The sequence below is a fragment of the Streptomyces sp. NPDC031049 genome (assembly GCF_055571015.1).
In genome coordinates this window covers 1-57,671 of record NZ_JBVIGC010000031.1, presented here as the reverse complement: position 1 = coordinate 57,671, position 57,671 = coordinate 1, and the positions used below count along the sequence as shown (strand labels likewise).

Below are 57,671 nucleotides of genomic sequence, written 5' to 3'. Positions count from 1 at the left end.
TCCGGGTGCAGCCGCTCCAGCAGCAGCACGCCCTCGGCGGGACCGTCGTCCAGCAACTGCACGGCGCCCAGGCCGTTCCAGTGGGCCAGCGCGGCCCGCTCGCTCTCCGGGCGCGCCCGGGGCGGGGCCAGCTTCAGCACCGCGGGCCGGCCGTCGGCCGTGCGCACCAGCACCACCAGGCTGCTGCGCCCACCGGGCACCTGCACCCGCTCGACCGTCAACTCGCGTTGCTGCACGGCCTGCCGCGCTGTCCCGGGCAGCTTCGCCAGCCAGTCGTCGCCGTCCGGTGCCGTCTCACCGAGCGCCCTGACCAGACGCCGCGGCGGTTCGAAAGCCATGCGCGAGTCGTTCCCTTCCCGTACGGGTGCGTCCTGGGGTGGCTACGCCGCGGGTGTCGCCGACGGCGGCGCGGAGCCCGCCCGCTCGGCGAGCCCAGGGAAGGCTACGCTGCCGCCGCGCCAGCGCACCGCCCGGACCGCCGACTCCCGCAGGGCCTCCGCGGCCATGGCCCGGTGACCGCCACCGGCCGCCCGCACCAGGTCGGAGTAGACCCCGGCCACCCGCTCCTCCAGCCGTACCGCCAGCCGGACGGCCGCCTCGGCGTCGGCCACCGGGAACGGCAGCGCGTACCCGGCCTCCGCGGCGACCGGCTCGCCGTCCCGGTCCCGCACCGCACGCACCAGGGCGTCCCGTCGCGCCCGGTGGGCGTCGTACGCCGCCCGCGCCTCCGCGCGGCGCGCCTCGCCGATCCGGCCGCCGACCACGCCGTAGCCGTACACGGCCGCGTGCTCGGCCGCCAGCGCCGCCTGAAGGGCGTCCAGCTCCCGGTCCCCGGCCTCGTTCACGCCTCACCCTCCGTCAGCAGATACGCGTGCGCCGCGCCGGCCGCCGCCACCGAGGCCAGCAGCCGCGCCAGCTCGCCCGGCACCTCCATCAGCTCCTTGGCCCGCCGGTCGGCCAGCTCCCGTTCGGCGGCGGCGAGACCGGCGCGGGCCTGCCGTTCGTCGGCGGGCACGCCCGCGGTGTCGCCCGGCCCCGCGGCGACCGCCGCCCGTACGGCGCCGAAGGCCTCCGCGTGCCGCACGGCGGCCTCCCGCAGCGGACCCAGCCGCTCGGCCAGCCCGGGATGCGCCGCCAGCACGGCGTCGTACCGCGCCACCAGACCCTCGCTGTCCCGGGCGGCACGCGCGCGTACCCGCTCGGCTGCGGCCGGGCTGCCGCCCGTGCCGCCGGACTCCGGGCTCCCCGAGCAGCCGGCGAGCACGACCGCCCCGGCGGCTCCGGCGGCGGAGGCGAGCAGGCTCCTTCTGCGCGGCCCCGAGGGCAGGCGCGGCGATGAGGGCAACGGCACGGCAGACGTCCTCGGCAGGTGGTACGGAAGCGGTGGCACGGCGGGAGAACACGGCGGGCGACACGGCAGGCATGGCATGCCCGCGATCACGGTACCCGGAGGCCCGCCCGGCACCGGCCAGCGGCACCGCGGCGGCCGGGTGGACGGCAACACCCTTCCGGACCGGATACCCTTTGACCAGACACGCGACCCATCCCACAACAGCACACGCGGCCGAGGAGTCACCCGGATGAGCACCACCCAGAGCGAGAGGCTGCGAGAACTCCTGGAACCCCTCGTCAGCTCACAGGGCCTGGATCTCGAAGAGATCGCGGTGGACTCGGTCGGACGCAAGCGTGTGCTGCGCGTCGTCGTCGACTCCGACACCGGTGCGGACCTGGACCGGATCGCCGATGTGAGCCGTGCGCTCTCGGCGAAGCTCGACGAGACCGACGCGATGGGCGAGGGGGAGTACACCCTCGAGGTCGGCACCCCCGGCGCGGAGCGCCTCCTCACCCAGCACCGGCACTACGTGCGCGCCACCGGCCGCCTGGCCAGGTTCCAGCTGACCGAGGGCGGCGAACTGGTGGCCCGGATCACACAGGTCGACGACGACGGCGTCGACCTCGAGGTGCCCGGGGTCAAGGGCCGCAAGCCCACGGCCCGTCGGCTCGCCTTCGCCGACATCGCCCAGGCACGGGTCCAGGTCGAGTTCAACCGCAAGGACACCAAGGGCCCGCAGGGGCAGCAGGACATGACGGAAGAGGAGGAGGCGTAGCCGTGGACATCGACATGAGCGCCCTGCGGGGTCTGGTCCGGGAGAAGGAGATCTCCTTCGACCTGCTGGTCGAGGCGATCGAGTCGGCCCTCCTCATCGCCTACCACCGCACCGAGGGAAGCCGCCGGCACGCGCGCGTGGAGCTCAACCGGGACACCGGACATGTGACCGTGTGGGCGAAGGAGGACCCCGAGGACCTCGAGGAGGGGCAGGAGCCCCGCGAGTTCGACGACACACCGTCGGGTTTCGGCCGTATCGCCGCCACCACCGCCAAGCAGGTCATCCTTCAGCGGCTGCGCGACGCCGAGGACGACGCGACGCTCGGGGAGTACGCGGGCCGCGAGGGCGACATCGTCACCGGCGTGGTCCAGCAGGGCCGCGACCCGAAGAACGTGCTGGTCGACATCGGCCGGCTGGAGGCCATCCTGCCGGTGCAGGAGCAGGTCCCGGGGGAGACGTACCCGCACGGCATGCGCCTGCGCAGCTACGTCGTCCGGGTGGCCAAGGGCGTCCGCGGACCGTCGGTCACCCTTTCGCGCACGCACCCCAATCTGGTGAAGAAGCTGTTCGCCCTGGAGGTGCCGGAGATCGCCGACGGGTCCGTCGAGATCGCCGCGATCGCCCGTGAGGCCGGTCACCGCACCAAGATCGCCGTCCGCTCCACGCGGTCGGGCCTGAACGCCAAGGGCGCCTGCATCGGCCCCATGGGCGGCCGGGTGCGCAACGTGATGGGCGAGCTGAACGGCGAGAAGATCGACATCGTCGACTGGTCGGACGACCCGGCCGAGATGGTCGCCAACGCGCTCTCGCCGGCCCGCGTCTCCAAGGTGGAGGTCGTGGACATGGCCGCCCGCTCCGCGCGGGTGACCGTGCCCGACTACCAGCTGTCGCTGGCGATCGGCAAGGAGGGGCAGAACGCCCGGCTCGCGGCCCGGCTCACCGGGTGGCGGATCGACATCCGCCCCGACACCGAGCAGCCCGCGGAGCGGGCGGAGGCGTAGTCCGGCACCGGGCCACGGCCACGTCGGGGAATGGATCCAAGCCGCGGGGCGTTGAGATCACGACAGCCTGCGCGCGGCAAGTGTTCGATTCTTGCCCCAAAGGGGTGAGGTCGGTCCGGGGAGGTAGACTTAGCAGTGTCTGGCCGGACGCGTGCCCGCGCATGCCCTGAGCGCACCTGTGTGGGGTGCCGGGAGCGAGCGGTCAAGAACGAACTGCTGCGGATCGTGGCGATCGAGGGCGAGTGTGTCCCCGATCTTCGCGGTACGCTGCCCGGTCGGGGTGCGTATGTACACCCCACCACGGTCTGTCTCGACCAGGCGGTACGCCGCCGGGCGTTCCCGCGGGCACTGCGCGTCCCGGGACCGCTCGACGTAAAGGCGTTGCGTCACCACGTCGAGCAGGCACAAGGTTGCTGAGAGCGACACGACGTCGCCGAGAGCAACATGGTAAGGAAGACGTGCCGCACGGAACCCCGTGCGGCCTGGTACCTCGCGAGTCGAAAGCAGGTCGAGATTGCGATGAGCACTCGATGAGTACGCGATGAGTACGCCCATGAACTAGCGACGGTCCGGACGCAACCCGGACCTCAAAGGAGCGAAGTGGCTAAGGTCCGGGTATACGAACTCGCCAAGGAGTTCGGAGTGGAGAGCAAGGTCGTCATGGCCAAGCTCCAGGAACTCGGTGAATTCGTCCGTTCGGCGTCTTCGACGATCGAAGCGCCCGTAGTACGCAAGCTGACCGACGCCTTCCAGCAGGGCGGGAGCAACGGCAAGTCCGCCGCCAAGCCCGCGCCCCGGAAGGCCTCCCCCAAGCCCGGCGCGCCCTCGCCGGCCCAGGCCGCCGGTGGCTCCCGCGCCCCTCAGGCGCCCGGAGACCGCCCGGCCGCCCCGAAGCCGGCCCCCGCGCCCAAGCCGTCGGCCGCCCAGCAGCCCTCGGCCCCGGCGAGCCCCGCGCCGGCCCCCGGCCCGCGCCCGACGCCGGGTCCCAAGCCCGCGCCGCGTCCGGCTCCGGCGGCGCCCGAGTTCACCGCGCCCCCGGCGCAGTCCCCGGCCGCGCCCAAGCCCGGCGCGCGTCCCGGTGCCCCGAAGCCCGGTGCCCGTCCGTCCGGTCCCGGCCAGGGCCAGCAGGGCGGCCAGGGCCGTTCCGGTGGCGGCCAGGGCGGTGCCCGTCCCGGCGCTCCGTCGCCGCGTCCGGGTGCCCGTCCGTCCGGTCCCCGTCCGGGCAACAACCCCTTCACCTCCGGTGGCAACGCCGGCATGGCCCGCCCGCAGTCGCCCCGCCCGCAGGGCGGCCCGCGTCCCGGTGGCGGCGCCGGTGCCCCCGGCGGCGGTCCGCGTCCGCAGGCCCCCGGCCAGGGCGGCGGTCCGCGTCCCCAGGCTCCGGGCGGTCAGCGCCCGACCCCGGGCTCGATGCCCCGTCCGCAGGGCGGTGCGCGTCCGGGTCCCGGCGGTCCCCGTCCGAACCCGGGCATGATGCCGCAGCGTCCCGCTGCCGGCCCGCGTCCCGGCCCCGGTGGCGGCGGTCGCGGTCCCGGCGGTGCCGGTCGCCCCGGTGGCGGCGGTCGTCCGGGCGGCGGCGGCTTCGCCGGCCGTCCCGGCGGTGGCGGCGGCGGTCGTCCCGGTGGTGGCGGCGGTTTCGCCGGCCGTCCCGGCGGTGGCGGCGGCTTCGGCGGCGGCGGTGGCCGTCCCGGCTTCGGCGGTCGTCCCGGCGGCCCCGGTGGCCGTGGTGGCACGCAGGGCGCCTTCGGCCGTCCCGGCGGTCCCGCGCGTCGCGGCCGCAAGTCGAAGCGGCAGAGGCGCCAGGAGTACGAGGCCATGCAGGCCCCGTCGGTCGGCGGCGTGATGCTGCCTCGCGGCAACGGCGAGACCATTCGCCTGTCGCGCGGTGCGTCGCTCACCGACTTCGCGGAGAAGATCAACGCCAACCCGGCGTCCCTCGTCGCGGTCATGATGAACCTCGGCGAGATGGTCACCGCGACCCAGTCCGTCTCCGACGAGACGCTCCAGCTCCTCGCGGACGAGATGAACTACACGGTTCAGATCGTCAGCCCGGAGGAGGAGGACCGCGAGCTGCTCGAGTCCTTCGACCTGGAGTTCGGCGAGGACGAGGGCTCCGAGGAGGACCTGGTCGTCCGTCCGCCGGTGGTGACCGTCATGGGTCACGTCGACCACGGTAAGACCCGCCTGCTCGACGCCATCCGCAAGACCAACGTCATCGCGGGCGAGGCCGGCGGCATCACCCAGCACATCGGTGCCTACCAGGTCACGACCGAGGTCAACGAAGAGGATCGCAAGATCACCTTCATCGACACCCCGGGTCACGAGGCGTTCACCGCCATGCGTGCCCGCGGTGCGAAGTCGACCGACATCGCGATCCTGGTCGTCGCGGCCAACGACGGCGTCATGCCGCAGACGGTCGAGGCCCTGAACCACGCCAAGGCGGCCGACGTCCCGATCGTCGTCGCGGTCAACAAGATCGACGTCGAGGGCGCCGACCCGACCAAGGTGCGCGGTCAGCTGACCGAGTACGGCCTGGTGGCCGAGGAGTACGGCGGCGAGACGATGTTCGTCGACATCTCCGCCAAGCAGGGTCTGCACATCGACGACCTGCTCGAGGCGGTCGTCCTGACCGCGGACGCCTCGCTCGACCTGCGGGCCAACCCGAAGCAGGACGCGCAGGGCATCTCGATCGAGTCCCGGCTCGACCGCGGCCGCGGTGCCGTGGCGACGGTCCTCGTCCAGCGAGGCACGCTGCGGGTCGGCGACACGATGGTGGTCGGCGACGCCTACGGCCGTGTCCGCGCCATGCTCGACGACAACGGCAACAACGTCGCCGAGGCGGGTCCGTCGACGCCGGTCCAGGTCCTGGGCCTGACCAACGTCCCGGGCGCCGGTGACAACTTCATCGTGGTCGAGGAGGACCGTACGGCCCGCCAGATCGCGGAGAAGCGCGCCGCCCGCGAGCGGAACGCCGCGTTCGCCAAGCGCACGCGCCGCGTGTCGCTGGAGGACCTGGACAAGGTGCTGAAGGCCGGCGAGGTCCAGCAGCTGAACCTGATCATCAAGGGCGACGCTTCCGGTTCCGTCGAGGCCCTCGAGTCCTCCCTGCTCCAGCTGGACGTCGGCGAAGAGGTCGACATCCGGGTCCTGCACCGCGGCGTCGGTGCGGTCACGGAGTCCGACATCGACCTGGCGATGGGCTCGGACGCGATCGTCATCGGCTTCAACGTCCGGGCGGCCGGCCGTGCGCAGCAGATGGCGGAGCGCGAGGGCGTGGACGTCCGCTACTACTCGGTCATCTACCAGGCGATCGAGGAGATCGAGGCGGCCCTCAAGGGCATGCTCAAGCCGGAGTACGAGGAGGTCGAGCTCGGTACGGCGGAGATCCGCGAGGTCTTCAAGTCGTCCAAGCTGGGCAACATCGCGGGTGTGCTCATCCGCTCCGGCGAGGTCAGGCGGAACACCAAGGCCCGCCTCATCCGCGACGGCAAGGTGGTCGCGGAGAACCTCAACATCGAGGGTCTGCGTCGCTTCAAGGACGACGTCACCGAGATCCGCGAAGGCTTCGAGGGCGGTATCAACCTCGGGAACTTCAACGACATCAAGGTCGACGACGTCATCGCGACGTACGAGATGCGGGAGAAGCCGCGCGTCTGATGTGACGCCGGTTCGCGGTGGCCGACGGGAGTGTGTCTCCGTCGGCCACCGCGCCGTCTGCCGGGGGTGTGCGCCCTCACCCCGGCCGGCCAGGTCCGGTGGCCGGGCGAAAAAGAGAACGAGCCTTCGGCGGGATCGCGGTACCGTTCATGAGGACCCTCGATCCCGTACCGGCGGGTCATCCGGATACACATGTACGTGGGGACGCTGTCCTTCGACCTCCTCCTCGGCGACGTACGGTCGCTGAAGGAGAAGCGCTCCGTCGTCCGCCCGATCGTCGCCGAGCTGCAACGCAAGTGCGCCGTCAGCGCGGCCGAGGTGGAACACATGGACCTCTACCGGCGGGCCGGCATCGGCCTCGCCGTGGTCTCCGCCGACGCGGGGCATCTCACCGACGTGCTCGACCGGTGCGAACGGCTGGTCGCCGGCCGCCCCGAGGTGGAACTGCTCTCGGTCAGACGCCGGTTCCACGGCGAGGACGACTGACGACCACAGCCAGTGAACACAGACAGGAAAGAACGGGAGACGGACCAGTGGCCGACAACGCGCGGGCCAAGAGGCTGGCGGACCTCATCCGGGAAGTAGTGGCCCAGAAGCTGCAGCGCGGGATCAAGGACCCGCGGCTCGGCTCGCACGTCACCATCACGGACACCCGGGTCACGGGTGACCTCCGGGAGGCGACCGTCTTCTACACGGTGTACGGGGACGACGAGGAGCGGAAGGCCGCCGCGGCGGGCCTGGAGAGCGCCAAGGGCATCCTGCGCTCCGAGGTCGGCAAGGCGGCGGGCGTGAAGTTCACACCCACCCTGACGTTCGTCATGGACGCCCTGCCGGACACCGCCCGGACCATCGAGGACCTCCTCGACAAGGCACGCCAGTCCGACGAGAAGGTGCGCGAGGCGTCCGCGGGCGCCACGTACGCCGGTGGCGCCGACCCGTACCGGAAGCCCTCCGACGAGACCGCCGACGAGACGGACGACAGCACCGAATGACCGACAAGCACACCCCGCCCGACGGCCTGGTCATCGTCGACAAGCCGTCGGGCTTCACTTCGCACGACGTGGTCGCCAAGATGCGGGGCATCGCCCGCACCCGGCGCGTCGGCCACGCCGGCACCCTCGACCCGATGGCCACGGGCGTCCTCGTCCTCGGCGTCGAGAAGGCCACCAAGCTCCTGGGGCACCTGGCCCTCACCGAGAAGGAGTACCTGGGCACCGTCCGGCTCGGGCAGACCACCCTCACCGACGACGCGGAGGGCGAGATCACCGCGTCGACGGACGCCTCCCGGGTCGGCCGCGAGGCCGTGGACGCGGCCGTGGCCAAGCTGACCGGCGACATCATGCAGGTGCCGTCCAAGGTCAGCGCCATCAAGATCAAGGGCGTCCGCTCCTACAAGCGGGCCCGCGAGGGCGAGGACTTCGACATCCCGGCCCGCCCGGTCACGGTCTCGTCCTTCGCCGTCCACGACATCCGGGACGCCGTCGCCGACGACGGCACGCCGGTGCGGGACCTGGTGGTGTCGGTGGTCTGCTCCTCCGGCACCTACATCCGCGCCCTCGCCCGCGACCTCGGCGCCGACCTCGGCGTCGGCGGCCATCTCACCGCGCTGCGCCGCAGCCGGGTGGGGCCGTACAAGATCGACGCGGCCAGGACGCTGGACCAGCTCCAGGAGGAGCTGACGGTGATGCCGATCGCCGAGGCCGCCGCCGCGGCCTTCCCCCGCTGGGACGTCGACGCCAAGCGGGCCCGGCTGCTCACCAACGGTGTGCGGCTGGAGATGGCCGAGGTGTACGCGGGCGCCGGTGCCGTCGCCGTCTTCGACCCCGACGGGCGCTTCCTCGCGCTCGTGGAGGAGCACCGGGGCAAGGCCAAGAGCCTGGCCGTCTTCGGCTGACGGCGAGGCCGCACTGCCAGTGCCGTCTTCCGCTGGCGGCGAGGCCGCGCTGCCCGTGGAGCGGCGGTCACGGGGACCTCCACTGCCGCCGCTCCACGGTCCCCCCTCGGTTCCCCCACCTTCAGGGTGTATCCAACGGCCCCGCTTTGTTCACCCGCACGGGCAGGCGCTCGGAGTGAACCGGGGGAGCGCACGGGGGCGCTTTCGGCACGCGATCTGTCCTGCTGATCACCGTCCGCCTACCGTCGGAGACACGGCACGGTGCACGGCGGGGAGGTTCGACGATGACGTCGCGGAACCGGACCCGGAGCGCACGGGACGGGGCGGAGACGGCCCTGCACGCAGCGGAGGCGCCGCCGGCCTGGCAGCCCCCCGACGAGGCCCTCGTCCGGATCCATGACCTCGCCGGACGCCCGCGCGGCACGGGGTTCGCCGCCGACCACCACGGCACGGTGATCACCAGCCACGAAGCAGTGGACGGCCTGCCCCGGCTGGTGCTCCACGCCGGGGACCGGTCCCGCACGGTGGCCGCCGACGCGGTGGTCCCACTGCCCGCCCTCGGCCTGGCCCTGGTCCGCACCGAGGGCCTCGGCGTCACCCCGCTGCCGCTCTCCGCACGGGACCGGATCGAGGCCGGCACCTATGTGCGCATCGCCGCCGGCTGCTGGCGCGAGGCCCGGGTCCTCGGCGCCACCGACGTCACCTACACGGCCACGGACCGCCGGCACCGCATCGCCGGCGCCCTGGAACTGGCGGTCGGCACCGCGGGCCGCGACGCCCTGCGGCTGGGCGGCGGTGCCGCCGGGGGACCGGTACTCGACGCCGGCACCGGCGCGGTGCTCGGCGTGCTGGGCACCGCCCTCAGCTCCGGCGAGCGCGACGTCGGCTTCGCCGTGCCGCTGCGCTCCCCGGGCGGCGGCCCGCTCGCCGGGCTGCTCGCCGAGAACGCGGCCACCGTCCCGGCGTACGGCGCCGACCTCGACCTCGCCGGTGTCCTGGCGCTCACGGCCACCTCGGTCGGCCAGGACGGACCGCAGGGCGCGTCGGTGGGCGGCGTCGGCCTCCTCGGCACGCCACCGGTCGAACGGAGCGGGCCCCGCCGGGAGTTCGCCGCCTTCGAGACGGGGCCGGCCAAGGTCCTGGGGCTGGTCGGTCCGCCGGGCAGCGGCCGTACGACGGAGCTGGCGGCCCTCGCCGCCCGCCGCACCCGGTGCGCCCGGCCGGCGCCCACGCTGTGGCTGCGCGGCGCCGACCTGCGCGACGACGACACCTCGGTGGCGGACGCGGCGGCCAGGGCGCTGGCCCGGGCCGCCCGCATCGTGGCCGCCTCCGGGGTGCCCGGACCGGCCGATCCGGGCGACGTCACGCCGGAGCACCTCGCCCGCCTCGCCCACGACAGCGGCCGGCCACTGCTGCTGCTCCTGGACGGGCCCGAGGAGATGCCGCCACTGCTCGCGCAGCGCCTCGCCGAGTGGACCCTCGGCACCACGTCCTGGCTGCGGGACACGGGCACCCGGCTGATCATCGCGTGCCGCCCGGAGTACTGGGAGTGGGCGGGGGCCGAGTTCCCACGGGACCTGCTGCATGTCGGGGGGCTGGGGCTCGCCACTGGGCATCCCTCGCCCGGCCAGCCTCCGGGCGGAGGCCTGCCGGGGGGAGGTCTCTCGGCGGGAAGCCTCCCGGCCGGGGGCCCTTCGGGCGGGGGCCTGTCGGCTGGGGGCCCTTCGGGTGGAGGCCTGCCGGCCGGAGGCGCCTCGGTCGAAGAGCTCTCGGCCGGAAACCTCTCGGAGGGAAGCGCTTCGGTCAGGGGACTTTCGGGTTCAGGCCTGTCGGCCGGAGGCGCCTCGGTCGGGGGCCCTTCCGGCGGAGGCCTCGGGGCCGGAGCGACCGGCGACCATCTGACCGACGACCATCTGACCGGAAACCCCGAGGCCGGATACCCGGAAGCCGGAGAGCCCGAGGCCGGAGAGCCCGAGGCCGGAGAGCCCGAGGCCGAGCAGGCCGCGACGGCTCCGGCAGCGACCGCTCCGGCTGCGACGGCACCGGCAGCGACGGCACCGGCAGCGACCGCTCCGGCTGCGATGGACCCGGCAGCTACTGCTCTGGCCGCGACGTCTCGGGGTGCGACGCCACCGGCAGCTCCCGCTCCGGCTGCGACGGCACCGGCCGTGGCCGCGCGGGTCGCCGCCGGACGGGCCATGGCCGGGTCGGACTCGGACCGGGAGCCGTCGGTCGGGCAGGCCGGCGCCGGTGCCGGTGCCGGGCCGGCGGGGGCGGTCGGCGGCGGTGTGCTGCCGCCCTGTGTGTGGCTCGGGGAGCTGGACGAGGACGAGGCACGGCTCGCGCGGGAGCGGTACCGGGTGCCGGAGGGGATGCTCGACGGCGCCGACGCCCGGCATCCGCTCACCCTGCGGCTGCTGTCGGAGGTCCGGGCCGCCCTCGCCGCGCCCGCGCCCCTCACCCGCGTCGACCGCGACGCGGTCCTCGCCGCCTACCTGGACCTGATGTGCCTGCGCGTCGCCGTGCGCCTGGCCACGCAGAACGGCCTGCACGGCACCGCCGTACGGCGGCTCGCGGCCAAGGTGTCCGGGCAGGTGCACGAGGCGGCCCGGCGCAGTCTCGGCCCCGGGCAGGGCGAGCTGGACCGGGAGTCGTTCGAGGCGGTGTTCCCCTGGGGCCAGGCCCCGGCCCGGCTCGGCGGCGGCACCGGCTGGGCCTCCGCCGTCCTCGCCGAAGGCCTCCTCGTGCCCGCGGGCCCCGGCTACCGCTTCGCCCACGAGGAACTCGCCGACTGGATCCAGGGCACCCACCTCGACCTCGACGCGGCCCTGCGCGCCCTCGTCCACCACTGCCGCGCCCCGCACACCGCCCACCCCCTGCCCGTACCGCACCACCGCATCGGTCCCGTCGTCGAGGCCCTGCTGCTCCTGGCCCGTCAGCACGGCAGCGAGCAACTCGCCCTCCGCCTGGAGGAACTGGTGCTCACCCTGGACGACGAGCCGTACTCCTGGTGGGCGGCCCGCCTCGTCGCCGCCGTCCTCGGCCGCGTCCCGGACGCGACGCCCTACACGCCCGTGCTGCGGCTGCTCACCGGCGTCCTCCTGGCGCGGCGGGAGGAAGGCCGCCCGGTCCCCGGCGAGTTCGCCGCCGGCTTCTGGGCCAACCTGGCCCTGCCACGGGCCGACCTGCTGGAACTGCTGCGCCGGCTGATCCTCGTCGACGGCCCGCCGCACGAGCCCGGACCCCGCCACCTCGACACGGTCGCCGCACTGCTCGCCGCCGATCCCACGGCCGTACAACCGCTCCTGGCCGGCTGGTTCGACGACGAGCGGCCGCTGCCCGCCGCCCCGCACGCCACCGTGGCCACGGCCGCGCAGGCCCTGCTGCACACCCACCGCCACCGCGCTCCCGACGACCTCACCGAGGCGCTCGCCGACTGCCCGCACCGGCGGGCCGAGGAACTGCTCACCGCCCTGGCCGAGGACGAACCGGCCGCCGTGTGCCGCGCGGTCGACCGGTGGGCGCACGACCCGCGTCCCCTGCGCCGCGCGGCGGCGACGACGTACGGGCTGCGCGCCGCCGAGCACGCCCGCACCGGCGCCGACCGCGCCCTGCTGCGCCGCGCCGCCCGCGCCCTGCTCGCCCGGCCCGCCGACAGCACCCTGCACGGCGCCGCCCTCGCCCTGCTGGTACGCGACCCCGACGTCCGCGACGAGCACCTCACCCGGGCACTCGGCCACTTCGCGGCCGGCGATCCCTACTTCCCGCCCAGCGCGGCGGCCACCGCCCTGCCCACCCACCCCGGACCGGTCCTGGACGCCTTCCGGGCCCGGCTGCGCGGACCGGACGCCGGGGAGGCGCTGCGCAGACTCGCCGACGCCACCCCGCCCCGGCTGGCCCGCAGGGTCGCCGCGCTGATCGGCGACGCCGTCGCCGACCGACCGGAGACCGCCGGGCACGTGGCCGCGTACGCCGACCGGCGGCTGACCGCCCAGGGGCCGGCCGCCCGCGCCGTCCTGCATCCGCTGGTCACCGTCCTGCTGACGGACGGGCCCGAGCCGGTGCGGGCCGCCCTCGCCGGCGTGCTCGCCGCGCCCGGCACCGGCGCCTGCGCGCCGCTCCGCCGCGAGCTGCGCGAGTTCCTGCTGGCCCACGAGCGCGAACCCGACGTCCTCGACGCGCTGCTGCACGCCGCCCCCGGGTGCACGGGCGACGACCAGCGCGGCCTCGTCCACCGCCTCGGGCTCCTGCTGACCCGCACCCCGGCCGGCGCCGTCCGCTTCGACCGCGGCCTGGTCGACCTCTCCCGGCACGCCCCCGGCTTCGCGGTCCGTCTGACCGGCTGGCTCACCGGCGCACCGCAGGAATGGGCCGCGCTGGTGGGCCCCAGCGCACGCCGGACGATCGAGAACCTGGCGGGCGTACGGGTACCCGCCTGACCGCGGCGCGCCGCGCGGCGTGCGCCGGGTCACAGCTCCCATGCCGATGCGGGCCCGGGGCGCCGGGCATGGCACCCTTAGACCTGCGTAACAGGCAACCGGGCTTCGACGAGTTCGCGACAAGGAGCAGACACTGTGCAGCGCTGGCGTGGCTTGGAGGACATCCCCGAGGACTGGGGGCGCAGCGTCGTCACCATCGGTTCCTACGACGGTGTCCACCGCGGCCACCAGCTGATCATCAAGCACGCCGTGGACCGCGCCCGCGAGCTGGGCGTCCCGGCCGTCGTCGTCACCTTCGACCCGCACCCCAGCGAGGTCGTCCGCCCGGGCAGCCACCCGCCGCTGCTCGCCCCGCACCACCGCCGCGCCGAACTGATGGCCGGGCTGGGTGTGGACGCCGTTCTCATCCTGCCCTTCACCGCGGAGTTCTCGAAGCTGTCCCCGGCCGACTTCGTCGTCAAGGTCCTGGTGGACAAGCTGCACGCCAAGGCGGTCGTCGAGGGCCCCAACTTCCGCTTCGGCCACAAGGCCGCGGGCAACGTCGACTTCCTCGCCGAGCAGGGCAGGACCTACGACTTCGAGGTCGAGGTCGTCGACCTGTACGTCTCCGGTGAGGCCGGCGGCGGCGAGCCGTTCTCCTCGACGCTCACCCGGCGCCTGGTCGCCGAGGGCGACGTCGCCGGCGCCGCCGAGATCCTCGGGCGTCCGCACCGCGTCGAGGGCGTCGTCGTCCGCGGTGCGCAGCGGGGCCGCGAGCTGGGCTTCCCGACGGCCAACGTCGAGACGCTCCCGCACACCGCGATCCCGGCCGACGGCGTCTACGCGGGCTGGCTGCACGTCCAGGGCGAGGCGATGCCCGCGGCGATCTCCGTCGGCACCAACCCGCAGTTCGAGGGCACCGAGCGGACGGTGGAGGCGTACGCCATCGACCGCGTCGGCCTGGACCTGTACGGGCTGCACGTCGCCGTCGACTTCCTGGCCTACGTCCGCGGCCAGGCGCGGTTCGAGACGCTGGACGCGCTGATGGAGCAGATGGCCGACGACGTCAAGCGCTGCCGGGACCTGGTGGCCGCGGCCCAGGCGTAGGGGCGGCCACCGGGCCGGGCGCCGACTCCCGGCCACCCGGCCGGGCGCCGGCTCGGAGCTCCGTGCGGGGTCAGGGACCGGTGCGGGGTCAGGGACCGGTGACAGGCTCGGGCCCTGGTGCCGGTGGGGCCGGGGCCGTACCGAGCCGGGCCCAGTGGCAGGCCACCCGGGCCGTGCCGTCGTCCGGCAGGACGCCGGGGTCCGTCGCCCGGCAGGCGTCCGCGACGCCGGCCCGCTCCGCCCGGCCGTCCGCCAGGACCTGGCAGCGGGCGTGGAAACGGCAGCCTCCCGGGACGCGCGCCGGGTCCGGCGGCTCACCGGAGAGCACCACCGGGTCCCCGGGTGCCTCCGGCAGGACCGACAGCAGGGCCCGCGTGTACGGGTGCCGCGGCGCCGTCAGCACCTGTTCGACCTCGCCCGTCTCCACGATCCGGCCCAGGTACATCACCGCGACCCGGTCGGCGATGTTCCAGGCCAGCCCCAGGTCGTGCGTCACCACCAGCGCGGACAGGCCCAGCTCGGTGCGCAGCCGCAGCAGCAGGGCCAGGATCTCGCCGCGCACCGAGGCGTCCAGGGAGGCCACCGGCTCGTCGGCGACGAGCAGTTCGGGCCCCAGCACCAGCGCCCCCGCGATCACCACGCGCTGGCGCTGCCCGCCGGACAGCTCGTGCGGGTACCGCAGGAAGAACCGCTCCGGTGGCCGCAGACCCGCCCGGGACAGCGCCTCGGCGACCGCCGCCCGCTCGTCGCCGCCGTACCGGTGGATGCGCAGCCCCTCCGCCACCGCGTCGTACACCGTGTGCCGGGGGTTGAGCGAGCCGCTCGGGTCCTGGAGCACCAGCTGCACGCGGCGCCGGTACGCCCGCAGCGCCCGGCCGGAGTAGTCCAGCGGCCGGCCGTCGAAGACGACGCGGCCCGCGGTCGGCCTCACCAGGCCCAGCAGACAGCGGGCCAGCGTCGTCTTGCCGCAGCCGGACTCGCCGACCAGTGCCACGATCTCCCCGGGGCGGATGCCGAGGTGGACACCGTCCACCGCGCGGGCGTCGGGCGCGCCGTGCCGGCCGGGGAAGGAGACGCGCACGTCCTGGGCGGCGAGCAGGGCGGAGTCCCGGCCGGACGGGGCGGACGGGCCGGACGGGCCGGACGGGGACGTGGTCATGGGGTGCTGCGCCTCGCTTTCTCCCCGGACTCGGGACGCGGGGGCCGTACCGGGCCTTCCGGAGCCGTCGGCGCACCCGGCTCGGCCGAGCCGCCCGCCGCCACGTGCACGCACGCCGCCCGCCGTCCCCGCTCCCACTCCCGCAACGGCTGGTCCTGCGACGCGCACGAGGCCAGCGCCGAGGGGCAGCGCGGATGGAACGGGCACCCGGACGGCAGCGCCGACGGATCGGGCGGGTCACCGGCCAGACCGCGCGGCGCGAACCGGGACGCCGGGTCGCCGATGCGCGGGAAGGCCGCCGACAGCGCCCGGGCGTAGGGGTGGCGGGCGTCCTCGTGGACCTGCCGTGCGGGGCCCTCCTCGACCACCCGGCCCGCGTACATCACGGCGAGCCGGTCACAGGTGTCCGCGAGCACCGCCAGATCATGGCTGATCATGAGCAGGCCGAGGTCCTGCTCGGCGACGAGCCGTCCGATCAGCCGCAGGATCTGCGCCTGGATCATCACGTCGAGGGCGGTGGTCGGTTCATCGGCGATGATCAGCCGGGGCTCGCAGGCCAGGGCCATGGCGATCATGACGCGCTGCCGCTGCCCGCCGGAGAGTTCGTGCGGGTGGGCGCGGGCCCGGCCGGCGGGCAGCCCGACGTGCTCCAGCAGCTCACCGGCCCGCCGCCGGGCCTCGGCCGGTGTCGCCCCGCGGTGCAGCAGGACCGGTTCGGCGATCTGGTCGCCGACGCGGTGCACGGGGTTGAGGGAGTGCATCGCCCCCTGGAAGACGACGGAAGCCCCGGCCCAGCGCACCGCCCGCACCCGCCCCCACCGCATCGTCAGCACGTCCTCGCCGTCGAGGAACACCTCGCCGCCGATCCGGGTGCCGGCCGGCAGCAGCCGCAGCAGTGCCAGCGCCAGCGTGGACTTGCCGCACCCGGACTCCCCGGCCAGCCCCAGCTTCCGCCCGGTCTCCAGGCGCAGGTCCACCCCGCGCACGGCGGCGGCCCCGCCGGGGTACGTCACCGTCAGGTTCCGCACGTCGAGCAGCGTCAACGGGACACCCCCAGCCTGGGATTGAGCACGGACTCCACGGCCCGCCCGCACAGCGTGAACGCCAGCGCCACCAGGGCGATCGCGAGGCCCGGCGGCACCAGGTACCACCAGTGCCCGGCACTGACCGCGCCCGCCTCCCGGGCGTCCTGGAGCAGCCCGCCCCACGACACCACGGTCGGGTCGCCCAGGCCCAGGAACGCGAGCGTCGCCTCGGCGAGGATGGCCGCCGAGATGACCAGGGTCGTCTGGGCCAGCACCAGCGGCATCACGTTCGGCAGCACATGCCGGGTCATCACGTGCCGGTGCCCGCCGCCCAGCGCCCTCGCCCGCTCGATGTACGGCCGGGTCTCCACCGCCAGCGTCTGCGCGCGCACCAGCCGGGCGGTCGTCGGCCACGTCGCCGCGCCGATGGCCACGACGATCGTGGTGAGCGACCGGGACATCACGGTGGCCAGCGCGATCGCCAGGACCAGCGTCGGCATCACCAGGAACCAGTCGGTGATCCGCATCATCACCGTCGCGAACCAGCCCCGGAAGTGCCCGGCCGTGATCCCGATGAGCGTGCCGATCGCCACCGACAGCACGGCGGCCAGCAGCCCCACCAGCAGGGAGACCCGCGCACCCCACACCAGCAGGCCGAGCAGGCTCCGCCCGAACCGGTCGGTGCCGAGCGGGAACTCGGCGCTCGGCCCCTGCGAGGGCCGGCCCGGGGCGTCGGTCACACTGCTGACGTCGGAGCCGACGAGCAGCGGGGCGGCCAGCGCCACCAGCGCGCACAGGGCCAGCACCACCAGCCCGAACACACCGGCGCGGTGGGCGCGGTACTCCCGCCAGAAGCGGGCGGCCGAGGCGCGGCGCCGCCGCCGGGCCAGCGCCCGCGGGCCCGGTGCCGTATCGGTCGTCGCCGTATCGGTCGTCGTCATCGGCCCACCCGGGGATCGAGCAGCGGATAGATCAGGTCGGCGAGCGTGTTCATGAGGATCACCGCGGCGGCGAACACGAAGAACAGCCCCTGGACCAGCGGCAGATCGGGCACGCTCAGCGCCTGGTAGAACAGCCCGCCGAGCCCCGGCCAGGAGAAGACGGTCTCCACCAGGATCACACCGGCCACCGTCCGGCCGAGGTTGACGAAGACGAGCGTCACCGTCGGCAGCATCGCGTTGGGCACGGCGTGCCGCCGCCGCACCACGTCGTCGCGCAGCCCCTTGGCCCGGGCGGTCGTCAGGTAGTCGCTGCCCATCTCGTCCAGCAGCGCGGACCGGGCGACCAGCAGCGTCTGCCCGTACTCCACGGCCACCAGTGTCACCACCGGCAGCACCAGGTGGTGGGCGACGTCCAGGACGTACGCGAAGCCCTCCTCGCCGCCCGACTCCATGCCGCCGGTGGGGAACAGCCCGGGCAGCGGGCCGATCCCCACCGACAGCGTGATGATGAGCAGCAGCCCGAGCCAGAACGACGGGACGGAGTACAGCGTCAGCGCCAGCCCGGTGTGCAGCCGGTCGGCCGTCCGCCCGTGCCGCCACGCCGCCCGGGTGCCGAGGAAGGCACCGAGCGCCGTGTACAGCACGAAGGCGGTGCCGGTCAGCAACAGGGTGTTGGGCAGCGCCTCGGTGATCTTGTCGATCACCGGTGCGCGGAACTGGTACGACGTCCCCAGATCGCCGGTGAGCACCTTCTGGCAGTAGTCGGTGAACTGCTGCCACAGCGGCAGGTCGAGCCCGAACTCCCGCCGATACGCGGCGAGCTGCTCGGCCGAGACCTGACGGCCACCGGTCATGTACTTCACCGGGTCGCCGGGGATCAGCCGGAAGAGGAAGAAACTCGTGACGAGGACGGCGAGCAGCGACACGGCGGCGCCCGCCACCTTGCCCGCCAGATACCGGGGATAGCCGGAGCGCGGGCGTCCCGACGCCCGCCGGGACGCCCCCGCCCCCTTCTCGTGCCTCCCGTCGAGGACGGGCGCGGCGTCCGTGGTCATCCGCACCCGCGCCTATTCACGGTCGTCGGCGGTGGCCCGGCGGCGCAGCGCCGCGAAGGCCACGAGCCCCGCGAGGACGACGGCACCCGCCACGATCCCGGCCACGACGCCGGTCGAGGAGGAACTCCCCTCCGCCGCGTCCGCGTCGTCGGCCGGCACCGCGGACCACCAGCTCCAGTAGCCGTCCTGGCCGTAGATGTTGCCCGCCCGCGCCGGCATCGTCGTGATCGACTCGATCTGGTCGGTGCGGTAGGCCTCGACGGCGTTCGGATAGGCCATCACGTTCATGTACCCCAGGTCGTACAGCCGTGACTGGAGCCGCTTGACGATGTCCGCCCGCTTGTCCGGGTCGTACTCGGCGAGCTGCTGCGCGTACAGCCGGTCGTACGTCGTGTCGCAGATGAAGTTGTCGGTCGCGCCCGTCTCCTCCGGGGTGGCCGGGAGCGCCGCGCAGGTGTGGATGGACAGGACGAAGTCGGGGTCCGGGTTGACGGACCATCCGTCGAAGGCGAGGTCGTACTCGCCGGCGAGCCAGGGATCGGTGACGTTGTCCAGGCAGTTCAGCTCCACGCCGATGCCCAGGTCGCCCCACCACTCCTCGAGGTACTTGCCGATCGCCTTGTCGTTCGGGTCGGTGGCGTGGCACAGGACGCGGTAGGTGATCGGTTCGCCGTCCTTGCCCAGGCGCCGGCCCTGGTCGTCGGTGCGGTAGCCGGCCTGGTCGAGCAGGCGGGCCGCCTCCTTCGGGTCGTAGGACAGCTCCTGCCGCGGCGACGGCTCCCAGAAGTACTGCGAGAAGCGGGGCGGGATGTAACCCCGGCCCTCGACGGCGTGCCCCTGGAACACCTTGTCGATGACGGTCTTCCGGTCCACGGCCCGGAACAGGGCGTGCCGGACCCGCTGGTCCAGCAGCGAGGGGTGTCCGTCCCCGAACCGCTCCCCGTTGCCGGCGCGCGCCCCGGGGTTGGTGGCGAGGGCGTAGAAGCGGCGGCCGGGCGCGTCGTTGACGTGGACGTCCTCCTGCTGCGCGAGGGCGTCCGCCTGGGCGGGCGTCAGCCCCGACACGAAGGACACCTCGCCCTTCTGGAGCGCCGCGACGGCCGCGTCGCCGTCCTTGTAGTACTTGAACAGCAGCTCGTCGAACTTGGGGGCGCCGCGCCAGAAGTCCTTGTTCGCCCTCAGCCGCACATGGCTGTCCGCCTTGTAGTCCGTCAGGACGAACGGGCCGTTGCCGACGACGGGGAACTGCTTGTCGTTGTTGTACTTCGAGAAGTCCTCGACCTTCTCCCAGACGTGCTTCGGCACGATCGGCACGTCGAGCGCGGTCATCGTGGCCTGCGGCTTCTTCAGCTCGATGACCAGTTCGGTGGGGCTCGGCGCGGTGACCTCGCGGAAGTTGCCGACGAAGCTGCCGTTGGCGGTGGCCGCTCCGTCGTCCGTCATCATCTTGTTGAACGTCCACGCCGCGTCCTCGGCCGTGGCCCGCTTGCCGTCCGACCACCTCGAATCGGAACGGATCGTGTACGTCCAGGTCAGCTTGTCCGGCGACGACTCCCACTTGGTGGCCAGGCCCGGGATGACGCGGTTGTCCTCGGCGTCGTAGTTGGTCAGGTACTCGTACGTCAGCCGGTGGATGCTGGTGCTGACCAGGCGGACCGCCAGGAAGGGGCTCAGCGAGTCGACGCTCTGGGCCACCGCGACGGTGAGCACCTTCTTGCCGTCGTCGGCCGCGTGGGCCTGCGGCGGCGCCGGGGCGAGCGGTGAGGCGAGGGCGGCGGTGAGGGCGAGCGCGGCGGCGCCCGCCAGGGCGATGGTGCGGGTGGTGGAGGAAGGGGGCTTGCCGTACTGATCGTTCGTGTCCATGGTCGCTGACCTCGCGTCATCGCTCGCACGGGTAGGACGGGTTGATCAGTGGGTGGAGTGGGTCAGGTGTACCAGCGGCGTCCGGGCCCGTCAACGGTGCGCGCACCCCTGGTGGCCTGCGGAAACGGCGAACTGGCGAGCGATGTGCGGCCCATTGGTCGAGACCGGTGACGCGGCGCTGGCCAGGGGGTGGCGGCGGTCCGGGGCCGGCACACGGAGATACGGAGGAGGCCCGCGCCGGATCGGGCGCGGGCCTTGGCGGGTCGGGCCGGGTGGCGGTCGTTACGACTGCGGGGAAGGCGGGGGCTGGGTCTGGCCGCCGGGGTCGCCGGGCTGTGCGGGGTGGCCCGGCTGCCCTGGCTGTACCTGCTGCCCCGGATGGCCCGGCTGTCCCGGTTGCGGGTACGGCGGTTGACCGGGCTGGGCGTACGGCTGGCCCGGCATGGGCTGGCCGGGCATGGGCCGGCCGGGGTGCGAGGCCTGCTGGGGAGGCTGGCCGTAAGGGGCGGACTGCCCGGGGTGCCCGGGTTGCCCACCGGGCTGCTGCGGAGGCATGGGCTGACCGGGGACGGGCCGGCCCGGCACGGGCTGTCCCGGCATGGGCTGCCCCGGCATCGGCTGCTGCCCCGGCGTCGGCTGGCCGGGGAGCGGCTGGCCCGGCATGGGCGGGGCGGCGACCGGCGGCGGGTTGCCGTCGGACGTCCACAGCCCGTGCATCTGCTGATGCCGGGTGAAGTCCTCGGCGACCAGGGCCGCGAGGTTGAAGTACGCCTCCCGCACCTTGGGCCGCATCATGTCGAGGTCGACCTCGGCACCGGCGGCCAGATGCTCGTCGAACGGCACGACGACGACCCCGCGGCACCGGGTCTGGAAGTGGGCGACGATGTCCTCGACCTTGATCATCTTCCCGGTCTCGCGGACACCGGAGATCACGGTGAGGGACCGGGCGACGAGATCGGCGTACCCGTGCGCGGACAGCCAGTCCAGCGTCGTACTGGCGCTGCTCGCCCCGTCGACGGACGGTGTCGAGATGATGATGAGCTGGTCCGCGAGATCGAGAACCCCGCGCATGGCGCTGTAGAGCAGACCGGTACCGGAGTCGGTCAGGATGATCGGGTACTGCTGCCCCAGCACGTCGATCGCGCGCCGGTAGTCCTCGTCGTTGAACGTCGTGGAGACGGCCGGGTCGACGTCGTTGGCGATGATCTCCAGTCCGGACGGCGCCTGCGAGGTGAAGCGCCGGATGTCCATGTAGGAGTTCAGGTACGGGATCGCCTGGACGAGGTCGCGGATGGTCGCCCCGGTCTCGCGGCGGACGCGCCGGCCGAGGGTACCCGCGTCGGGGTTGGCGTCGATGGCGAGGATCTTGTCCTGCCGCTCCGTGGCGAGCGTGGAGCCGAGGGCGGTGGTGGTGGTCGTCTTGCCGACGCCGCCCTTGAGGCTGATGACGGCGATCCGGTAGCAGGACAGCACGGGCGTGCGGATCAGCTCCAGCTTCCGCTGACGCTCGGCCTCCTCCTTCTTCCCGCCCAGCTTGAACCGGCCTCCGCCGGCCGCCGGACGGCTGCTCTTCGCCTTCTGCTTCTTGTTGTTGAGCAGCCGGTCGGACGACAGCTCCACGGCCGCGGTGTAACCGAGCGGCGCGGCACCCGGGTTGGTCGGCTGCCGCTGGTCGTGCTGCATCGGCTGCGGCCAGGCGGCACCGGTACGGGGATCGACGGGCGGCACCTGGTGGTGCGGCTGGGCGTGGGGGAGGGGGGCCTGCGGGGGCTGCTGACCCGGCTGCGCCTGCGGGGGCACCGGCGGCGTGCCGTGGCCCGGGCCGGCGTCCGGCGGTGTGCCGTGGCTCTGGCCGGCGTCCGGCGGTGTCTGGTGCCCGGGCTGCGGTCCGGCGTGCGGTCCCGGGGTCGGGGCGGCGTGCGGTCCGGGGGTGGGTCCGGCGTGCGGTCCGGGGGTCGGGCCGGGCTGGGCGGCGGACGGCTGGGGGAACCCGTAGCCGCCCTGGGCGTGGGGAGTGTCCGGACCCGGAACGCCCGGCTGCGGGAAGCCGTACCCGGTGGGCACCTGGGGCGCGGCGGGACCGGCGCCCGGGTGCTGCGCGGGGGGCTGCGACGCCGGGGGCTGAGCCGCCGTGGGGTGCTGCGCCGGGGGCTGCGGGGCCGCGGGGGCCGCGACGTCCGGCTGCGGGAAGCCGTAACCGGGCTGGGACGTGGGCTGGGTTGCCGGCTGGTGCGCGGGCTGGGTTGCGGCCGGGTTCTGCGGCTGCGGGGCCGACGGGTTCCACGCCGTGGGCGCGTGCTGCGGCGGCTGCGGCTGGAAGGGGTGCTGCGCTTGCTGCTGCGGCACCGGCGGCTGCTGCGGGGCGGCCGGCGGCTGCGCGGCGGAGGGCTGCGTGGCGGAGGGCTGTGGCTGTGCCGGCCACTGGTCCGCCGGTGCGGGAGCGGCGGGCTGGTACGACGGCGGCAACGGCGGCACCGGTGCCTGCGGCGCCGGCGTGGGAGCCCAGGCGGGCGGCGCGTCGGCCGGGACACCGGCACCGGTGGCGTCCTGCGGCGCGGGCGCCTGAGGGCTGGCGCCCTGCGGAGCATCGGCCAGGGGGGAGTCACCGGCGGCCGCGTCGTCGGAATCGGCGTCGGAAACGGCGCTGGAAACGGCGTCGGAAACGGCGTCGGAATCCGCGCCGGAACCTGCGCCTGAACCGCCGTCGGACTCGGCGTCCCGGCCGCCCGACGCGTCCGACGGCGCCCCTGCCTCCGGCTCGACTCCCTCCGGAACGGCCCCGTCACCGACCGCCCCGGCATCCGCGGACGCGTCCTGCACAGGCCCGTCGCCGTGCACGTCCGTCGAGGCCTCGTCGCGGGACCCGGTGTCGGTGTCGGTGTCGCTGTTGGTGTCGGCGTCGGTGTCGGTGTCGGCGTCGGCCCCGTCCTCGGCCGACGCCTCTTCGCGTACAGCACCCGCAACATCACCCGCAGAGACATCGGCATCGGCATGGGCGTTGCCGCCCGCCAGAGCACCGCCGGAACCGTCGACAGTGTCCGCACCCACCGACGCCCCACCCTGCTCGTCGGCGTCGGCGCCCTCCGTCGCCCTGGAGGAGTCGGCCGCCTCGGCCTCGGCGCGCTCCGCGATCTCCCGCTTCAGCGCGACGGCGGAGAAGCGCATGGTGGCCCCGCTCTCCAGATCACCGTTGTCCGGTGCCGGAACCGGCTCCTGAGCGGGCTCGGCCTCCTCCTCGCCCGCAGCGGCGGCAGGCCTCGCCAACGGGAACCCGTCCGCGGCCGAAGCCGGCACGGTGGACGGCGGCGTGGCCGTGACGGACGGCGGCGCGGGTGCGGCGGGAGGAGCGGTCGGCACGGCCGGCGGAGGCATGGTCTGCGGCTCGAACCCGCTGTCGGCGGGCAGCCTGGGGACCTCGGGAGCCCCGCCGCCCTGCCCGGAACCGCCACCCGCGTTCTGCGTGTACCACGCGGGCGGCGCGTAGTCGATGGTGAACTCGCCGGTCGCTTCGACGGCCGACTCCGCATCGGGCTGGTCATCGCCGGGTGTCGCCCAGCCCCCGCGGATCCCGTCCCGATCGCTGCTCACAGTTCCTCCTGGTGTGGTCGAGCACCCTCAAGCCGTGCCGGGGCGACCGTTTATCGTCATCCGAAGTTGTTCGAGGCCGTTCGAGGTCGCTGCGAGGCCGCCCGCTTCGCGGTCGACCGACCCACCGAATCCCCCTGGGACACCGACACCCGGTCCACGGGTTCAGGCGCCGCGCCCGTTCCCAGCCTAATCACCATCACCGGCACCCCGGCAGGCCCGTCCACCGCTCGCTGCACGTCCGGTACGTCACAATCCGGCCATCTCCCCCAACCGAGCCGGCCGTCCGGGACCCCTCGCATCCCCGCTCACCCGGCGGCGGCGATGCGGCTGCGACGTCAGTCCATCCGTCGCGGCGTTCCGAGCAGCCCGATCTCCGCATCGGTCGGCTGCGTCATCACGTACTGCCGGTCGCGGTCGGCACACCAGAGGGTGACGCCGTCGGCGAGGGTCGGCAGCGAGTCCACGTCGCCTCTCGGCAGCGCCATCGTCCGGCCCAGCTCCGCCGCCTCGTCCGGCGATATCCGCTGCACACCCACGAGCCTGGCCTGCCGCACCAACCTGGGCGCGACCGGGCTGAGATACGGCAGCAGCGTCAGCACCGACCGCCAGGGGCCGGAGACCACCCGGCCGCGCGGCGGCCGCATGCCGCAGTCCCGCACCACCAGCACCGGCGTACCGGCGGAGGCACCCAGCGGCGGGACCCGTCCCACGTCGTAGACCGCAAGCCCGTTCTGTCCGCCGCCCATGGCGTGCACCATCTGCGACCAGGCGTGGGCCCGCCCGGTCTCCACGGCCACCCGCGCGCCGGTCGCCGCCGCCCGCAGCGCGAACACCTGGGCCGTCCACAGACCGCCGATCAGCACGACCTCGTACGGCGTGGGCCGGTTCAGCCCCAGCACCGCGGGCTGTCCCTCGGCGTCCACGCCGATGACCACACCGTCGTCCCCGATGGGCAGGGTCAAGGTGTCCAGGTCGTCGGCGGAGAGCGCGTGCCGCCCGTGGCGCGGACCGAGCAGGCCGAAACCGGTGCGCAGCAGGCCGGCCGCCCGCCCGCCGGCCGGCCGCGGTGTCCCGGCGGCATCCGGCTGCGCGCCGTGCGGCCCCCGCGAGGCCCCCGATGCCGCCGCGTCCGGCCCGTCGGCGTTCCGTGTCGTCATGGTCGTCACCGAACACCTCCGAGGGGCAAAGTGGCCAGTACACCGGGCAGTTGCTCCCGGTCGAGCCGGGCCAGCGCCGCGCCGGCCGAGCGGGCGGCGTCCTCCAGCGCGCGGCGTGCCGCGGTCAGTTCCTCGGCACTGCGACCGGTGACCCGCAGATGACCGCGCAGCGAGATCTCCTGCCCGTCCCCGCGCGCGAGGGTGAGGCTGACGGTGGTGGCGAGCGCGGGAACCGCCGTGATCATCGCGACGAACTGGGGCAGCGAGGACCCGCGGTCACCGCCCAGTTGCGGCCATCTGCGGATCCAGTACGCGGTGTGCCTGCGGTTGTCGCAGCGCCAGCTGCGGCCGGACTCCTCGGTGCGCCGCTCCTGCCGCTCCGCCCGCCCGGCCTCGGCCGTCACCAGCGGGTTGGCACAGGCCGACGTGGCGATGGCCGAGGTCAGCTCCTCCTCGTCGAGCACCGTGGCCCGGAAACCGGCGCCGGTGAGCCTGCTGACGAGGTGGTCGGCCACGCGCACGACGCACTTCTGCGCACCGACGAGGCCACCGCCCCGGGCGGCCACGGCCTCCGGGCACTGCTCGGGGGCGAGTTTCAGCGCGATCCAGGTGATGCGTACGGCGGGGGCGCCGGTCTGCTCCTGAAGCGGCGCGTAGTTGCTGACGGCGACCGACTGACGCGGCAGATGCAGCGCGGGGGCGGGCTGGGTGTGCAGCACGACCTGCGCCGACTCCAGGCGGATCCCGTCGACTTCGAGCGCGTCCCGCACCACAGCCAGCGGCAGCGGCCGTCGGCTCCGCTCGGCCCGCAGGGCCGTGGCGTCGGCCTCCACCTGGACCACGGCGGTGACGAAGGTGCCGTCCCCGACGATCCCGACCGGCCGCCGCTCCCGGCCACCGCAGGCATAGGTGCGCAGACTCGGATCGCACTCCACGGCCGGGGCCAGTCCCGGCTCGGTGCCGGGCGGGATCACCAGCTCCGCGGCGCGCTTCTGCCGCGCGCGCAGGGCGCGTGCCGTGGCGACCCACTCGGGCAGGGAGCGGCCCCTGCGGCGCACGAAGGCCAGCAGGACCAGCGCGACGGCGACGACGCCGGCCACCGCCAGCGCCACGGTGCCGACGGCCCAGCCGACGAGGAGAACGGCGGCGGCGAGCTCCACCAGGACGATCCGTTGCAGCCGGAACGAACCCGTCCCGCCCGCGCGCACCTTGAGATGGAGACCGCCCCGCGCGGACGGCTGCCGCGCCGCACCCGACCCGGGCTCCGCGGAGCCGCGCGACCTGGTCCGGTCACGGCGCGAGGCCCGCGTTCCGGAAGCCATCACTCCATCCCCCCAATTTGCTCACAACTCGCTGGAATTCCAGCGCAGACACCAGGCCGCACAGGGCCCAGGCACCCTACCCGCTCCGCCGACCGCTCCTCACACCAGGCATAGTAGGGGCCGCGTCTGACATCGGCGGGCGGGGGACGGCGGTCCTCGGCGTCGCCCAGGCGCAACCCAGGCGGACACGGGCGGGACACGGGGAGAGACACGCACCAATGGCATCTCGGCGGGATCAGCTCAACGCCTACACCTTCGCGAAGCGCCGCTTGCTCGCTGCCTTCGTCCAGTCGTTCCCGCAGGGCTCCGAGGAAGGCGCCCCGCGCCCCCTGCGCGGCGTCGTACCCGGCCTCGTCATCGGCGTGATCATCATGGCCGTCTTCGGGGCCTGGGGCATGTTCAAGCCGACCGCGCCCAAGGGCTGGGACACCCCCAACGAGAAGGTGATCATCGCCAGCAAGTCGACCACCCGGTACGTCGTCCTGAAGACCGGTGACGAGGTCCAGCTCCACCCGGTGCTCAACATGGCGTCGGCCAAGCTCCTCCTCGCCCCCAACAAGGGCGACGTCGTCACCGTCAGCGAGTCGGTCCTCGACAGCGGCAAGATCCCGCACGGCGTCACCATCGGCATCCCCTACGCGCCCGACCGCCTGCCCTCCGCCAAGGAGGCGGGTTCCGCCAAGCGGTGGGTCGTCTGCGAACGCCCGAGTGCCGGCGGCCGCTCCATCCAGAAGGCCGCGCTGGTCCTCGCCGACCGCGAGCGGAAGCTGACCGAGGGCAAGCAGAAGCTGACCGGCGGCGAACTGCTCTACGTGGCCGACCCCGCCGGCAAGCGCTACGTCGTCGACCCGGGCGGCACGGCGTACCAGATCGACAAGCTGGACACCGGATCCGACCTGGAACTGCTGCTGCGCACGGTCGTCGGCTCCGGACGCGAGCCCCAGCGGGTGTCCCGCGAGTGGCTCGCCACCCTCCACCAGGGCGACCCGATCACCTTCCCCGAGATCGAGGGCACCCCCGGCACACCCGCCAACGCCCCCGGACAGCTCGGCGCGGAGGCGGACAAGGTCGGCACGGTGCTCAAGGCGTTCGACAACAACAAGGAGCAGTACTACGTCGTGCTGCCCGAGCGGGTGGCACCCGTCTCCGCGTTCGTCGCCCAACTGCTGCTGTTCAGCAAGGACCTTGCCCAGGTCGGTCAGGCCGGCCAGGCGCTGGAGACGAGTCCCGGCGCGATCGTCCCGGGCAAGCCCTTCGGCACCGAGCACACCTGGCCGAGCGGCACCCCCCAGGCCGTCAACGAGGCGTCGGCCGCCAAGGGCAGCCGCAACACGGTATGCAACGTGCTGCGCGGCGTCGACGGCAAGGGCACCACCACCCTCAGCACCTGGGCGGGCACCGATTTCCCGGCGGACCTCCCCGCCGGCTCCTCCAGTGCCTATGTCACCCCCGGCTCCGGTCAGCTCTACCGGCAGTTCAAGGGCGCGCAGACGAAGGCGGGCCCGGTCTTCCTGGTCACCGACACCGGCCTGCGCTACGTGCTCCAGTCCAACGCGGACAGCGCCACCGACGACGCCGGGATCGGCATGTCGGAGAAGGAACGGAAGCAGCTGGAACAGGAGGCCCGGCAGGCCCAGACGCGCCTCGGCTACGCCGACGTGGACCCCGCACCGATCCCCGCCGCCTGGTCCGCGTTCCTGCCCACCGGCCCCCGCCTGTCCACGGCCGCGGCCCGCCAGCCACAGGGCTCGTGAGGGGAGGGGCAACGATGCGACACGGCCACCTCCTGCTCCGCTCCACGGCGGTCGCCGCGGCTCTGCTGGCGATGCCCTTCACCCTGGCGCAGCCGGCCGCCGCCGAGGACTCGTTCTCCGACCAGTGCGAGTACCCGAACGACGTCTACCCCGGCCGGCCCTGGTCCCTCCAACGGGTACAACTCGACGAGCTGTGGAACCAGTCCAAGGGCAAGGGCGTACGGGTCGCCGTCATCGACACCGGCGTCGACGTGAAGAACCCGCAGCTGAAGGGCGCGGTGGACGTCAAGAGCGGCCGCAACTTCCTCCCCAAGGGCCTGAAGGACGACAACGGCGACCCCATCGAACGGGGCAGCGAGAACGGCACCACCGACACCGTCGGCCACGGCACCAAGGTCGCCGGCATCATCGCCGCCCGCCCGGACGACAAGACCGGGTTCGTCGGCCTTGCGCCCGAGGCGACCATCATCCCGATCCAGCAGAACGACGCGGAGGGCCACGGTGACACCGCGAGCCTCGCCGCGGCGATCCGCTACGCCGTGAAGGCCGGCGCGGACGTCATCAACATCTCCCAGGACACGGCGGACGCCGCCACCCCGGACCCGGATCTGAAGGCCGCCGTCGACGCCGCCCTCGCCGAGGAGATCGTCGTCGTCGCGTCGGCGGGCAACGACGGACTCGGCGGCAACGTCAAGAAGACCTACCCCGCCTCCTACGAGGGCGTCCTCGCCGTCGCCGCCTCCGACCGCAACAACGAACGCGCCTCGTTCTCCCAGTCCGGCGACTTCGTCGACGTGGCGGCACCGGGCGTCGACATCATCTCGACCGTCCCCCGGGGAGGCCACTGCTCCGACAACGGTACGAGCTTCTCCGCACCGTACGTCGCCGGCCTCGCGGCGCTCATCAAGGCCAAGCACCGCGACTGGACCCAGCGCCAGATCGTCGCCCAGATCGAACAGACCGCGGAACGCACCATCGCGGGCCGCGACCGCCTCGTCGGCTGGGGCGTGGTGGACCCCGTCCGAGCCCTGACCGAGGACGGCCGCCCGATCGAGTCACCCCGCCCCCAGGAGGGCCTCGCCAGGGCCGAGGCACCGGCCGCGGCGGAACTCCCCCTGGGCGAAACCCCCGACGAACGCAACGCCCGCCTCGCCACGTACGTGGCCGTCGGAGCGGCGGTCCTGGTAGCGGGCCTCGGCGGGACCGCGGTGGCCCTCCGTGACGCACGCAGGAGGGGGCGGGGGGCGGGGGTTCGCAGTGGCCCGACTGCAACGTGACCAAAACCGCTCCTCACCTGCCGGACGGGACGAGGCCCAGGTGGGAAGGGTGCGGATCATGTGAAGACCGGAAGCGCGGCCGCCGATCGGTAGCAGTGCTGTTGCATATGGCAGTTGGGGCTGTCGGTGTCAGTCACTAAAGTGGTGCCATGGTGGTCATGATCGCCGTGTCGGCGTGAGCCGCCCGGCGACTGGCGCGGGACCGGCCACACCACGGGGAAACGGGGAGGGAAAGCACCATGCTTCCTGCAGACGGGGGCGGCAGCGCCGCGGACGTGCGCCGCGGAGTGATGGCGCTGTCGACGTTCAAGAAGCGCATCGACGACCTGCTCACCACGTTCGAGGAGTCGGCGGGCGGCGCGTCCAAGGTCGGAACGCACAGTCTGCCGGCAACGGCCTTCGGCACCGGCGCCTTCCCCGAGTCCAAGATGCTGCACCTCGAGTACGAGCGCGTGCACGAGCGCCTCACGGCGCTCTCCAAGTCGCTCGGACTCCAACTGGAAGCGATGCAGATCGCGGTGCACGGCATCGACGTGACCTTCGACAACCTCGAGGAAGAACAGCGCTACCGGTTCCACCAGATCCGCACGATGGTCAACCAGACGCGGGAAGAGATGCTGAGGCCGGAGATCAAGCGGGACAACCACGCCGACCACACGGACGCGGGGTACTGATGAGCGACGACAAGAACAAGCCGGACCTCTACGCGGAGGAGCGCCAGGAGGCCCTGGCGCAGAACGGCACGCTCGACGCGGTCATGATGATGACCAGGATCATGAGCCCGTTCGGCTCCGCCCGAGGCATCCACTTCGCCCGCACCAACTTCGAGGGCTACGACCTCAACGACATGATCGACATCGTTGAGTCCGCCAACCCCGAGCTGCTGGAATCCGCGGGCCAGGCCATGGTCGACGCCCGCGAGGCCATCAAGAAGGCAGCCCAGGAGCTCAAGGACAACCTGCCCGACGTCGACTGGCAGGGCGAGGCCCACACCGCCTTCGACAGCTGGGCCAAGGACCTGGTCAAGACGGCGGAAGGCATCGGCGACTACGCCGACGTCATCGGCACCCAGGTCATGGCCGCCGGCTCGGGCCTCGCCTCGGTCCGCAAGTCCATGCCCCCGCGCGACAACCGCAGCGAACGCAAGACGGTCGAGGACATCCCCGAGGCCAAGCGGGTCGACAGCAACGACGAGTACACGGCGGCGGTGAAGGCGGAGAAGAACCGCCAGGAGGCCATCAACCAGATGTACCGCCTGGCATCGTTCTACACGGTGTCGGCGGGCCACATGAAGAAGGCCGAGGAGCCGGTGTTTCCCAAGATGCCGGATGTGGGGGTGCCGCAGCCGACTCCGGATTACCGGGTTCCTGAGCCCCCGCAAACGGGCCAAGCATCCCTCGGGCCTGTCGGCGGTGCGCGCGTCACCTCCCAGGAATCTGCCACCGGTGGCTTGGCGCGGACGCATGCGGCTGAGGAGCAGCCGATGCCGGCAGCGAAGCTGGAGCCCGACGCGCCGCTGCAGCGGGCGGTGGGCACGGAGATCAACACAGTCGGTGCCCTGCCGCCTCAGGAAACAGCGAAGCCGACCAACGTCGCGCCGCCTTCGACGGTTGGTCCGTCCACGTCGACGGGCCCCCTGCCTCCCATGGCTCCCGGCGCCCCCCTGCCCGTCGCGCGGGGCCTCACCGGGCGCGCTGCGGGCTCCCATGGCGTACCTGTGAACAGGGTCCCTCCATCGGTGCAGGGACGTACCACGGGCACCTCAGGTCCCATTGCCGCAGGGCGGACTGGCTCCGGTCCTGTTCCTCAGAGCCCGCGTGCCACTGCACCAGGGCCAGTAGGAAGCCGTGGAACAGGTCCTCTCGGGCCGGTGGGCGCCACCGGCAGGCCGGGACAAGCGGGAGGCCCGGTGAGTGGTCCTGTGGGGCGCGGCATTGTGGGTGGGATGCCGAACCCTGCCGGGCCGGTGACCGGGCACCCCACCGCCGCCCCGCGCAGTCCCGTGGGCCCGATGGGGGCCACTGCACCCCCGGCCCGCGGCATCACTGGTCGTACCAGCGACGGCGTCGTCGGCGGCAGGCCGGTAACCGGCTCGGCTTCGGTGGACAAGGGCTCCAAGTTGTCAAGGGGCACAGTCATCGGCGGCGAAGGCGTGCCTTCTCCTCAGAGCAGGACGAGCGGAAGGCTTGACCAGAGGGGCGTGATCGGCGGGCCCGCAGCGGCCTCGACGGGACAGACGTCTCGTGGAACTACCTCAGCCTCCGGGGGCGCGATCGGAGCACCACGAGGTCCTGTTTCTGGGGCGCGGAGCAGGGAAGCGGTCCCCGACACGGCCCGCAGGCCTGCGGGCCAACAGAGTTCCCGAGAGGGAGGTACGCGCCGCAGGGAGCGGCGCGACGGGGGCCCGGCGAGTAACTGACCGGACGAGGACGAGGGTGAACAGAGGCATGGTGGCAGGGATCGGCCGACGCGACAGGCGGAACACGCGTGTCGTGAGACGAAACAGGGGACGAATTTCCGTCCTCTGCTCAACGCTTGCGGCTCTGGCCCTGGCATCTACGGGCCTTGCACCAAGTGTGGTCGCCGACGATGCCCAATCTCAACAGTGGTACTTGTCGGCGATGAAGACCGACGAAATGTGGAAGGTGAGCACCGGCAAGGGCGTGAAAGTCGCCGTCATTGACACAGGGGTCAACCCGAGTACGCCCTCGCTCAGGGGACAAGTACTTGTCGACGAAGTACCTAAGGGGCTGGCCTACAAGGCGACTGAGGACTACGTGGGTCACGGCACGACCATGGCAGAGCTGATTGCCGGCACTGGCTCGGGCGGTGGTCTCAAGGGACTGGCTCCGGGAGCGAAGATCGTTCCCTATCGGATTGCACTGACCGGTCCGAACCACCCCACCATGGTGGAGAACGCCCCTGACGTCGCACGCGTGATCCGAGCCGTGGCTGACAGCGACGTGAAGATCATGAGCATGTCTTTCGGTGTCGACGCCGAGGACCCGGACCAGTTGGCGGCAATCAAGTACGCCCATTCCAAGGGGAAGCTGATGTTTGCCGCGACGGGAAACGATGCCGAGGAGGGCAGCCCACTGGGGTACCCCGCGGCGTATCCCTATGTCGTCGGCGTAGCCGCCACGGACAAGGCCGGAAAGGCCGCGAAGTTCTCAGAGCACGGCAACTACGTCGACCTTGCGGCCCCGGGCACGAACATGCCTGTCTGGTGTGACGAGAACTTCCGTTCGTACTGCGACCACGGGGGAGGCACGAGTTCCGCCACCGCCCTCACCTCCGCCTCCGCCGCCCTCATCTGGTCCGCCCACCCCGACTGGACCGCCAACCAGGTGCTCGGCAGCCTCATCGACACCGCCGGCCGCGACTGGGCCAAGGACAACCCGAGCACCTACCTCGGCTACGGCCTGATCCGCCCCCGCAAGGTCCTGGAGAACAGCGACTTCAAGCCCGGCCCGCCGAACACCGACCCCCTCGCCAAGGAGAACGCCGCAGGCGTCCTGGACGAATCCGGGGAGCCGGTCAGCGCCTCCACCTCACCGGACCCCAAGCCCTCGAACGACACGTCGGACGGCCAGGCCTCCGCGACGGGCTCCGAGGCGGACGCCTCCGGCAACACCACGCTCTGGGTGACCCTGGGCACCGTGGCGGCCGTCCTGGTGATCGGTGGCGGCGCCTTCGCGGTGGTCCGCTCACGGCGAGGCGCATAGAGACACCCCCATCGGAACCGACCCCTACCACCACGCGGTGACACACAGCAGCAACTCACCGTTCTCACGAAGGGACTTGCCGACATGACTGACGGCCGCAAGCTTTACGAGGCCCAGGTACAGAAGCTCCAGACCAACGTCATCGACCGCTACGACTCGATCAGGGCCTCGCTCGCCAGGCTCCAGGGCACGATCGACATGATCGAGAAGAGCTGGACCGGCCAGGGCGCCCTCGCCTTCGACAAGAAGCAGACCGAGATCAACTCCCACATGGCCGCGATCGGCCGGATGCTGGACGAGTTCCTCGAGGGCATCCAGATGAACAAGACCGACAAGCGCAAGCTCGAGGACCAGATCGAGGCCGACATCGCCCAGATCTCGGTGGAAGACCTGGGCGGCAAGACCTCGGCGCTCAGCAAGTACTGACCCGAGCCACCGACCACCACCCGCCGGCCCTCAGAGAAACGAGGAAGACATGCCCACTCCGCACTACGACGAACTCGCCGTCAAGTACGGCACGATGGACGCGCTCGCGACCGAACTCGGCGACCAGGCCAAGAAGCTCGAGGAGGACCTCGAGGCCCTGAAGAAGGCCGTGCTGGACGCAGCCGCGGGCTGGGGCGGTGAAGCGTACGAGGAGTTCACCAAGAAGTCCAAGGAGTGGGACCGCCACGCCTCCGGCATCCACCAGGCCCTCGTCAGCATCAGCAAGCGCGTCGGCCTCGCCGGCGGTGACTACCGCGGCGGCGACCTGAAGGGCGCCAGCTACTTCATGTAGGGCGTCCCCGAGCCAACACGAACGACGACAGGGTGGGCATGCGCGGGAGGTGCCCACCCTGTTCTGTGTGGTGCGATGGTTCCAGGGATTCCGAGCTCTCCTGGCCAGCGGGGATGCCGGAGATGGTGTGTGGGAGAGGATGGCCTCAGCGGGTCTGACCGGGCATCCTGGGTGGAGTTGCGCCGTGTCACCCCTCGCTGCCGTCTGGTCCTTCTGAAGTAGGGGGCGCTGCAACCAAACCGCTCACGGCATGTGACGCAACTCGTAAGGCGCCTCAAGACCAGTCATTAAAGGATTCCTTAGCTTCGCGGTACAAAACCTCGAGGCGACGCCCGTCATGCGCTCCCACCTTTTGTGCTTGGCTGCTGATGGTGCTTCTCAGGCTGGGCCATCCATACTTCTCGGCATCTCCGGAAGAGGTCTCCACGGCAATACTGGCCAGTATCCCTGCGGCCCGCCCGGATTCTCGCATCACTCCAAGGGGCCTGTCCGTGTCGCCTGAGGGGGCGCTCGTGAAGTCGGTGCGCGTGAGCGTGCCGATTTGCTGGACGATGTGGTTGCGCTGAGATGCGTAGACGGTGGCGAAAGCGTCAGGGTCCGTCGCCAGTTCGACAAGGAAGTCCTTCAGGGTTTCGGACGACACGTCCAGGTCGTTTGGAGCCGTGGAAAAACTGGGGCTCGAAAAATCTACGTCTGTGCGAAGAATTTCGGACACGTCGAACGAGTAGTGAGTGAGTGCGTTCGCCAGGTTCTGGCGAATTTCTTCCGGTACGCCGGGTGATTCGCGCCCCGCGTAGGTGCTGATGACGCGCTCTGTCGTTCTCACCTGCTCTGCGGAGTGCCTGGAGGCCCTCTGCGGAGCAGCCTGCCCCGCAGGGCGCCCGGTCATGGCCGTCTCCAGCTCGTCACCGCACTCCTCGAGCGGCCGCGCCTTCTGCTCCTCGGCCGGCGAGATGAGAGACCAGCAGAGGCCTTCACCAGGATCAGGCGAGTCGTCTCTCGACAAGAAGAAGGCGCTGCCACCAACGACAAGAGCGGCGATGGCCGCTGCCGAGGTCACAAGAGGCGCTCGACGGAGCCGTCGAGTGCTTCCGGGTGCGTCGTTCATCAGCCCTGCTCCCCCGTGGATCCCTTGGCTCCGAGAAGGCCGTCACCGTAGGCGCCCCTGGCCGTCGCCGTCAGATCGGACATCCTTCCTCCGGTCGCCGTGATCTGCTCTTCCGTGACCCCGACGTCCATGGCCTGTTGATGGATCATGTTCCGCAGGCGGGGATAACCGTGATCTTCGTAGTGGTTGATCAGTTGTTCTCTGGTTCGGTTGGTGACCTCGTTGTTGAGATCCTCCGCCTGCTTGCCCGTCCCGATGTCGATCAGCCGCTGCACACTGTCGCCGATCACCGGGAAACCGGTGACTGCGGCGCCGTAGACGTGGTACTTGTAAGTCTTGTTCCAGTTGTTTGTTCCGATTTCGCTGTCGCGCTGGTCGATCAAGACATCCGCCCGAACTTGATCGAGGCTGCCCATGACATGTCCGGCTTCCCTGTAGACGCCATTGGCCTTGTCGGTTTGGTTTGTGTTTTCGGTCGGCGGGGCCAACAGGTCGTCCTTGGTCAAATCGCCGATCTGAGCGGCGGCGAAAGACACTTGTGAATCGTGAACAGTCCTGTAGGCGCCACCGTCTGCGGACACCTCGCGAATGAACCTGATCAGCGATGTGTCTTTGATGTCGAGGTCGTTGGGCTCAGTGGAAAGTTCGGAGCCGGAGAAGTCGGCATCCTTTCCAAGGATCTGGTACACGTCGCTGGGGTAGTACGCAATGGCGTTGGCGAAGTTCTGACGCATGTTTTGGGGGATCGCGTTGCCCTGATCCTTGATGCCCGCATCCCCGTAGGACCTCACCATTTCTTCGAAAATCCTGGTCTCTGCGGGCGAATGCTGTGAGTAACTGTCCGACGGGGGAGTGGTTCCAGGGGCGTAGCCGGTCATCGCGGCCTCCAGAGCTGCGCCGAAGCCGGAGAAGCTGTCGGCGTCCTGGATGTCGCGGCGGTAGACCGAAACGCCGTCCTTCATACTCGTCTGGTATTCGTTGACGAGATTCCAGTCGCGGTCCACCTGGAGGTAGTGGAGCCTGTCCTTCCCTGCCTGATGGGCCGGGTCGAAGTATGCTGTCGCCGCATCCGGATGCTTGCTCATGACGCCGAGCAGGCCGTCCAGCGGGTCGTTGGCGAACCATCCGTCGGTCTTGCCCGGCGCCGACGAGTCGAACTTGTGATCCATGTCCCAGGCGTCCGGGTCACCGCCGAGCTTCGGGTCTTCCACGCTGCGGATCTGGTCGGCCATTTCATGAAGAAAGGCGCCGCTGTAGTTGCCGCCGTGCTGCATCAGGGTAACGATGCTCTGATAGCCACGTGCGCCGTCACCCCCGATGGTGATGCTGTGGAGGTCCGCGGTCTTGAGGGCGTACTCCTTGGCCCCGGCCGACTCCAGCTGCTCGAACCACTTGTTGTAGAAGGCTGCGTCGCTCGTGACCTTCCAGTTCTGGAAGGCTTTGGCGTACTCCTTGGTGCCGAGTTTGAGCTGTGTGTCCTTGGACCCAGGTGGAAGCGGCCGCCCATCCGTCCCGAACGTCGGCACCCTGGTGGCCGTTGCGAGCGTTTCCGCCAGACCCTTCTGAATTCCAAGAAACGCCTTCTTCTCGCCCTTGGCGTCGAAGTAGGCCAGGTCGTTCAGGCGATTGGTGAGCCGGATCGTTCCGTCGACGCCAAGGCTGTTCAAGAAGGTCTGGCTGAACGCCTTGTTGCCCGAGTTGTCGCGGAAGGCGCGGTCGAGTTCGGCGAGCTGAGCCGCCGGGATCTTCTCGCCGCCCGCAAGGCGTGTCGCGATGTCCTTGGCGTTCTCTGCCTCGTACTTCTCGATGTCGCCTTTCGCCTGGCCGTTGAAGCCATTGAGTGTCCCGTCGGTGGCGTCGGAATCGATGACGACGGCGTTGAAGGCGATCTCCACGCCCTTGTCCGCGTCGGTCACATCCTTGACAAGCCGGTCGATGCGGTCCTGCCAGGACCGGACGCTCTTCCGGACGCTCTCCTGGAAGTCAGGATCGTGACGGTAGGCGGCGCGGCTGCCCTCGCTGAGTCGTTCGGTGTCGTAGACAACAACGCCTTGGTCGGACACCTTCATCCCGGCTTCGATGGCTTCTTGGCGGGCAGTCCTGAGCTTGCCCCGCAGGTCGACGAACTGGGTGTGCGCATCACGGAGAAGGGAGGCGATGGCCTTCGCCTCGGTCTGGGCGTTCTGATATTCCTTGAGGGTGATGTCGAAGCGCCGGTTGGCGGCGTCCGCACTCAGTCCGAGCCAGGACTGGCCCATGGATATGCCGTGCACATCCCGCTTGTAAGCCTTCTCCTGCTTCTCGAACTCCTTGGCCATGTCGTCCCAGCCGTCGGCCGCCGTGGTGAGCGCGGACAGGTCGGTCGTCATGATCTCGTGGTACGTCGGCATGGGTCCCCGTTGAGCGCGTTGACGTGAACGATCGTTGGCGGAAGTGGGCGGCGACTCAGTAGGCGTCGAGGTTGGACGACTTGCGCACTCCCAGTCCCACGCCGAAGTCGGTGTTCTGGAAGAGGATGTTGGTGCTGCGCAGAGCTTCCTTCTCGGATGCCAGGCGATTCATCAGGTTCTGTACCTGCTCGCCCCAGGTCTTGTGAGCCTTCTTCAGCGCCGTCGAGGTGACCCAGCCGTCACCGTCCTTCGCCGCGAATGCCTTGACCGCGCTGTTGGTCTTCTCGTCCGCCCAATCGCCCGCCTTACGGGTGTCGGGCTCGATGTGGTCCTGGAGGGCCTTGGCCGCGGCCTTCTTCTGTGCGGGGGTGGATGCGAGGTCCTTTTGGCCGCCCCCGACCGGTCCCGGGGAGCCTCCCGGATCGGCCGGATACTGATTCAATCGCATTCCGACCGGTTGACTCACCCCACCGTCGTACTGCCCTGGGACAGACTCCGTCATGACTCCATGGCCCCCGTCGTCCGGTTCGATTGGCGTGCCCTCGACAGGGTAACAACGCGATCTCCGGTGCCGGCCTCTAGGCCCAGTGCCCGGAGGCCTCCCTGTGTCCAGGCGGACTCATCGCAGCAAAGTGCCTGAACCGGAACGTTCTGCTCAGCTCAGCATGTCCAGCGCGAACACGGAACCGCCCATGAAAATCCGCACCCAGCCCATGACCCGGAATGTGACCGAGGAGCCGATCATCGGCATACGGCGAGCCGCCAGCTGCTGTGCCCGGTCGGCCAGCCCCTTGAAGTTCAGGGCGAAGAGACAGCCGAGGAAGAGGAAAGGCAGCGGCGCTGGGTCCATTGTGTCCACCGGCTGCTCCCGTGCGGCGCGGCATCTACTTGGGTTTGGTCCTGGTGAAAGCCACGGCGGACGGAAACGGGACCCGTCCGCCGTACCGACGCACGGTGGCGTCACGAGCCCCTTCGGATGTCAATCCCTGATGCCGCCCGATTCGAAGTAGTCGATGCTCGTGAACCACCACACGGCGATAGCCGCCATCGTGCCCGCAAGGAGGAGCAGCACCGCGCGCCTTGCGCGATAGCCCGACTCGGACGGCTCATGGGCTTCCGGATCGCTGAAGCGCCGGGCCTGGAAGCGCCACCACAGAGCCTTCTGATCGGCCAGCCCCATGCCGCCGAGCCACAGGGCGAGCAGGACCAGTACGACACCGACCCCGGCCATCAGAGCCCCTCCTCCGCCACCAACCCCGTCTGCACCAGCGGCCGCCCCCGCCGCCGCGACACGAACACGCCGCGCCCCGGAGGCATCGGCCGGGGACGGACGCCGCCCAGGACGTCGCCCTCGGCCGGGTCGCCCGCCAGGACCACGCCCTGGGCGCCCAGCTCCTTGATGCGCTGCATGAACGCCTCGTAGGAGGCGCGGCTCGCGCCGGCGGTGGAGCGGGCGAGGATGAAGCGCACGCCCACGTCGCGGGCGAACGGCAGCAGTTCCGTCAGCCCGCTCAGCGGATTGCCGCTGGACGTCGCGACCAGGTCGAAGTCGTCGATGACCACGTACACCGTCGGCCCCTGCCACCAGCTGCGGTCCCGCAGCTGCTGCGGGGTGACGTCGGCGGTCGGCGTGCGGCGCTTCATCAGGTCGGCCAGGGCCACCATGTGGTGCTCCATGGCGTTGGACATCGGGATGTACTCGGCGAGGTGCGAGTCCGGGGTGACACCCAGCAGCGAACGCCGGTTGTCCACGACGAACAGCTTGCACTCGTCACCCGAGTAGCGCGTCGTCAGCTGCTTGATCAGCAGCCGCAGCAGGTTCGACTTGCCGGACTCGCTCTCGCCGAAGACGAGGAAGAACGGGTCCTGGTCGAAGTCGACGAAGACGGGCTCCAGGTTGTCCTCGTCCAGCGCGAACGCGACACCGCGGCGCGGGAAGCGGTTCCCCGCGGGCAGTTGCTCCGCGGGGAACTCGCGCGGCAGCAGCCGGACCTCCGGCGCCCCCGGCGCCTGCCAGTGCCGGGACACCTCGGCCGCCAGCGCCGCCGTGGCGTCCGCCAGGTCCGTGTCGGAGGTCAGGCCGTCGATGCGCGGCACCGCCGCCATGAAGTGCAGCTTCTGCGGCGACTGACCCCGGCCGGGCACCCCGGTGGGCACGTTGGCGGCCACCTTGCGGTCCAGCTCGGAGTCCATCGTGTCGCCGAGCCGCAGCTCCAGCCGGTTCAGCAGGCTGTCCTTGAGCGCCGAGCGCACCTCCATCGAACGGGACGCCGACAGGACCAGGTGGATGCCGTAGCCGAGGCCCCGGGCGGCGATGTCGAGAATCACCGGATCGAGTGCCTCGTACTCGGTACGGAAGTTGGCCCAGCCGTCGACGACCAGGAAGACGTCGCCCCACGGCTGGTCGGTGACCGAGATCTCGCCCCGCGCGCGGCGGGTGCGGAACTCGGCGATGGAGGAGATGCCCGAAGCGCGGAAGTATTCCTCACGGCGGGCCAGGACGCCGTAGACCTCCGCCACCGTGCGCCGCACCTTCTCCGGGTCCAGCCGGGAGGCGATACCGCCGACGTGCGGCAGCCCGGCCACCGCGGACATGCCGCCACCGCCGAAGTCCAGCCCGTAGAACTGCACCTCGTGGGGCGTGTGGGTGAGCGCGAAGGAACAGATCAGCGAGCGCAGCAGCGTCGACTTGCCGGACTGCGGACCACCGAGGATCTGCATGTGGCCGGCCGCGCCGGAGAAGTCCACCCACAGCGGGTCACGGCGCTGCTCGAACGGCTTGTCGACGATGCCGACGGGCACCACGAGCCGCCCGGCCCCCTCGTAGCCGGGCTGGGTCAGGCCCCGGCCCTCCACGGCCGTCAGACCCGGCAGCAGCCCGTCCAGCGACGGCGGGCTGTCCAGCGGCGGCAGCCACACCTGGTGGGCGGCCGGCCCCTGCGCCTCCAGCCGGCGCACCACCACGTCCAGCACGGTGTCCGCCAGCGCGTCGTCCACGTCGCCGGCGCCGTCCGCCGCGTTCGTGCCCTGCCGCGGCACCGGCGCGTACCGCACCGGCACCTCCGCCGCGGTGAACAGCACCGGCCGCCGGTCCACCGGCAGCGGGCCGCCCGCCGACGCGTTCCGCTGGGAACCGGACCGGTAGACGCCGGAGACGTACGCCGCCTTGAAGCGGACCATCTCGTCGGTGCCGAACTTCAGGAAGCCGGACCCGGGCACGTTCGGCAGCTCGTACGCGTCCGGCACACCCAGCGCCGCGCGCGACTCGGCGGCCGAGAACGTGCGCAGACCGATGCGGTACGACAGATAGGTCTCCAGGCCGCGCAGCCGGCCCTCCTCCAGCCGCTGCGAGGCCAGCAGCAGGTGCACGCCCAGCGACCGGCCGATGCGGCCGATCTGCACGAACATGTCGATGAAGTCAGGCTTCGCCGTCAGCAGCTCGCTGAACTCGTCGATGACCAGCAGCAGCGACGGGATGGGCTGGAGCGGGGCACCCGCCGCGCGCGCCTTCTCGTAGTCGTGGATGTTGGCGTAGTTGCCCGCGTCCCGCAGCATCTCCTGGCGGCGGTTGAGCTCGCCGCGGATGGAGTCGCCCATGCGGTCGACGAGGGTGAGGTCGTCGGCCAGGTTGGTGATCACGGCCGCGACGTGCGGCATCTGCGCCATACCGGCGAAGGTGGCACCGCCCTTGAAGTCCGCGAGCACGAAGTTCAGCGTCTCGGAGGAGTGGGTGACGGCCAGGCCCAGCACCAGCGTGCGCAGCAGCTCGGACTTGCCGGAACCCGTGGCGCCCACGCACAGGCCGTGCGGGCCCATGCCCTCCTGCGCCGCCTCCTTGATGTCGAGCATCACCGGGCGGCCGTCCTCGCCGACGCCGATCGGCACCCGCAGCCGCTCCGCCTGCGACCGGGGCCGCCAGGTGCGCCGGGTGTCGATAGAGGCGGCGTCGCCGAGGTTCAGCAGGTCCGTGAACTCCAGGTTCGCCAGCAGCGGTTCGTCGTCGTCGCCGCCCGAGGCCATGCGCAGCGGCGCCAGCTGCCGGGCCAGCGCCTCGGCGGACTCGTACGACAGGGCGTCGGGCGTCCCCTCGTAGACGGCGCCGTGCGCCGACTCCAGGCGCACCGCGTGTGGCCGTACGACGACGGAGAGGTCACCGCGGACCCCGGTCGGCTCGCCCTCGCCGACCTCCACGAGCGTCACGCCCTGGAGGCCTTCGGGGCTCGCCAGCATGGACTCCGGCGGCAGGGACACGCCGTCGAGGACGACGACGATGTGCGGGGTCTCGGGCAGGGGAGCTGCGTTGGGGTGGAAGCGGGGCCGCCCGGACAGCCGCGAGGCCAGCAGGTCCTCGATCTCCCGGGGGTCGCCGCTGATCAGCCGGCGCGAGCCGGCGCCGTCCGCGGCACCGGACACCTGCACGTGCGGCAGCCACTTGGCCCACTCCCAGTGCGGCAGCGCCTCCCGGCTCGCCGCGACGGCGACGATCAGGTCCTCGGGGGAGTGCAGCGAGGCGAGCGAGCCGGTCAACGCGCGCGCGGAGGACCGTACGGACTGGGGTTCACCGCCGAGGGTGACGTGGTAGAAGGCGCGCAGGGAGACCGCCATCGGCAGGTCGTCCAGGGTGCTGTGGACCGCGACGAACCGCTGCATCGCACCCGCCGTGAGCGGCTCCAGCTGATCGACCGGGGCGGTCTCCGGAGCGACCAGGGGGGTGGCCAGGGGCTGCGGGCCGAGGCCGATCCGCACCTGCGCGAAGTCCTCGTCGCCGGGCCGCCGTTCCCACACCCGGCTGCCCTCGGCGACCAGCGCCCACAGCTGCTCGGGGGAGGGGTGCAGGTAGTACTGGGCGTCACGCTGCGCCTTCGCCGTCTCCAGGGTGGTCCGGCGGGTCTGCGACAGATAGCTCAGATAGTCGCGGCGCAGGTCGGCGAGCTGGCCCTGGGAGCCGCGGCGGAAGCGGACCACCATCGCGATCGACATGGCGATCGTCGACGCGATCATCACCATGCCCATGATGCGCATGAAGGGCTGTCCGCTGGTGAAGAAGAAGACGACCGAGCCGCCCATGCCGAGCGTCGGCAGCAGCTGCATCAGCACGCTCTCGTGCTGATTCCGCGGCAGTTCGGGCGGTGGCTGGACGGCCACCTTGCCCGTGGGCACCGCTGGCGGCAGCGCCCGAGGCGGACGCTTGACGACGATCTGGCTCACACTTCACCAATCCCCTTGCCGGCCCGCCGGATTTGCCGTCCGCCACCCCGTGTCAGGCGGACGAGGGCCGCCGCGCGATCCTACTGATCCCACCACATGCGGGCGGGCGGTAGGGTGCCGGATGTTCGCGTGAGCACACGGGAACTGGACGGACGGATGCGGGCATTCCGTACGTTGTGGCGCGGTGCGCGGACGCCGGGCCCGGCCGCGCGGCCCCTCGTCCGCCCCGCACCGACCGGTCCCGTGGCGGACGCCGGGAAAGCGGCGCAGGACTTTCACATCGCGGACACACGAGCGGCACTGACGCCGGCGGCACCGACGCCGACGGCAGTGACACGGGCAGTAGTGGCTCGAGCAGTAGTGACACCAGCAGTAGTGACGCAAGCAGCACTGAGGGGGAGCAGCAGGTGAGCATGACGGCCTCCACGGCGGCCACCGGAACGGGCGGACCGGGCCAGGCAGCCCCTGCCGGGGCGGCGACGGGGCTCGGGTTCTGCCGTGTCACCATCGTCGCGCCGGACAGCCGGATCGACGTGGCGCTCCCCGACGACGTCCCGGTCGCCGACCTCTACCCGGAGATCCTCCGGCTCTCCCGGCAGACCGCCGCCGAGGGCGCGCCGGTCGGCTACCACCTCGTCCGTCGGGACGGAACCGTCCTGGACAGCTCCCGGTCCTTCGCGGCCCAGCGCATTCTCGACGGTGAACTCCTCACCCTCCGCCCGTTCTCGGAGTCGCTGCCGCCGGCCGTGTTCGACGACGTCTCCGAGGCGGTCGCCTCCGCGGTGACCCGGGACCGCTCCCTGTGGAGCGGCGACCTCACCCGCGCCGCCGGCCTGATCGGCGGCGGAGTGCTGCCCGCCCTGCTCGCGTTCGTCGCCTGGAACGCCGACCCACGGCACGACATGCACAGCCTGCCCGGCATCCTCGCGGGCATCGCCGGTGTGGTCCTCGTCGTCCTCGGCTGCGTCCGCGCCCGTGTCTACGACGACCGGGGCGCCGCCATCGCCCTGGGGCTCGGCGCCCTCCCCAACGTCGGCGTGGCCGGCTCCGGCCTGTTGTCGCTCTCCGAGGGCCAGGGCATCGGCAAGCTCCAGTTCCTGCTCGCCTGCGCGTCCGTGCTGGTGGCCTCGGTGATCCTCACCCTGTGCTCCCCGCGCGGCGACGGCCAGTTCGTCGCCTGCACGACCGCGTCCGGTCTCGCCCTGCTCATCACCTTCCTGGCGCTCATGCTGCACTGGACCCCGGCCGAGATCGCCGCCCTGTGCGCGCCCGTGGCCATCGGCGCCCTCGCCTTCCTGCCGGGCATGTCCATGCGCTTCGCCCGTCTGCCCATCGGCTTCGAGGCGCCGGACACCGCCCCGCGCAGCGCCTACGGCAGCGACCCCGAGCCGCAGGAACCGGTGGACGCCGAACGCATCGAGGCCCAGGCCCGCCGCGGGCACGAACTGCTCGTCGGCCTGGTCGGCGGCTGCTCGCTGCTCGCCGTGGGCTCCGCCCTCGTCCTCAGCTTCGCCGACGGCCTCTGGGCCCAGCTGCTGGCCCTGGCCACCGCGATCGCCCTGCTGATGCGCGCCCAGCTGTTCCGTTACACCGCCCAGGTCGCCACCGTGCTGGCCGCCGGACTCGGCTCCCTGATCGCGCTGGGCCTCGGCCTGGCGCTCAACCCGCCGAACGCCGCGGTCCGCGACGCGCTGGCGGGGGACCGCGGCGATCTGGACCTCCGTACGATCTGGCTCGTCGCGGCCATCGCGGTGGCGGCGGCGCTGATCACCTCCATCGGCCTGATGGCCTCACGCAGCGGCCTCACCCCCTTCTGGGGCCGCTTCCTGGAGATCGCCGAGGCCTTCGTCCTGCTGACCCTGGTCCCGCTGGCGCTCGCCGTCTTCGACGTCTACGCGTCCGTGCGGTCGATGACGGGATGACGGGCCGGCCGACGAGCCCCCGGCGCGACACGTGATCGTCGCGCCGGCACCGTGCGCCTCCGACACCGTGCGCCTCCGACGACGTTCCGGCAGAAAGCGATCCGCGTGAGCTTCGGTCCGCCCCCCCGCCATGCAGCCGCCCCAGAGCCCCCCGCCGGCCCCGCCCGCCCCACCGGGGCGCCGGGGACGAGGCCGTCGGGCGCTCCTGGGGCTGGTCGCGCTCGTCCTGGTGGGAGCGCTGGGCACGGGCGGATGGCTGCTGTGGGGCGGCCCGAGCGCGGGAGGGCAGGACTCCGGCAAACCCCGGCGGGCCGATGCCCCGGGCCGCCTGGACGTCCGCGAAACGGTCGAGAAACGTCCCGCCAGCACCACCGGCGAGATGGCCTTCCGCTTCTCCGTGGACGACATGGTCCCCGGCGAACACAACGAGATGCCGGGCATGTGGGCCACCGACAAGATCCTGGCCAAGGGCATCAAGCGCACCCTCGCCGGCTACCGCATCGGCACCGACGCCGACATCGGCGACGAGGCCTGGCGGCACCGGCTCGGCGGCTGGATCTGCGGCTACACCCGCCATGTCACCGTCGAGAACCGCACCCCCGTCCTCTTCCGCAACAACGACGAAGAGGACTCGCTCTGCAACCACGTCGCCTTCGTCGACCTCGACGAGGGCCGCAAGATCTGGGAGCACCGTTTCCCGGCCTCCGCGGCGGGCCCGGCGCAGGGGGCGCCCGAGGACGCCGGCGTCCAGGACCGGCCGAGCGTGACCCTGACGTCCGGGACGGTCACCGTGACCTGGGGCGGCGGCACCGTCGCCTACGGCATGGACCGCGGCGAGAAGCGGTGGAGCACCACGGTCGCCGGCCGCTGCCAGGACATGGGCGCCGCCGGCGGTCGCGCCCTCCTGGTCCGCGAGAAGTGCTGGAGCGCCGACGACAACCCCACCGCCGAGTACTGGCAGCTGGTCAGCTACACCCTGCGCAAGGTCGACCCGGACACCGGCCGCACCCTGTGGTCGTACGAGGCGCCCAAGGGCATCCGCGACCTCAGCGTGCCGTCCACCGACCCGCCCGTCGTCGCCGTCGCCGGCGGGGAGACCGAGATCACCGAGCTGATCTCCCTCGACGACAAGGGAAAGAACCGCGCGACGGTGCGGCTGGGCGACGGGACCTACGTCGGCGAGTGCTTCTACGGCGACTACACCGTCATCGACTACTGCCCGACCATCGCCGTCGGCGCCGGCCAGGCCTTCCTGCGCAGCAAGGACCAGAAGGGGAAGCAGATCTCCAACTGGGCCATCGGCTTCGACCTGGCCACCGGCAACACCACGACGAAGTTCGACTCGGGGCCGGGCTCGCTCCTCTATCCGCTGCGGATGAGCGGCGACCAGCTCCTCGCGCTGCGGCTGAGCGACGACCGCATCACACCGAACGCGCTGGTCGCCCTGGACCCCGCCACGGGCCGGCAGACCCCGTACTTCTACTTCGCCCTGCCCGTCGAGGCGGAACTGCTCACGACGCCGGACTCCAACGACATCCTCGTCCAGGACGGGCGCCTCTTCTTCGGCGCCAGGGCCGCGACCGGACCCAGCGGCACCGACAAGCAGTGGACGTACCTGGTGCTGGGCGTCGGCGGCGGCAGGGCGGAACAGCCGTGACCGTCCTCGGCCCCCGCCGCCCGCCCCCTCTCACCCGGCCCCGCCCCCCTCACCCCCCACCGTCGGCTCCAGGTCGAACTCCCCGTCCCGAGCCCCCAGCACGAACGCCCGCCACTCCGCCTCCGTGTAGCGCAGCACGGTGTCCGGGTCGAGGGACGACCGCATGGCCACGGCGCCGCCGGGCAGGTAGGCGATCTCCACCCGCTCCTCGTGCTCCTCGGTACCCGGCGCGCTGTGCCACTCGACGCCGGAGATGTCCAGGGCGTACAGCTCGTCCCGCTCCCGCTCCTTGCGGGCCCTGACGTCCTCCTCCCGCTCCCCGCGGGCGTTGACGTCCTTGTTCACTTCGGCCATCGCGCAGCGACCCCTTCCCGCCCGTGCCGCACCGGGCACTGTCTGTGATCCGTTCACCCTAGTGGCCGCGGCCGCTGTGGCCGGCCGGTTCCGGGGGCCCGCGCGGGACGGCCGCCGGTGGCTGGTACTGTGGGTGACGGCCGTTTGTGTACGCACCCCCGGAGCAGCCCCTGGCGCTCTGGAGGCCGCGCCCAGCGGATCCCCGCCTTCCGAGTCACGGAAGATCCCCCGAGAAGCAGACCGGGGGCACTCGGTGGCCATTCACAGACCAATGAGGAGTACGCGTGTCGCTCGACGCCGCTACGAAGAAGCAGATCATGGCCGAGTTCGGTACCAAGGAGGGTGACACCGGCTCCCCCGAGGTCCAGGTCGCCCTGCTGTCCCGCCGGATCTCCGACCTGACGGAGCACCTCAAGACCCACAAGCACGACCACCACTCCCGTCGTGGTCTGCTGATCCTGGTCGGTCAGCGTCGTCGCCTGCTGCAGTACCTCGCCAAGAAGGACATCCAGCGCTTCCGTACGCTGGTCGACCGCCTCGGCATCCGCCGTGGCGCGGCGGGTGCCAAGTAAGACGCCGTGAAGGGAGCGGTTCCCATCGTTCGGGGGCCGCTCCCTTTGCTGTACGTGCGCGGTGACACCGCGGCTTTGTAGTGTGGTAGCACAACGTACAAGGCGCGACGCACCGCGTACGTCGTACGAAGGCACGCCCGGCGCGTCCCCGTACGACACAACGAACGAACCGCACAAGACGTACGACCCGCACAACCCGTACAACTCGCGAGTAGTACGAGACGAGCCAGAAGAAGAGGGGAAGCGCACCTCGCCGCCGCCGGTCCTCGGTAGTGGCCCCCGGGCAAGAGCCCCGGGTGCTTCGATCGAAGACCGGCCCGCACCGGACGGAGCGCTTCTCCGCACCGTCCCCCCGCCACACGGGCGTGGAGGGACGAAAGACGACAAGTAACGGAGAAGAACGCTAGTGGAGAACGAGACCCACTACGCCGAGGCCGTCATCGACAACGGCGCTTTCGGTACCCGCACCATCCGCTTCGAGGCGGGCCGCCTGGCCAGGCAGGCCGCCGGTTCCGCCGTGGCGTACCTGGACGACGACACCATGGTGCTGTCGGCCACCACCGCCTCCAAGCAGCCCAAGGACCAGCTCGACTTCTTCCCGCTGACGGTGGACGTCGAGGAGCGGATGTACGCCGCCGGCAAGATCCCCGGCAGCTTCTTCCGCCGCGAGGGCCGCCCCTCCGAGGACGCGATCCTGACCTGCCGCCTGATCGACCGCCCGCTGCGCCCGTCCTTCAAGAAGGGCCTGCGCAACGAGATCCAGGTCGTCTGCACGGTCATGGCGCTCAACCCCGACCACCTGTACGACGTCGTGGCGATCAACGCCGCCTCCGCGTCCACGCAGCTGGCCGGTCTTCCCTTCTCCGGCCCGATCGGCGGCGTCCGCGTCGCGCTGATCCGCGGCCAGTGGGTGGCCTTCCCGACGCACACCGAGCTCGAGGACGCCGTCTTCGACATGGTCGTCGCGGGCCGCGTCCTGGAGGACGGCGACGTCGCGATCATGATGGTCGAGGCCGAGGCCACCGAGCAGACCGTCAAGCTGGTCGAGGGCGGCGCCGAGGCGCCCACCGAGGAGATCGTCGCCGCCGGTCTTGAGGCCGCGAAGCCCTTCATCAAGGTGCTCTGCAAGGCCCAGTCGGACCTGGCGTCCAAGGCCGCCAAGCCGACCGGCGAGTTCCCGATCTTCCTGGACTACCAGGACGACGTGCTCGAGGCGCTCACCGCCGCCGTCAAGCCGGAGCTCGCCCAGGCGCTCACCATCGCCGGCAAGCAGGAGCGCGAGGCCGAGCTGGACCGCGTGAAGGCGCTCGCCGCCGAGAAGCTCCTGCCGGAGTTCGAGGGCCGCGAGAAGGAGATCTCCGCCGCGTACCGCTCGCTGACCAAGACCCTGGTCCGTGAGCGCGTCATCAAGGAGAAGAAGCGCATCGACGGCCGCGGTGTCACCGACATCCGCACCCTGGCCGCCGAGGTCGAGGCCATCCCGCGGGTGCACGGTTCCGCCCTGTTCGAGCGCGGCGAGACCCAGATCCTGGGCGTCACCACGCTGAACATGCTCCGCATGGAGCAGCAGCTGGACACCCTCTCCCCGGTGACCCGCAAGCGCTACATGCACAACTACAACTTCCCGCCGTACTCCACCGGTGAGACCGGCCGCGTCGGCTCCCCGAAGCGCCGCGAGATCGGCCACGGTGCCCTCGCCGAGCGTGCGCTCGTGCCGGTGCTGCCGACGCGCGAGGAGTTCCCGTACGCGATCCGTCAGGTGTCCGAGGCCCTCGGCTCCAACGGCTCGACGTCCATGGGCTCGGTCTGCGCCTCCACCATGTCGCTGCTGAACGCCGGTGTGCCGCTGAAGGCCCCGGTCGCCGGCATCGCCATGGGCCTGATCTCCCAGGAGATCGAGGGCGAGACCCACTACGTCACCCTCACCGACATCCTCGGTGCGGAGGACGCCTTCGGCGACATGGACTTCAAGGTCGCCGGCACCAAGGAGTTCGTCACCGCCCTCCAGCTCGACACCAAGCTGGACGGGATCCCGGCCTCCGTCCTGGCCGCGGCCCTCAAGCAGGCCCGCGACGCCCGCCTGCACATCCTCGACGTGATGATGGAGGCCATCGACCGGCCCGACGAGATGTCCCCGCACGCCCCGCGGATCATCACCGTCAAGATCCCGGTCGACAAGATCGGTGAGGTTATCGGCCCCAAGGGCAAGATGATCAACCAGATCCAGGAGGACACGGGCGCCGAGATCACCATCGAGGACGACGGCACGATCTACATCGGCGCCGCCGACGGCCCCTCCGCCGAGGCCGCCCGCGCCACGATCAACGGCATCGCCAACCCGACGATGCCCGAGGTCGGCGAGCGCTACCTCGGTACGGTCGTGAAGACGACCACCTTCGGCGCGTTCGTCTCCCTGCTCCCGGGCAAGGACGGCCTGCTGCACATCTCGCAGATCCGCAAGCTGGCCGGCGGCAAGCGCGTGGAGAACGTCGAGGACGTCCTCGGCGTGGGCCAGAAGGTCCAGGTCGAGATCGCCGAGATCGACTCCCGCGGCAAGCTCTCCCTGATCCCCGTGATCGAGGGCGAAGAGGACACCGAAGAGAAGAAGGACGACGCCGACCAGTGACGTCCCGTAGCTCCCAGGCGACGGCCCGCACCTCCTCGGAGGCGCGGGCCGTCGCCCGTACCCAAACCCTGATCAAGGGCGAGAACGGCATCGGCACGGTCCGCAAGACCACCCTCCCGGGCGGCCTGCGCGTCGTCACCGAGACCCTGCCCTCGGTCCGCTCCGCGACCTTCGGCATCTGGGCGCACGTCGGCTCCCGCGACGAGACCCCGTCGCTCAACGGCGCCACGCACTACCTGGAGCACCTGCTCTTCAAGGGCACCTCCCGGCGCAGCGCCCTGGACATCTCCGCCGCGATCGACGCGGTCGGCGGCGAGATGAACGCGTTCACGGCCAAGGAGTACACGTGCTACTACGCGCGTGTGCTCGACGCCGACCTGCCGCTGGCCATCGACGTCGTCTGCGACATGCTGACCGGCTCCCTGATCCTGGAGGAGGACGTCGACGTCGAGCGCGGCGCCATCCTCGAGGAGATCGCCATGACCGAGGACGACCCGGGCGACTGCGTGCACGACCTGTTCGCGCACACGATGTTCGGCGACAACCCGCTCGGCCGCCCGGTCCTCGGCACCGTCGACACGGTCAACGCCCTCACCGCCGACCGCATCCGCCGCTTCTACAAGAAGCACTACGACCCGACCCACCTGGTCGTGGCCGCGGCCGGCAACGTCGACCACAACAAGGTCGTGCGCCAGGTCCGCGCCGCCTTCGAGAAGGCCGGAGCCCTCAAGGACGCCACCGCCGTGCCCGTCGCCCCGCGCGGTGGCCGGCGGACCCTGCGCACCGCCGGCCGCGTCGAGCTGATCGGCCGCAAGACCGAGCAGGCCCACGTCATCCTCGGCATGCCGGGCCTGGCCCGCACCGACGACCGCCGCTGGGCCATGGGCGTCCTCAACACCGCCCTCGGCGGCGGCATGTCCTCCCGCCTGTTCCAGGAGGTCCGCGAGAAGCGCGGCCTGGCCTACAGCGTGTACTCCTACACCTCCGGCTTCGCCGACTGCGGGCTGTTCGGCGTGTACGCGGGTTGCCGGCCCTCCCAGGTGCACGACGTGCTGAAGATCTGCCGCGACGAACTCGACCACGTCGCCGAGCACGGCCTGTCCGACGACGAGATCGCCCGCGCCATCGGCCAGCTCAAGGGCTCCACGGTCCTCGGCCTGGAGGACACCGGAGCGCTGATGAACCGCATCGGCAAGAGCGAGCTGTGCTGGGGCGAGCAGATGTCCGTCGACGAGATGCTGTCCCGGATAGCGTCGGTGACGCCCGACGACGTCCGCGCGGTCGCCCGCGACGTCCTGGGCCGGCGGCCCTCCCTGTCGGTCATCGGCCCGCTCAGGGACAAGCAGGCCTCGCGGTTGCACGACGCCGTGGCATGACCCCCTCCAGCCGTAAGTCAGCGTAAGTCAGCCGTAAGGAAGCAACAGACATGAGCAAGCTGCGCGTGGCGGTCCTCGGTGCCAAGGGCCGGATCGGGTCCGAGGCGGTACGGGCGGTCGAGGCCGCCGAGGACATGGAACTGGTCGCCGCCCTCGGCCGGGGCGACAAGCTGGAGACACTGGCCGACGCCGGCGCCCAGGTCGCGGTCGAGCTGACCACCCCCGACTCGGTCATGGACAACCTCGACTACTGCGTACGCCACGGCATCCACGCCGTCGTCGGTACGACGGGCTGGACCGACGAGCGCCTCACGCGGCTGAAGGGCCGGCTCGCCGACTCCCCGGAGACGGGCGTGCTCATCGCGCCCAACTTCTCCATCGGCGCGGTGCTGACCATGAAGTTCGCGCAGATCGCCGCCCCGTACTTCGAGTCCGTCGAGGTCGTCGAGCTGCACCACCCGAACAAGGTCGACGCGCCCTCCGGCACCGCCACGCGCACCGCCCAGCTCATCGCCGAGGCCCGCCGCAAGGCCGGCAGCGCCCCGGCGCCGGACGCCACGGCCACCGCCCTGGACGGCGCCCGCGGCGCGGACGTCGACGGGGTACCGGTGCACGCGGTCCGGCTGCGCGGTCTCCTCGCCCACCAGGAGGTCCTGCTCGGCGGCGAGGGCGAGACCCTCACCGTCCGGCACGACTCGCTGCACCACAGCAGCTTCATGCCGGGCATCCTGCTGGGCGTCCGCCGTGTGGTGACCGCCCCGGGTCTGACCTTCGGTCTGGAACACTTCCTGGACCTGGGCTGACACGAGGTTCGACACCATGCGCGCGAAGATCTCCTACGCCGTCACGGCCGCCGTCCTGGTCGTCTACTTCGTCCTGGTCGGCAGCCGCGGCGTGCTGCTCATCGAGACCGGTACGCCCCTGACCGTGACGTTCGGCGTAGCGGTGCTGGTCCTGCCGGTGATCGGCATGTGGTTCCTGTGGAAGAACACCCAGTTCGTCCGCAAGGCCAACCAGCTCGCCGCCGAGCTGGACGCCGAGGGCGGGCTGCCCGTCGACGAGCTGCGGCGCACGCCGAGCGGCCGTATCGACCGGGACTCCGCCGACGAGGTCTTCGCCCGGCGCAAGGCCGAAACGGAGGCGGCGCCGGAGGACTGGCGCAGCTGGTTCCGTCTCGCCGTGGCCTACCACGACGCCCGTGACACCCCGCGCGCCCGCAAGGCGATGCAGCGGGCGATCGCCCTCCACGACGGCACCGCCGACAGGCGCGAGCCCACCGACGGCGGCGAGCCCACCGACGGCGGCAAGCACGCCGAGGCCGCCTGAGCCGACGGGCCCGCGCCGCACCCCGGCAGGCCCCCGAGACGCCGGTGGCCCTGCCGCATCCGCGGCAGGGCCACCGGCGTCTCGGGGACGTGCTCAGCCGCGCCGGTACTCCGCGGCCCACGCCTCCACCGAGTCCGCCGCCCGGTCGAAGGCCTCCTCGCGGGCCAGGAAGTCCGCGTTGTGCGTGGTCAGCAGCGGCGGCAGCGCATCGGCACCCTGCCCCCGGCGTACGAGGGTCAGCGCCTGCCCCTGCACCGTGCGCGGCAGCCCCAGCCAGCGCACCGGCTGCTGCACCGTCCGCACCTGGTCGACCTGGCCCCAGGGCAGGGTGCGGGTGGTGAAGAATCCGACGTGGCGCAGGCCGTGCGCGCTCACCCACACGCCCATGCGCAGCAGCCGCAGGGCACAGGCGATGACGACGGCGGCGATGCCGAAGACGGCACCGGCGCCGGACAGCGTGCCCGCCGCCGCGATGATGACCGCCGCGAACAGCACGTAGGACGCGAGCAGCAGCATCACCGCCGCGGTCCCCACCCGCCACGGACCGGGGCGGTACGGCCGGCGCCAGCGGTCCTGGTCGTCGTGGGGCAGCGCGACGTCGTCGGCCGCGTCGAAGGCGCGGTCGGCCGTCAGGAAGGGCAGGGGCACGGCGGAACCTCACTCTGTCCGGGCGTGGGCTGTGCCCGGTGAGGTTATCCACCTGTGTCACCGGTCACCACCCTCGGGGGCCCGGATGGAGTCAGGCCCGGGTACGGGCCGGCGCCGTCACGGCTCAGCGCCCGTCGGACGCCTGTGACTGCTGGGTCTGCGGTGCGGGGTGGTCGAGTGACAGGGCGGGCATCCCGATGACCAGGGAGCCCACGAGCCCGGCGACGATGGTCACGCCCAGGAGCCAGCGCCCGGCTATCTGGCCGAAGGTCGCCCGCTCCCGCGGCGGGGGAGTGACATTGCTGCGGAACCTGTCGGCGTCGGCGACGAAGGCGAACGGGACGGGCTCACGCCGGCGGTACATCGGGGTGCGTCTCCTTCCGGGGACAGAGCGGAAGATGTGTCATGGATACAGACGAACGAACACCACCGAAGGTGCCCCGTTTCGCCGACTTCATCGCGCCACGGCACCGATCGCCCCGTTCGGCGGGCCGTAGAGTGGCGTCCGCAAGCGACGAGATGGGAAGGCCCACCACACCGTGTCCGATACGCCCGAAGCAGACTTCAAGATCGAACTGCGCAGCGACGTCACCGTCGAGCTGGTCAAGCACACCGCCTCCGACGCCGACGTGCTGTTCGCCGCCCGCGTCTCGACCATCGGCGAGCAGTCCCTGGACGAGCTGAACAAGGACCCGGAGCGCTCCAAGGGCCTGATCAACTACCTCATGCGGGACCGGCACGGCAGCCCGTTCGAGCACAACTCGATGACCTTCTTCGTCAGCGCCCCGATCTTCGTCTTCCGCGAGTTCATGCGGCACCGGGTGGGTTGGTCGTACAACGAGGAGAGCGGTCGCTACCGGGAGCTCCAGCCCGTCTTCTACGTCCCCGACGCCTCCCGCAAGCTGGTCCAGGAGGGCCGCCCCGGCAAGTACCGGTTCGTCGAGGGCACCGAGGCCCAGCAGGAGCTGGTCGGCCGCGCGATGCAGGACTCCTACCAGCAGGCGTACGCGACCTACCGCGAGATGCTCGCCGCCGGCGTCGCCCGCGAGGTCGCCCGCGCGGTGCTCCCCGTCGGCCTGTACTCGTCCATGTACGCCACCTGCAACGCCCGCTCGCTGATGCACTTCCTCGGCCTGCGCACCCAGCACGAGCTGGCCAAGGTCCCCTCCTTCCCGCAGCGGGAGATCGAGATGGTCGGCGAGAGGATGGAGGCCGAGTGGGCCCGGCTGATGCCGCTGACCTACGCGGCGTTCAACGCCAACGGACGCGTGGCCCCGTAACGCACCGTCCGGCCCTCCCCACAGGCACACATGTACGCATCAGCCTCACGCGGTGTCCGTATTGCGGCGTTTTGTGAAGTTCATCTAGCCTGATCACACGGACCCGGCACTGCTTGAACCCCCGAGCAGGCAGTGCCGGGCTCCGCCTCCGCCGCCCGCGCCGCCTCCCCCGAGGGCAGACCCCGGACCGAGCAACGAGTAGCGTGTAACCCATGGCTCCGACCTCCACTCCGCAGACCCCCTTCGGGCGGGTCCTCACCGCCATGGTCACGCCCTTCACGGCGGACGGCGCACTCGACCTCGACGGCGCGCAGCGGCTCGCCGCCCACCTGGTGGACGCAGGCAACGACGGCCTGATCATCAACGGCACCACCGGCGAGTCCCCCACCACCAGTGACGCGGAGAAAGCGGACCTCGTACGAGCCGTCCTGGAGGCAGTCGGCGACCGTGCCCACGTCGTCGCCGGCGTCGGCACCAACGACACGCACCACAGCATCGAGCTGGCCCGGGCCGCCGAGCGCACCGGCGCCCACGGCCTCCTCGTGGTCACCCCGTACTACAACAAGCCCCCGCAGGAGGGTCTGTACCGGCACTTCAAGGCCATCGCCGACGCCACCGGGCTGCCCGTCATGCTCTACGACATCCCCGGCCGCAGCGGCGTCCCGATCAACACGGAGACCATCGTCCGTCTGGCCGAGCACCCGCGGATCGTGGCCAACAAGGACGCCAAGGGCGACCTCGGCCGCGCCAGCTGGGGCATCGCACACTCCGGCCTCGCCTGGTACTCCGGCGACGACATGCTGAACCTCCCCCTCCTCTCGGTGGGCGCGGTCGGCTTCGTCTCCGTCGTCGGCCACGTCGTCACCCCGGAGCTGCGGGCCATGGTCGACGCCTACGTCGCCGGCGACGTGCACAAGGCCCTGGAGATCCACCAGAAGCTGCTCCCGGTCTTCACCGGCATGTTCCGCACGCAGGGCGTCATGACCACCAAGGCCGCGCTCGCCCTCCAGAACCTGCCCGGCGGACCGCTGCGCCCTCCGATGGTCGAGCTGACGCCGGAGGAAACCGAACAGCTGAAGATCGATCTTGCCGCCGGCGGGGTACAGCTCTGACATCGGACTTCGAGGGAGCGCACCCGCCCGGGCGACCGCGCTTCACGACTTCACAACTGAATAGGCAGGCCACCGGTGCCTGCACCCCCACACGACAATTGCTTCTGCACGAACGTCACGCGCGCCACGTGCCACACCGGTACGTGGCGCGCGTGGTGAGGAGAGTCTTTTGAGTCATCCGCATCCCGAACTGGCCCCGCCGCCGCCGCTCCCCGAAGGCGGCCTGCGGGTCACGCCGCTCGGCGGCCTCGGCGAGATCGGCCGCAACATGACGGTCTTCGAGTACGGCGGCCGCCTGCTGATCGTCGACTGCGGAGTGCTCTTCCCCGAGGAGGAGCAGCCCGGAATCGACCTGATCCTGCCGGACTTCTCGTCCATCCGGGACCGCCTCGACGACATCGAGGGCATCGTCCTCACCCACGGTCACGAGGACCACATCGGCGGCGTCCCGTTCCTCCTGCGCGAGAAGCCGGACATCCCGCTGATCGGCTCCAAGCTCACCCTGGCCCTCATCGAGGCCAAGCTCCAGGAACACCGCATCCGCCCGTACACCCTGGAGGTGGCGGAGGGACAGCGCGAGCGCATCGGCCCCTTCGACTGCGAGTTCATCGCCGTCAACCACTCCATCCCGGACGCCCTGGCCGTCGCCGTCCGCACCCCCGCGGGCATGGTGGTCCACACCGGCGACTTCAAGATGGACCAGCTGCCGCTGGACAGCCGCCTCACGGACCTGCACGCGTTCGCCCGGCTCAGCGAGGAGGGCATCGACCTCCTGCTGTCGGACTCCACGAACGCCGAGGTCCCGGGCTTCACCCCGCACGAGCGCGACATCTCCAACGTGCTCCGCCAGGTCTTCGCCGGCGCCCGCAAGCGGATCATCGTGGCGAGCTTCGCCAGCCACGTCCACCGCATCCAGCAGATCCTGGACGCGGCGCACGAGTACGGCCGCAGAGTCGCCTTCGTCGGCCGCTCCATGGTCCGCAACATGGGCATCGCCAGAGACCTCGGCTATCTGAAGGTCCCGCCGGGCCTGGTGGTCGACGTCAAGACGCTGGACGACCTCCCGGACAGCGAGGTGGTGCTCGTCTGCACGGGCTCCCAGGGCGAACCGATGGCGGCGCTGTCCCGCATGGCCAACCGGGACCACCAGATCCGCATCGTCGAGGGCGACACGGTGATCCTGGCCTCGTCCCTGATCCCCGGCAACGAGAACGCGGTCTACCGCGTGATCAACGGACTGACCCGCTGGGGCGCCAACGTCGTCCACAAGGGCAACGCCAAGGTCCACGTCTCGGGCCACGCGTCCGCGGGCGAGCTGCTGTACTTCTACAACATCTGCCGCCCGAAGAACCTGATGCCGGTCCACGGCGAATGGCGCCACCTGCGCGCCAACGCGGAGCTGGGCGCCATGACCGGCGTCCCGCACGACCGCATCGTCATCGCCGAGGACGGAGTGGCGGTCGACCTCATCGAGGGCAAGGCCAAGATCTCCGGCAAGGTCCAGGCCGGATACGTCTACGTCGACGGCCTCTCGGTCGGTGACGTGGGCGAGCCGGCCCTGAAGGACCGCAAGATCCTCGGCGACGAGGGCATCATCTCGGTCTTCGTGGTCATCGACTCCTCCACCGGGAAGATCACCGGCGGCCCGCACATCCAGGCCCGCGGCTCGGGCATCGACGACTCGGCGTTCGGCGACGTGATCCCCAGGATCACCGAAGCGCTGGAGCGTTCCGCGCAGGACGGTGTCGTCGAACCCCACCAGCTCCAGCAGCTGGTGCGTCGCACCCTGGGCAAGTGGGTCTCCGACACCTACCGGCGCAGGCCGATGATCCTGCCTGTGGTCGTGGAGGTCTGACGGCCCGTCGGCTCGCCGTCCGCGCCAACAAGGGGCGGGGCGCCTCGATTTGCATCCGGGCGCCCCGCTCCAGTACGTTTGCAACTCCGCTCGGACGGGCACCCGACCACCTCATGGGGTCGCGACGGCCCGGCAGGGGCGGGAAATTCCGACTCAGAATCTCTGATAAAGTCGGAACCGCCGGAAAGGAAACCGCGAGAGCGGAAACCTGGAAAGCACCGAGGAAATCGGATCGCAAAGATCTGATAGAGTCGGAAACACCGAAGGGAAGCGCCCGGAGGAAAGCCGCGAGAGACTCTCTCGGGTGAGTACAAAGGAAGCGTCCGTTCCTTGAGAACTCAACAGCGTGCCAAAAGTCAACGCCAGATATGTTGATACCCCGTCTCTCCCGCTCGGGAGGACGAGGTT

At 71.6% G+C, this 57,671-nt stretch carries 46 protein-coding genes (1 of these 46 running past the window's edge); 26 read left to right on the top strand and 20 right to left on the bottom strand.

Going from position 1 to position 57,671, the window contains the following annotated elements; all coding sequences use genetic code 11:
• The 3 genes in view from ACZ45Q_RS33120 to ACZ45Q_RS33110 are tightly spaced (at most 42 nt apart) and all read right to left on the bottom strand, a layout consistent with a single transcriptional unit that may run on beyond the window.
• A protein-coding gene (locus tag ACZ45Q_RS33120) for an aminoglycoside phosphotransferase family protein (protein WP_468268575.1) crosses the window boundary here: on the bottom strand, positions 1-338 show its 5' portion. 562 nt of this gene lie to the left of the window's left edge; only the first 338 of its 900 coding nucleotides appear in the window; it begins with the start codon at positions 336-338; its stop codon lies off the left edge, out of view.
• A gap of 42 nt (positions 339-380) precedes the next feature.
• A complete protein-coding gene (locus ACZ45Q_RS33115; protein WP_468268572.1) occupies positions 381-845 on the bottom strand; it encodes a ferritin-like domain-containing protein in 465 nt (154 codons plus the stop codon).
• Positions 842-1,351 (bottom strand): hypothetical protein, encoded by a 510-nt coding sequence (locus tag ACZ45Q_RS33110; RefSeq protein WP_468268569.1) that lies wholly within the window; start codon positions 1,349-1,351, stop codon positions 842-844. The genes ACZ45Q_RS33115 and ACZ45Q_RS33110 overlap by 4 nt, the downstream gene beginning before the upstream one ends.
• 229 nt (positions 1,352-1,580) lie before the next feature.
• On the opposite strand from ACZ45Q_RS33110, the gene rimP reads away from it, so the two are divergent.
• The 9 genes from rimP (at position 1,581) to ACZ45Q_RS33065 (ending at position 14,185) form a co-directional block, all read left to right on the top strand.
• Positions 1,581-2,108 carry a ribosome maturation factor RimP gene (gene rimP / locus ACZ45Q_RS33105; protein WP_468268566.1) on the top strand — a complete coding sequence of 176 codons (528 nt, stop codon included), beginning with the start codon at positions 1,581-1,583 and terminating at the stop codon, positions 2,106-2,108.
• Positions 2,109-2,110: 2 nt separating this feature from the next.
• Positions 2,111-3,109 (top strand): transcription termination factor NusA, encoded by a 999-nt coding sequence (gene nusA, locus ACZ45Q_RS33100; protein ID WP_468268563.1) that lies wholly within the window; start codon positions 2,111-2,113, stop codon positions 3,107-3,109.
• Positions 3,110-3,244: 135 nt separating this feature from the next.
• Positions 3,245-3,526: a YlxR family protein gene (locus tag ACZ45Q_RS33095; RefSeq protein WP_468268560.1), complete on the top strand. Its 282-nt coding sequence runs from the start codon at positions 3,245-3,247 to the stop codon at positions 3,524-3,526.
• Between the two features lie 183 nt (positions 3,527-3,709).
• On the top strand, positions 3,710-6,766 hold the full coding sequence (gene infB / locus ACZ45Q_RS33090; protein ID WP_468268557.1) for a translation initiation factor IF-2: 3,057 nt from the start codon (positions 3,710-3,712) through the stop codon (positions 6,764-6,766).
• A 192-nt stretch (positions 6,767-6,958) separates the two neighbouring features.
• Positions 6,959-7,252 (top strand): DUF503 domain-containing protein, encoded by a 294-nt coding sequence (locus tag ACZ45Q_RS33085; protein ID WP_468268554.1) that lies wholly within the window; start codon positions 6,959-6,961, stop codon positions 7,250-7,252.
• A gap of 47 nt (positions 7,253-7,299) precedes the next feature.
• Positions 7,300-7,758, top strand: a complete 459-nt coding sequence (gene rbfA, locus ACZ45Q_RS33080; RefSeq protein ID WP_468268551.1) for a 30S ribosome-binding factor RbfA — start codon at positions 7,300-7,302, stop codon at positions 7,756-7,758.
• Positions 7,755-8,660, top strand: coding sequence for a tRNA pseudouridine(55) synthase TruB (gene truB, locus ACZ45Q_RS33075; protein ID WP_468268548.1), 906 nt, complete (start codon positions 7,755-7,757; stop codon positions 8,658-8,660). Before rbfA ends, truB begins: the two co-directional genes overlap by 4 nt.
• Before the next feature lie 284 nt (positions 8,661-8,944).
• Positions 8,945-13,099, top strand: coding sequence for a hypothetical protein (locus ACZ45Q_RS33070; protein WP_468268545.1), 4,155 nt, complete (start codon positions 8,945-8,947; stop codon positions 13,097-13,099).
• 135 nt (positions 13,100-13,234) lie between these two features.
• On the top strand, positions 13,235-14,185 hold the full coding sequence (locus tag ACZ45Q_RS33065; protein WP_468268542.1) for a bifunctional riboflavin kinase/FAD synthetase: 951 nt from the start codon (positions 13,235-13,237) through the stop codon (positions 14,183-14,185).
• A gap of 88 nt (positions 14,186-14,273) precedes the next feature.
• Here ACZ45Q_RS33065 and ACZ45Q_RS33060 read toward each other — a convergent pair whose 3' ends face one another.
• The 8 genes from ACZ45Q_RS33060 to eccE form a co-directional block, all read right to left on the bottom strand.
• Positions 14,274-15,344, bottom strand: coding sequence for an ABC transporter ATP-binding protein (locus ACZ45Q_RS33060; RefSeq protein ID WP_468268539.1), 1,071 nt, complete (start codon positions 15,342-15,344; stop codon positions 14,274-14,276).
• Positions 15,341-16,387, bottom strand: coding sequence for an ABC transporter ATP-binding protein (locus ACZ45Q_RS33055; RefSeq protein WP_468268536.1), 1,047 nt, complete (start codon positions 16,385-16,387; stop codon positions 15,341-15,343). Before ACZ45Q_RS33055 ends, ACZ45Q_RS33060 begins: the two co-directional genes overlap by 4 nt.
• Positions 16,384-17,310 (bottom strand): ABC transporter permease, encoded by a 927-nt coding sequence (locus tag ACZ45Q_RS33050; protein ID WP_468268533.1) that lies wholly within the window; start codon positions 17,308-17,310, stop codon positions 16,384-16,386. Before ACZ45Q_RS33050 ends, ACZ45Q_RS33055 begins: the two co-directional genes overlap by 4 nt.
• Positions 17,307-18,365 (bottom strand): ABC transporter permease, encoded by a 1,059-nt coding sequence (locus tag ACZ45Q_RS33045; protein ID WP_468268530.1) that lies wholly within the window; start codon positions 18,363-18,365, stop codon positions 17,307-17,309. Before ACZ45Q_RS33045 ends, ACZ45Q_RS33050 begins: the two co-directional genes overlap by 4 nt.
• A gap of 12 nt (positions 18,366-18,377) precedes the next feature.
• Positions 18,378-20,228 (bottom strand): ABC transporter substrate-binding protein, encoded by a 1,851-nt coding sequence (locus ACZ45Q_RS33040; RefSeq protein WP_468268527.1) that lies wholly within the window; start codon positions 20,226-20,228, stop codon positions 18,378-18,380.
• 282 nt (positions 20,229-20,510) lie between these two features.
• Positions 20,511-23,816 (bottom strand): SCO5717 family growth-regulating ATPase, encoded by a 3,306-nt coding sequence (locus ACZ45Q_RS33035; protein ID WP_468268524.1) that lies wholly within the window; start codon positions 23,814-23,816, stop codon positions 20,511-20,513.
• A 335-nt stretch (positions 23,817-24,151) separates the two neighbouring features.
• A complete protein-coding gene (locus tag ACZ45Q_RS33030; RefSeq protein WP_468268521.1) occupies positions 24,152-24,982 on the bottom strand; it encodes a hypothetical protein in 831 nt (276 codons plus the stop codon).
• Positions 24,979-26,295, bottom strand: a complete 1,317-nt coding sequence (eccE, locus tag ACZ45Q_RS33025; RefSeq protein WP_468268518.1) for a type VII secretion protein EccE — start codon at positions 26,293-26,295, stop codon at positions 24,979-24,981. Before eccE ends, ACZ45Q_RS33030 begins: the two co-directional genes overlap by 4 nt.
• Before the next feature lie 218 nt (positions 26,296-26,513).
• Between eccE and eccB the strand changes: the two genes are divergently transcribed.
• The 7 genes from eccB to ACZ45Q_RS32990 all read left to right on the top strand — a co-directional run bounded on the left by eccB (position 26,514) and on the right by ACZ45Q_RS32990 (position 33,829).
• Positions 26,514-28,049 (top strand): type VII secretion protein EccB, encoded by a 1,536-nt coding sequence (gene eccB, locus ACZ45Q_RS33020; protein ID WP_468268515.1) that lies wholly within the window; start codon positions 26,514-26,516, stop codon positions 28,047-28,049.
• 14 nt (positions 28,050-28,063) lie between these two features.
• Positions 28,064-29,326 (top strand): type VII secretion-associated serine protease mycosin, encoded by a 1,263-nt coding sequence (gene mycP, locus ACZ45Q_RS33015; RefSeq protein ID WP_468268512.1) that lies wholly within the window; start codon positions 28,064-28,066, stop codon positions 29,324-29,326.
• 239 nt (positions 29,327-29,565) lie between these two features.
• Positions 29,566-30,000 carry a hypothetical protein gene (locus ACZ45Q_RS33010; RefSeq protein ID WP_468268509.1) on the top strand — a complete coding sequence of 145 codons (435 nt, stop codon included), beginning with the start codon at positions 29,566-29,568 and terminating at the stop codon, positions 29,998-30,000.
• Positions 30,000-31,745 carry a WXG100 family type VII secretion target gene (locus ACZ45Q_RS33005; protein ID WP_468268506.1) on the top strand — a complete coding sequence of 582 codons (1,746 nt, stop codon included), beginning with the start codon at positions 30,000-30,002 and terminating at the stop codon, positions 31,743-31,745. The genes ACZ45Q_RS33010 and ACZ45Q_RS33005 overlap by 1 nt, the downstream gene beginning before the upstream one ends.
• Before the next feature lie 202 nt (positions 31,746-31,947).
• Positions 31,948-33,051 carry a S8 family serine peptidase gene (locus tag ACZ45Q_RS33000; RefSeq protein ID WP_468268503.1) on the top strand — a complete coding sequence of 368 codons (1,104 nt, stop codon included), beginning with the start codon at positions 31,948-31,950 and terminating at the stop codon, positions 33,049-33,051.
• A gap of 84 nt (positions 33,052-33,135) precedes the next feature.
• Positions 33,136-33,477, top strand: coding sequence for a WXG100 family type VII secretion target (locus ACZ45Q_RS32995; protein WP_468268500.1), 342 nt, complete (start codon positions 33,136-33,138; stop codon positions 33,475-33,477).
• Positions 33,478-33,526: 49 nt separating this feature from the next.
• A complete protein-coding gene (locus tag ACZ45Q_RS32990; RefSeq protein ID WP_468268497.1) occupies positions 33,527-33,829 on the top strand; it encodes a WXG100 family type VII secretion target in 303 nt (100 codons plus the stop codon).
• 274 nt (positions 33,830-34,103) lie between these two features.
• On the opposite strand, the gene ACZ45Q_RS32985 is transcribed toward ACZ45Q_RS32990, so the two are convergent.
• From ACZ45Q_RS32985 to eccCa, 6 genes are all read right to left on the bottom strand, one after another.
• Positions 34,104-34,937 (bottom strand): hypothetical protein, encoded by an 834-nt coding sequence (locus ACZ45Q_RS32985; protein WP_468268494.1) that lies wholly within the window; start codon positions 34,935-34,937, stop codon positions 34,104-34,106.
• Positions 34,937-37,306, bottom strand: coding sequence for a DUF6571 family protein (locus ACZ45Q_RS32980; RefSeq protein WP_468268492.1), 2,370 nt, complete (start codon positions 37,304-37,306; stop codon positions 34,937-34,939). The genes ACZ45Q_RS32985 and ACZ45Q_RS32980 overlap by 1 nt, the downstream gene beginning before the upstream one ends.
• A 76-nt stretch (positions 37,307-37,382) precedes the next feature.
• Positions 37,383-37,829 (bottom strand): hypothetical protein, encoded by a 447-nt coding sequence (locus ACZ45Q_RS32975; RefSeq protein ID WP_468268490.1) that lies wholly within the window; start codon positions 37,827-37,829, stop codon positions 37,383-37,385.
• Between the two features lie 153 nt (positions 37,830-37,982).
• The gene (locus ACZ45Q_RS32970; RefSeq protein WP_468268488.1) at positions 37,983-38,186 is read right to left on the bottom strand and encodes a hypothetical protein; all 204 of its coding nucleotides are present in this window, start codon (positions 38,184-38,186) and stop codon (positions 37,983-37,985) included.
• A gap of 120 nt (positions 38,187-38,306) precedes the next feature.
• Entirely contained in the window at positions 38,307-38,558 is a 252-nt protein-coding gene (locus ACZ45Q_RS32965; RefSeq protein ID WP_468268485.1) for a hypothetical protein, read from the bottom strand.
• On the bottom strand, positions 38,558-42,535 hold the full coding sequence (gene eccCa, locus ACZ45Q_RS32960; RefSeq protein WP_468268482.1) for a type VII secretion protein EccCa: 3,978 nt from the start codon (positions 42,533-42,535) through the stop codon (positions 38,558-38,560). The genes ACZ45Q_RS32965 and eccCa overlap by 1 nt, the downstream gene beginning before the upstream one ends.
• Positions 42,536-42,942: 407 nt before the next feature.
• On the opposite strand from eccCa, the gene eccD reads away from it, so the two are divergent.
• On the top strand, positions 42,943-44,457 hold the full coding sequence (eccD, locus tag ACZ45Q_RS32955; RefSeq protein WP_468268480.1) for a type VII secretion integral membrane protein EccD: 1,515 nt from the start codon (positions 42,943-42,945) through the stop codon (positions 44,455-44,457).
• 229 nt (positions 44,458-44,686) lie between these two features.
• The gene (locus ACZ45Q_RS32950) at positions 44,687-46,114 is read left to right on the top strand and encodes an outer membrane protein assembly factor BamB family protein (protein ID WP_468268477.1); all 1,428 of its coding nucleotides are present in this window, start codon (positions 44,687-44,689) and stop codon (positions 46,112-46,114) included.
• Between the two features lie 30 nt (positions 46,115-46,144).
• Here the strand turns inward: ACZ45Q_RS32950 and ACZ45Q_RS32945 are convergent, their stop codons facing one another.
• Positions 46,145-46,468: a DUF397 domain-containing protein gene (locus ACZ45Q_RS32945; protein WP_468268474.1), complete on the bottom strand. Its 324-nt coding sequence runs from the start codon at positions 46,466-46,468 to the stop codon at positions 46,145-46,147.
• 284 nt (positions 46,469-46,752) lie between these two features.
• Here ACZ45Q_RS32945 and rpsO point away from each other — a divergent pair, with 284 nt between their 5' ends.
• From rpsO to ACZ45Q_RS32920, 5 genes are all read left to right on the top strand, one after another.
• Positions 46,753-47,040 carry a 30S ribosomal protein S15 gene (gene rpsO, locus ACZ45Q_RS32940; protein WP_031118350.1) on the top strand — a complete coding sequence of 96 codons (288 nt, stop codon included), beginning with the start codon at positions 46,753-46,755 and terminating at the stop codon, positions 47,038-47,040.
• Between the two features lie 406 nt (positions 47,041-47,446).
• Complete coding sequence (locus ACZ45Q_RS32935) at positions 47,447-49,666, top strand: polyribonucleotide nucleotidyltransferase (protein ID WP_468268469.1); 2,220 nt, start codon at positions 47,447-47,449, stop codon at positions 49,664-49,666.
• Entirely contained in the window at positions 49,663-51,042 is a 1,380-nt protein-coding gene (locus ACZ45Q_RS32930) for a M16 family metallopeptidase (protein WP_468268466.1), read from the top strand. Before ACZ45Q_RS32935 ends, ACZ45Q_RS32930 begins: the two co-directional genes overlap by 4 nt.
• A 50-nt stretch (positions 51,043-51,092) precedes the next feature.
• Positions 51,093-51,845, top strand: a complete 753-nt coding sequence (gene dapB, locus ACZ45Q_RS32925) for a 4-hydroxy-tetrahydrodipicolinate reductase (RefSeq protein WP_468268463.1) — start codon at positions 51,093-51,095, stop codon at positions 51,843-51,845.
• Between the two features lie 16 nt (positions 51,846-51,861).
• Positions 51,862-52,368 carry a tetratricopeptide repeat protein gene (locus ACZ45Q_RS32920; protein WP_468268460.1) on the top strand — a complete coding sequence of 169 codons (507 nt, stop codon included), beginning with the start codon at positions 51,862-51,864 and terminating at the stop codon, positions 52,366-52,368.
• 93 nt (positions 52,369-52,461) lie between these two features.
• Here ACZ45Q_RS32920 and ACZ45Q_RS32915 read toward each other — a convergent pair whose 3' ends face one another.
• A complete protein-coding gene (locus tag ACZ45Q_RS32915) occupies positions 52,462-53,016 on the bottom strand; it encodes a hypothetical protein (RefSeq protein WP_468268457.1) in 555 nt (184 codons plus the stop codon).
• Positions 53,017-53,140: 124 nt separating this feature from the next.
• Positions 53,141-53,380, bottom strand: coding sequence for a hypothetical protein (locus tag ACZ45Q_RS32910; protein WP_468268454.1), 240 nt, complete (start codon positions 53,378-53,380; stop codon positions 53,141-53,143).
• 175 nt (positions 53,381-53,555) lie between these two features.
• Between ACZ45Q_RS32910 and thyX the strand changes: the two genes are divergently transcribed.
• The 3 genes from thyX (at position 53,556) to ACZ45Q_RS32895 (ending at position 57,263) form a co-directional block, all read left to right on the top strand.
• On the top strand, positions 53,556-54,296 hold the full coding sequence (gene thyX / locus ACZ45Q_RS32905; protein WP_468268451.1) for an FAD-dependent thymidylate synthase: 741 nt from the start codon (positions 53,556-53,558) through the stop codon (positions 54,294-54,296).
• Positions 54,297-54,508: 212 nt separating this feature from the next.
• Positions 54,509-55,408, top strand: a complete 900-nt coding sequence (gene dapA, locus ACZ45Q_RS32900) for a 4-hydroxy-tetrahydrodipicolinate synthase (RefSeq protein ID WP_468268448.1) — start codon at positions 54,509-54,511, stop codon at positions 55,406-55,408.
• Between the two features lie 169 nt (positions 55,409-55,577).
• Positions 55,578-57,263 carry a ribonuclease J gene (locus ACZ45Q_RS32895; protein ID WP_468268445.1) on the top strand — a complete coding sequence of 562 codons (1,686 nt, stop codon included), beginning with the start codon at positions 55,578-55,580 and terminating at the stop codon, positions 57,261-57,263.
• Positions 57,264-57,671: the final 408 nt, after the last annotated feature.

Excerpts from the sequence above, each read along its gene's own strand:
- rimP (WP_468268566.1), top strand. The coding sequence starts at position 1,581 with ATGAGCACCACCCAGAGCGAGAGGCTGCGAGAACTCCTGGAACCCCTC.
- ACZ45Q_RS33085 (WP_468268554.1), top strand. The coding sequence starts at position 6,959 with ATGTACGTGGGGACGCTGTCCTTCGACCTCCTCCTCGGCGACGTACGG.
- truB (WP_468268548.1), top strand. The coding sequence starts at position 7,755 with ATGACCGACAAGCACACCCCGCCCGACGGCCTGGTCATCGTCGACAAG.
- ACZ45Q_RS33070 (WP_468268545.1), top strand. The coding sequence starts at position 8,945 with ATGACGTCGCGGAACCGGACCCGGAGCGCACGGGACGGGGCGGAGACG.
- ACZ45Q_RS33060 (WP_468268539.1), bottom strand. The coding sequence starts at position 15,344 with ATGACCACGTCCCCGTCCGGCCCGTCCGGCCCGTCCGCCCCGTCCGGC.
- ACZ45Q_RS33050 (WP_468268533.1), bottom strand. The coding sequence starts at position 17,310 with ATGACGACGACCGATACGGCGACGACCGATACGGCACCGGGCCCGCGG.
- ACZ45Q_RS33045 (WP_468268530.1), bottom strand. The coding sequence starts at position 18,365 with ATGACCACGGACGCCGCGCCCGTCCTCGACGGGAGGCACGAGAAGGGG.
- ACZ45Q_RS33040 (WP_468268527.1), bottom strand. The coding sequence starts at position 20,228 with ATGGACACGAACGATCAGTACGGCAAGCCCCCTTCCTCCACCACCCGC.
- eccE (WP_468268518.1), bottom strand. The coding sequence starts at position 26,295 with ATGGCTTCCGGAACGCGGGCCTCGCGCCGTGACCGGACCAGGTCGCGC.
- eccB (WP_468268515.1), top strand. The coding sequence starts at position 26,514 with ATGGCATCTCGGCGGGATCAGCTCAACGCCTACACCTTCGCGAAGCGC.
- mycP (WP_468268512.1), top strand. The coding sequence starts at position 28,064 with ATGCGACACGGCCACCTCCTGCTCCGCTCCACGGCGGTCGCCGCGGCT.
- ACZ45Q_RS33010 (WP_468268509.1), top strand. The coding sequence starts at position 29,566 with ATGCTTCCTGCAGACGGGGGCGGCAGCGCCGCGGACGTGCGCCGCGGA.
- ACZ45Q_RS33005 (WP_468268506.1), top strand. The coding sequence starts at position 30,000 with ATGAGCGACGACAAGAACAAGCCGGACCTCTACGCGGAGGAGCGCCAG.
- ACZ45Q_RS33000 (WP_468268503.1), top strand. The coding sequence starts at position 31,948 with ATGAAGACCGACGAAATGTGGAAGGTGAGCACCGGCAAGGGCGTGAAA.
- ACZ45Q_RS32995 (WP_468268500.1), top strand. The coding sequence starts at position 33,136 with ATGACTGACGGCCGCAAGCTTTACGAGGCCCAGGTACAGAAGCTCCAG.
- ACZ45Q_RS32990 (WP_468268497.1), top strand. The coding sequence starts at position 33,527 with ATGCCCACTCCGCACTACGACGAACTCGCCGTCAAGTACGGCACGATG.
- ACZ45Q_RS32985 (WP_468268494.1), bottom strand. The coding sequence starts at position 34,937 with ATGAACGACGCACCCGGAAGCACTCGACGGCTCCGTCGAGCGCCTCTT.
- ACZ45Q_RS32980 (WP_468268492.1), bottom strand. The coding sequence starts at position 37,306 with ATGACGACCGACCTGTCCGCGCTCACCACGGCGGCCGACGGCTGGGAC.
- ACZ45Q_RS32975 (WP_468268490.1), bottom strand. The coding sequence starts at position 37,829 with ATGACGGAGTCTGTCCCAGGGCAGTACGACGGTGGGGTGAGTCAACCG.
- ACZ45Q_RS32965 (WP_468268485.1), bottom strand. The coding sequence starts at position 38,558 with ATGGCCGGGGTCGGTGTCGTACTGGTCCTGCTCGCCCTGTGGCTCGGC.
- ACZ45Q_RS32945 (WP_468268474.1), bottom strand. The coding sequence starts at position 46,468 with ATGGCCGAAGTGAACAAGGACGTCAACGCCCGCGGGGAGCGGGAGGAG.
- dapB (WP_468268463.1), top strand. The coding sequence starts at position 51,093 with ATGAGCAAGCTGCGCGTGGCGGTCCTCGGTGCCAAGGGCCGGATCGGG.
- ACZ45Q_RS32920 (WP_468268460.1), top strand. The coding sequence starts at position 51,862 with ATGCGCGCGAAGATCTCCTACGCCGTCACGGCCGCCGTCCTGGTCGTC.
- ACZ45Q_RS32910 (WP_468268454.1), bottom strand. The coding sequence starts at position 53,380 with ATGTACCGCCGGCGTGAGCCCGTCCCGTTCGCCTTCGTCGCCGACGCC.
- dapA (WP_468268448.1), top strand. The coding sequence starts at position 54,509 with ATGGCTCCGACCTCCACTCCGCAGACCCCCTTCGGGCGGGTCCTCACC.